Origin of the sequence: Olivibacter ginsenosidimutans (assembly GCF_039542865.1) — a bacterium.
GTDB classification, from domain to species: Bacteria; Bacteroidota; Bacteroidia; order Sphingobacteriales; family Sphingobacteriaceae; genus Olivibacter; species Olivibacter ginsenosidimutans.
Map to the genome: position 1 here is coordinate 1 of NZ_BAABIQ010000043.1, position 57,671 is coordinate 57,671.

42 protein-coding genes and 1 tRNA gene (1 of these 43 running past the window's edge) are annotated in these 57,671 nt (G+C 38.8%); 33 read left to right on the forward strand and 10 right to left on the reverse strand.

Annotation, left to right across the window (positions count from 1 at the left end):
* Positions 1-97: 97 nt before the first annotated feature.
* The 5 genes from ABD930_RS17630 to ABD930_RS17650 all read left to right on the forward strand — a co-directional run bounded on the left by ABD930_RS17630 (position 98) and on the right by ABD930_RS17650 (position 3,031).
* Positions 98-961, forward strand: coding sequence for a hypothetical protein (locus tag ABD930_RS17630; protein WP_345233671.1), 864 nt, complete (start codon positions 98-100; stop codon positions 959-961).
* A 14-nt stretch (positions 962-975) separates the two neighbouring features.
* A complete protein-coding gene (locus ABD930_RS17635; RefSeq protein WP_345233673.1) occupies positions 976-1,461 on the forward strand; it encodes a hypothetical protein in 486 nt (161 codons plus the stop codon).
* A 195-nt stretch (positions 1,462-1,656) separates the two neighbouring features.
* The gene (locus ABD930_RS17640) at positions 1,657-2,040 is read left to right on the forward strand and encodes a hypothetical protein (protein WP_345233675.1); all 384 of its coding nucleotides are present in this window, start codon (positions 1,657-1,659) and stop codon (positions 2,038-2,040) included.
* An 81-nt stretch (positions 2,041-2,121) separates the two neighbouring features.
* Positions 2,122-2,493, forward strand: coding sequence for a GtrA family protein (locus ABD930_RS17645; protein WP_345233677.1), 372 nt, complete (start codon positions 2,122-2,124; stop codon positions 2,491-2,493).
* A 52-nt stretch (positions 2,494-2,545) separates the two neighbouring features.
* Entirely contained in the window at positions 2,546-3,031 is a 486-nt protein-coding gene (locus ABD930_RS17650) for a hypothetical protein (RefSeq protein ID WP_345233679.1), read from the forward strand.
* 725 nt (positions 3,032-3,756) lie between these two features.
* Here ABD930_RS17650 and ABD930_RS17655 read toward each other — a convergent pair.
* Positions 3,757-4,917 carry an ATP-binding protein gene (locus tag ABD930_RS17655; RefSeq protein ID WP_345233681.1) on the reverse strand — a complete coding sequence of 387 codons (1,161 nt, stop codon included), beginning with the start codon at positions 4,915-4,917 and terminating at the stop codon, positions 3,757-3,759.
* 320 nt (positions 4,918-5,237) lie between these two features.
* Between ABD930_RS17655 and ABD930_RS17660 the strand changes: the two genes are divergently transcribed.
* Complete coding sequence (locus tag ABD930_RS17660) at positions 5,238-6,041, forward strand: DUF4197 domain-containing protein (protein ID WP_345233683.1); 804 nt, start codon at positions 5,238-5,240, stop codon at positions 6,039-6,041.
* A 3-nt stretch (positions 6,042-6,044) separates the two neighbouring features.
* On the opposite strand, the gene ABD930_RS17665 is transcribed toward ABD930_RS17660, so the two are convergent.
* Positions 6,045-6,536, reverse strand: coding sequence for a thioredoxin family protein (locus tag ABD930_RS17665; protein ID WP_345233685.1), 492 nt, complete (start codon positions 6,534-6,536; stop codon positions 6,045-6,047).
* A 148-nt stretch (positions 6,537-6,684) separates the two neighbouring features.
* On the opposite strand from ABD930_RS17665, the gene ABD930_RS17670 reads away from it, so the two are divergent.
* The 3 genes from ABD930_RS17670 (at position 6,685) to ABD930_RS17680 (ending at position 14,025) form a co-directional block, all read left to right on the forward strand.
* Positions 6,685-10,053 (forward strand): UvrD-helicase domain-containing protein, encoded by a 3,369-nt coding sequence (locus ABD930_RS17670; RefSeq protein ID WP_345233687.1) that lies wholly within the window; start codon positions 6,685-6,687, stop codon positions 10,051-10,053.
* A 15-nt stretch (positions 10,054-10,068) separates the two neighbouring features.
* Positions 10,069-12,957 (forward strand): PD-(D/E)XK nuclease family protein, encoded by a 2,889-nt coding sequence (locus ABD930_RS17675; protein WP_345233689.1) that lies wholly within the window; start codon positions 10,069-10,071, stop codon positions 12,955-12,957.
* Positions 12,958-13,041: 84 nt separating this feature from the next.
* Positions 13,042-14,025, forward strand: coding sequence for a pyruvate dehydrogenase complex E1 component subunit beta (locus ABD930_RS17680; RefSeq protein ID WP_345233691.1), 984 nt, complete (start codon positions 13,042-13,044; stop codon positions 14,023-14,025).
* Between the two features lie 386 nt (positions 14,026-14,411).
* On the opposite strand, the gene ABD930_RS17685 is transcribed toward ABD930_RS17680, so the two are convergent.
* Both ABD930_RS17685 and ABD930_RS17690 read right to left on the reverse strand, forming a co-directional pair.
* Positions 14,412-14,885 carry an Lrp/AsnC ligand binding domain-containing protein gene (locus tag ABD930_RS17685; protein WP_345233693.1) on the reverse strand — a complete coding sequence of 158 codons (474 nt, stop codon included), beginning with the start codon at positions 14,883-14,885 and terminating at the stop codon, positions 14,412-14,414.
* Positions 14,886-15,357: 472 nt separating this feature from the next.
* Positions 15,358-15,897: a DUF2911 domain-containing protein gene (locus ABD930_RS17690; RefSeq protein ID WP_345233695.1), complete on the reverse strand. Its 540-nt coding sequence runs from the start codon at positions 15,895-15,897 to the stop codon at positions 15,358-15,360.
* Between the two features lie 69 nt (positions 15,898-15,966).
* Between ABD930_RS17690 and hisS the strand changes: the two genes are divergently transcribed.
* Complete coding sequence (gene hisS / locus ABD930_RS17695; protein WP_345233697.1) at positions 15,967-17,343, forward strand: histidine--tRNA ligase; 1,377 nt, start codon at positions 15,967-15,969, stop codon at positions 17,341-17,343.
* Positions 17,344-17,417: 74 nt separating this feature from the next.
* Here hisS and ABD930_RS17700 read toward each other — a convergent pair whose 3' ends face one another.
* Positions 17,418-18,218: a phosphatidate cytidylyltransferase gene (locus ABD930_RS17700; protein ID WP_345233699.1), complete on the reverse strand. Its 801-nt coding sequence runs from the start codon at positions 18,216-18,218 to the stop codon at positions 17,418-17,420.
* A gap of 17 nt (positions 18,219-18,235) precedes the next feature.
* Positions 18,236-19,192 (reverse strand): CPBP family intramembrane glutamic endopeptidase, encoded by a 957-nt coding sequence (locus ABD930_RS17705; protein ID WP_345233701.1) that lies wholly within the window; start codon positions 19,190-19,192, stop codon positions 18,236-18,238.
* A gap of 46 nt (positions 19,193-19,238) precedes the next feature.
* On the opposite strand from ABD930_RS17705, the gene dusB reads away from it, so the two are divergent.
* From dusB to ABD930_RS17730, 5 genes are all read left to right on the forward strand, one after another.
* Positions 19,239-20,231 carry a tRNA dihydrouridine synthase DusB gene (gene dusB / locus ABD930_RS17710; protein ID WP_345233703.1) on the forward strand — a complete coding sequence of 331 codons (993 nt, stop codon included), beginning with the start codon at positions 19,239-19,241 and terminating at the stop codon, positions 20,229-20,231.
* Between the two features lie 34 nt (positions 20,232-20,265).
* Entirely contained in the window at positions 20,266-20,652 is a 387-nt protein-coding gene (apaG, locus tag ABD930_RS17715) for a Co2+/Mg2+ efflux protein ApaG (RefSeq protein ID WP_345233705.1), read from the forward strand.
* A gap of 169 nt (positions 20,653-20,821) precedes the next feature.
* Complete coding sequence (locus ABD930_RS17720; RefSeq protein ID WP_345233707.1) at positions 20,822-22,681, forward strand: ABC-F family ATP-binding cassette domain-containing protein; 1,860 nt, start codon at positions 20,822-20,824, stop codon at positions 22,679-22,681.
* A 49-nt stretch (positions 22,682-22,730) separates the two neighbouring features.
* On the forward strand, positions 22,731-24,590 hold the full coding sequence (gene mnmG, locus ABD930_RS17725; protein ID WP_345233709.1) for a tRNA uridine-5-carboxymethylaminomethyl(34) synthesis enzyme MnmG: 1,860 nt from the start codon (positions 22,731-22,733) through the stop codon (positions 24,588-24,590).
* 92 nt (positions 24,591-24,682) lie between these two features.
* On the forward strand, positions 24,683-26,446 hold the full coding sequence (locus tag ABD930_RS17730; RefSeq protein WP_345233711.1) for an Ig-like domain-containing domain: 1,764 nt from the start codon (positions 24,683-24,685) through the stop codon (positions 26,444-26,446).
* Here the strand turns inward: ABD930_RS17730 and ABD930_RS17735 are convergent.
* Entirely contained in the window at positions 26,421-26,939 is a 519-nt protein-coding gene (locus ABD930_RS17735; RefSeq protein WP_345233714.1) for a gamma carbonic anhydrase family protein, read from the reverse strand. The genes ABD930_RS17730 and ABD930_RS17735 overlap by 26 nt on opposite strands.
* A 133-nt stretch (positions 26,940-27,072) precedes the next feature.
* Complete coding sequence (gene nadB, locus ABD930_RS17740; protein ID WP_345233716.1) at positions 27,073-28,656, reverse strand: L-aspartate oxidase; 1,584 nt, start codon at positions 28,654-28,656, stop codon at positions 27,073-27,075.
* 486 nt (positions 28,657-29,142) lie between these two features.
* Here nadB and nadA point away from each other — a divergent pair, with 486 nt between their 5' ends.
* Together nadA and thiL are read left to right on the forward strand one after the other, a co-directional pair.
* Positions 29,143-30,138, forward strand: coding sequence for a quinolinate synthase NadA (nadA, locus tag ABD930_RS17745; protein ID WP_345233718.1), 996 nt, complete (start codon positions 29,143-29,145; stop codon positions 30,136-30,138).
* Positions 30,139-30,167: 29 nt separating this feature from the next.
* Positions 30,168-31,202: a thiamine-phosphate kinase gene (gene thiL / locus ABD930_RS17750; RefSeq protein WP_345233720.1), complete on the forward strand. Its 1,035-nt coding sequence runs from the start codon at positions 30,168-30,170 to the stop codon at positions 31,200-31,202.
* A 99-nt stretch (positions 31,203-31,301) separates the two neighbouring features.
* Here thiL and ABD930_RS17755 read toward each other — a convergent pair whose 3' ends face one another.
* Entirely contained in the window at positions 31,302-32,642 is a 1,341-nt protein-coding gene (locus ABD930_RS17755; protein ID WP_345233722.1) for a DNA recombination protein RmuC, read from the reverse strand.
* A 227-nt stretch (positions 32,643-32,869) separates the two neighbouring features.
* On the opposite strand from ABD930_RS17755, the gene ABD930_RS17760 reads away from it, so the two are divergent.
* A complete protein-coding gene (locus ABD930_RS17760) occupies positions 32,870-33,559 on the forward strand; it encodes a zinc metallopeptidase (RefSeq protein WP_345233724.1) in 690 nt (229 codons plus the stop codon).
* A gap of 28 nt (positions 33,560-33,587) precedes the next feature.
* On the opposite strand, the gene ybeY is transcribed toward ABD930_RS17760, so the two are convergent.
* The gene (ybeY, locus tag ABD930_RS17765; RefSeq protein ID WP_345233727.1) at positions 33,588-34,043 is read right to left on the reverse strand and encodes an rRNA maturation RNase YbeY; all 456 of its coding nucleotides are present in this window, start codon (positions 34,041-34,043) and stop codon (positions 33,588-33,590) included.
* Between the two features lie 443 nt (positions 34,044-34,486).
* Here ybeY and ABD930_RS17770 point away from each other — a divergent pair.
* The 15 genes from ABD930_RS17770 to ABD930_RS17840 form a co-directional block, all read left to right on the forward strand.
* Positions 34,487-34,560, forward strand: a tRNA-Pro gene (locus ABD930_RS17770).
* 310 nt (positions 34,561-34,870) lie between these two features.
* Positions 34,871-35,488, forward strand: a complete 618-nt coding sequence (locus ABD930_RS17775; protein ID WP_345233730.1) for a hypothetical protein — start codon at positions 34,871-34,873, stop codon at positions 35,486-35,488.
* Positions 35,489-35,732: 244 nt separating this feature from the next.
* Positions 35,733-36,437, forward strand: a complete 705-nt coding sequence (locus ABD930_RS17780; RefSeq protein WP_345233732.1) for an HAD family hydrolase — start codon at positions 35,733-35,735, stop codon at positions 36,435-36,437.
* Positions 36,428-37,039, forward strand: a complete 612-nt coding sequence (locus ABD930_RS17785; protein ID WP_345233734.1) for a phosphoribosyltransferase family protein — start codon at positions 36,428-36,430, stop codon at positions 37,037-37,039. The genes ABD930_RS17780 and ABD930_RS17785 overlap by 10 nt, the downstream gene beginning before the upstream one ends.
* A 342-nt stretch (positions 37,040-37,381) precedes the next feature.
* Entirely contained in the window at positions 37,382-38,482 is a 1,101-nt protein-coding gene (locus ABD930_RS17790) for a fatty acid desaturase family protein (protein ID WP_345233737.1), read from the forward strand.
* 258 nt (positions 38,483-38,740) lie between these two features.
* Positions 38,741-39,739 (forward strand): SMP-30/gluconolactonase/LRE family protein, encoded by a 999-nt coding sequence (locus ABD930_RS17795; protein ID WP_345233739.1) that lies wholly within the window; start codon positions 38,741-38,743, stop codon positions 39,737-39,739.
* Between the two features lie 66 nt (positions 39,740-39,805).
* Positions 39,806-41,152, forward strand: a complete 1,347-nt coding sequence (locus ABD930_RS17800; RefSeq protein WP_345233741.1) for a deoxyguanosinetriphosphate triphosphohydrolase — start codon at positions 39,806-39,808, stop codon at positions 41,150-41,152.
* 61 nt (positions 41,153-41,213) lie between these two features.
* The gene (gene rlmD / locus ABD930_RS17805; RefSeq protein ID WP_345233743.1) at positions 41,214-42,647 is read left to right on the forward strand and encodes a 23S rRNA (uracil(1939)-C(5))-methyltransferase RlmD; all 1,434 of its coding nucleotides are present in this window, start codon (positions 41,214-41,216) and stop codon (positions 42,645-42,647) included.
* Positions 42,648-42,767: 120 nt separating this feature from the next.
* Entirely contained in the window at positions 42,768-43,169 is a 402-nt protein-coding gene (locus ABD930_RS17810; RefSeq protein WP_345233745.1) for a hypothetical protein, read from the forward strand.
* 333 nt (positions 43,170-43,502) lie between these two features.
* Positions 43,503-46,010 carry a TonB-dependent receptor gene (locus ABD930_RS17815; protein WP_345233747.1) on the forward strand — a complete coding sequence of 836 codons (2,508 nt, stop codon included), beginning with the start codon at positions 43,503-43,505 and terminating at the stop codon, positions 46,008-46,010.
* Positions 46,011-46,192: 182 nt separating this feature from the next.
* Positions 46,193-50,251 (forward strand): hybrid sensor histidine kinase/response regulator transcription factor, encoded by a 4,059-nt coding sequence (locus tag ABD930_RS17820; protein ID WP_345233749.1) that lies wholly within the window; start codon positions 46,193-46,195, stop codon positions 50,249-50,251.
* 428 nt (positions 50,252-50,679) lie between these two features.
* A complete protein-coding gene (locus ABD930_RS17825) occupies positions 50,680-53,703 on the forward strand; it encodes a SusC/RagA family TonB-linked outer membrane protein (protein ID WP_345233751.1) in 3,024 nt (1,007 codons plus the stop codon).
* 10 nt (positions 53,704-53,713) lie between these two features.
* Complete coding sequence (locus ABD930_RS17830) at positions 53,714-55,360, forward strand: RagB/SusD family nutrient uptake outer membrane protein (RefSeq protein ID WP_345233753.1); 1,647 nt, start codon at positions 53,714-53,716, stop codon at positions 55,358-55,360.
* Between the two features lie 22 nt (positions 55,361-55,382).
* The gene (locus ABD930_RS17835; protein ID WP_345233755.1) at positions 55,383-56,606 is read left to right on the forward strand and encodes a SusE domain-containing protein; all 1,224 of its coding nucleotides are present in this window, start codon (positions 55,383-55,385) and stop codon (positions 56,604-56,606) included.
* Between the two features lie 39 nt (positions 56,607-56,645).
* Positions 56,646-57,671: the 5' portion of a DUF4832 domain-containing protein gene (locus ABD930_RS17840; RefSeq protein WP_345233757.1), read on the forward strand. Its footprint extends 543 nt past the window's final position; the window shows 1,026 of its 1,569 coding nt (coding positions 1-1,026); it begins with the start codon at positions 56,646-56,648; its stop codon lies beyond the right edge, outside the window.

Genomic DNA, 57,671 nt, shown 5'->3' on the forward strand with positions numbered 1-57,671 from the left:
CTTTTGTTCATACTTTTTTGTGTCGTAACTCAAAAGTATAAATCTCGGAGCAGTTCGATTAATTTCTACTGCTCCTTTTTATTTTTCCCGGACACTAGTGAAAAATTTTCAGAAAAATATTGCACTAACAAAAACCAATACTACTAGTTCCTCATGTGATCCACCAAGCGTTAATGTTGTTGGAGTTCCAGAAGGGCTTGCCGAAGACTGCACAGTGGATTTTTATCAAACAATCATCTGGCAAGGTTCTTGTCCTATTCAGATCACATACACATATATGGGCCACAGTTGTCCTGGCGGTGGCGGATCGGGTTCCGGTAGTGGGTCATCATATGGCTCAGGTAGCGGGTCATCAAACATCCCACCACCTTATGGGGCTCCAACAATAACGATACCTTTCAAAGGTAATCAAGTTGATCCTACACAAGAACTAAAATGTTTCAATAAAACTCAAACAGCAAAATTTACTATATTTGTTCAACAACCAAATCCAAATACTAGGAATGTACACGGTCCTAACGAAGTTGGGCATACTTTTATAGGGATTGAACAGAATGGAATTAAACGGTATTTGGGTTTCTATCCAGATTCTCCAATGGCTTCATTAATAGGATCTCAAAATTCGGAGATCCATGATAATAGTACGACATTATATCATGTTAGTTTAACTAAAATGATGACAACGGCAGAATTAACAAATGTGATTTCGTATATTAAAAATTACCCACAAACTTACGATTTAAATAATTTTAATTGTACGGATTTCGCAATTGAAGTAGCAAAAAAAGCCGGTATTACCTTGCCCAAAACTAAAGGATCCTATAATTTTGTAGTAGGAACATTCAATGGCCACAACCCTGGCGATTTAGGGGAAGATATAAGGACATTAACTTTACCAACAGGTGTAACGAGAAATATGAGTGGAGGGAATTCTCCCCAGAAGACCGGTACATGTAATTAATTCGTTTTATCTTTATGAAAAGAACAAGAAAAATTATTACCCTTTTTATATTTATTTTTTGGTTTAAAATAGACTTCGCACAAGAAGCAAAGGAAAGGGCTACCATAACATCCTTTCTGAATGATGTATTGACGAACCGTTCTTTTGATACCAATAAAATAATGGTGAAATATATGGACTTCCAGCCGGCATCCGCTAATTTGGACACCAAACAACGACGGAAGCGGAAAAAGATGCTCAAAAAACATTTGGCCGAAATGAAAAAAAAATATGGCGTATTATATGACGCCGTTAACACGAAGATAGTTCCGTATGACCAATTAGATCCACAACAACAAATTCCGTTTGATGTCCATATACGAGACCATGTATATGCCGTCGTTTTTAGTCCCGGAAAGATAATGTACATGTATGTAGATGGACAAAGCATAAAAGCGTTTGAGCTTTTCATACAAAAGGGTACAGGTAAAACAGCAAGTGCTTATTTCCTCACCTATTGAAAAATATTCAGCAACGTAATATCAGTTTATGCAATGACTTCAGAAGGGATCTGGGGAATATTATAGTAAAATACAATAACAACACGATCATGAAACATATCGTCTTAATAGCATATTGCTACTTTCATTTAAAGGAGTGTTTTCCCAGCCCAAAGATACCCTTGCATAGAAATTAGCCAGCTAGTTTACAAAAAGATGGAATACGAGAAATTCGAAACGTTTGCTAAAAGAAACGCTTTCCGTTACAGCACAAAACGCAATTCTGCATATACCGTATATCTGGCGCAAGTCAAAAAAATTAAGGAAAATCCAGTGCAATACCTGAAATATATGAATGACAAGATACAACTGCCGGAAACAAAAAAAGAGCAAATGTTCTACGACTACTTTAATACTATTTTGCCTTTTGATCGCAATCAATACGCCATTTCAAAATACGACCCATACCGGGTAATTAAACGTAGTCTTTTCGAGGAAAATGCAACAGAATTGCCAAAAACATTGGACGATGTCTCCATACCGATTAAGCGGGATCACTATTCGCCTTTCAAGCTACAAAAAGATGAAGATGCCATGTAGACGACAGGAAAAACAAATCGAAATGGGTAATTGTCCCGTTGATAATATTATTTATTCCGCAATCTGAAGAACTGTTAATGGATGCTTGCAAAATTCATTAAATTCGGTCTGGTAGGATTTCTTGGGTTGATCCTCGATTTCAGCATTACTTACCTACTTAAGGAAAAACTTCGCTGTAATGGGCTTCTGGCAAATGCCCTGGGCTTTGCCATAGCCTTAGGTAGCAATTACCTGCTCAACCGCAGCTGGACATTCCACAGTACTGACCCGCGGGTTTTTGATCAGCTGTCACTTTTTGCTGCTGTCAGCATCGCCGGTCTGCTGCTCAATACCGGTATTCTTTACATTTGTCACAACCAGGCAAAACAGGGCTTCTATACCAGCAAACTTTGTGCGATCGTGATCGTCTGTTGTTGGAACTTTTTCGCCAATAATTTTATTACTTTTAGCTAACGGGATATTATATGGCAACCTTGTCCTTTGAAAAATCTCAGTGGCTATCGCTATGAAAAGAAAAAGCGAAATTATAACCCTTTTTATATTTACCTTATGGTTTAAAATGGGTTTTGCACAAGAAGCAAAAGAAATGGCTACCATAACATCCTTTCTGAATGAGGTATTGACTAACAACTCTTTCGATACCAATAAAATAATGGTGAAACATACGGACTTCCAGCCAGCATCCGGTAATTTAGACACCAAACAACGACGAAAGCGAAAAAAGATGCTCAAAAAACACCTAGATGAAATTAAAAGAAAATATGGCGTATTATATGACACCATTAACACGAAGATAATTCCGTACAACCAATTAAATCCACAACAACAAATTCCGTTTGACACCCACATACAAGACCATATATATGCCGTCGTTTTTAGTTCCGGCCAGCTAATGTACATGTATGTAGATGGACAAAGCATAAAAGCGTTTGACCTTTTCATACAAAAGGGTACTGGTAAAACAGCAAGTGCTTATTTCCTCACCTATTGAAATATTCGGCACCCAATAGCAGTAGATGATAAGAAAGTCCAATCGAAAGAGATTGTTGTTCCATTGAAATATCTGAATAAAGCCGATTACAATTCATGGTTTTTCCGTATTAATTTGTCTCTACTTCGTTTGCATACACCGTATCGACGAACGGAGTTGTATGTATTCCGTTGGGATTTATAACCATAACCTATGAAACAAAGACGTTGCTGCTTGGGGCTACACGTAATCCGTCTGTAATAGCGCTACTACCGGATGGACGAATTGCTATTACCAAAGGAAATGTATGAATGATGAATGGGTTTGTTGCTTCTCCATATGGATTTGTGCTAAACCCATATGGGGAAGCAATAAACTCCCATGGATATAGCACATTGCCATACGACACAAGGATCATGTTGGTTGAACGTGCTGTAATTCCGTACAGACTTATGTATTTCCCGTACGGAATCAATCTTTAGGCAAACGGATATGATGCATTGCCGGTAGCATTAATGACATTTCCGTACGGAAGTTAGCTGATGTCAATCGGGGCCAAATTAAAGTAATACCGCAGCAACGCTTCTCCGAACGGAAAAGTTTTATCCCTGTATCGCAATTAGATACATTAAGCTTCCCTCAACGTCGACTGCCGCAACTTTTCGCCAGCAATTTTATTCCTTTTATCTTCCAGTTCGATCTAAAAACGAATATCCCTTATGGAAATCAACACTCGGTATCCTCAATCACTCAAGCATTTTCCAGGGCAATACCTGTACATTGCTGCGAACTAACGGTTGATCACCACCATAAACTAGATAGGGACGAACAGATTGCGGTTCCACCAACTCCATAAAGTGTTGCAGATTTTTAAATAGGCCTCCGCTTAATGTCTGAGTAGATTTGGCCTCATACACGTCAAAGGCATTTGCAGTTTTAAGCAACAGGTCTATTTCCAGCCCATTGTGATCTTGCCAAAAATAATAATTGAGATGCTGATATCGATGCTCATTAACCTTTTGGAAATTGGCAATTACGAAATTCTCAAATATATTTCCCTTGTGTCTATTAATGACCAATTCTTCAGGCTCACGAATTTGTAATAAATGAGTCAACAAACCAACATCATAAAAATACAGTTTAGGTGTTTTCACTAAGCGTTTATTAAAGTTGTCATGATAAGGATAGAGTGAGAACACAAGATAACTACTTTCTAATACGGCTAGCCAAGCCTTTGCTGTAGGTTGAGAAATATTGCAATCATTAGCCAGCGCGGTCAAATTCAAAAGTTGCCCTGCTCTTGCAGCACACAAACCCAGGAACGTTCTAAAACTGTTTATATCACGAATATTGATTAATTCTGTCACATCCTTTTCAATATATGTACGGATGTAGTTGGCATAAAAATCTGTCGGATCTAAACCTCTATGATAAATGGCAGGATATCCTCCTTGAATACAGGCCTCTAAATAATTAGCAGGCAATTTTTTAGCTTGCGCTAATTCTTGCGTATCCAGGGGTAAGAGCCGGAAAAGCGCTACGCGCCCTGCCAATGACTGCGTAATGTGCTTAAGTAAGTGAAAATTTTGAGATCCTGAAAGGATGTATTGCCCCATTTGCCCGGATTTATCCACCGTTGTTTGCAAATAGGAAAACAATTCAGGTACTCGTTGAACTTCATCCAATATGGTTTTATTAGCATATTGTTGAAGAAAGCTGTTAGGATCTTCCTGGGCAAAAGACCGATGATCTGGGTTTTCAAGAGACACATATCCATAATCGGGAAACAAGGTTTTAAGTAAGGTAGTTTTGCCAGATTGCCGTGGCCCCGTTATTGCCAATATCGGGTATTGTTTAATCCGTTTTCTTATCTCCTTAGCGATCGTTCTCTTAATCAATTCAGACATATTCAATCTATCTAATTTTCTATCAAAGATAGGCAAACTTTGAAATATCTGAACACAAACTTTGAAATATCTGAACACAAACTTTGAAATATCTGAACACAAACTTTGGAATATCCGAACACAAACTTTGGAATATCCGAACACAAACTTTGGAATATCCGAACACAAACTTTTAAAAGTCGCCATGGAGCCCGGAATAATCTTTCATATTATCCTTATACATAAGAATGGTGAATCATAATATTACTTATCTCCAAATTGCTCATCAAAAATATATTCATTATACTTGTCCATAGGTAGATTATTCTTAATATAAAAAAATGAAAAAAATAGCGCTCCTCTCTACGTTACTTGTCAGTTTAAGTATGCTGTTTATTCCTTCGGCCAATGCGCAATGGGGCAATATCCTCAAAGCTTTAAAAGGAGATACCACCAAAGCGAAAAGTGCCGACACAACTACGCAAACGCAGCGTAATAACAGCAACCAAACGGCTCCCGCCAGTAGCGAAATTTCATTGGGTATTAAAGAGGCACTCAGCAATGGCTTGCAACAAAGCATTCAAAGCCTAGCCAAAACTGATGGTTTCCTCGGCAACCAAGCGGTTAAGATTCTACTTCCTCCACAAGTGCAGAAAGCAGAAAGCGCTTTAAAAGCAATTGGCCTGAGCTCCGTAAGTGATCAATTGGTTACCCGTATGAACCGTGCCGCAGAATCGGCAGTAAAAGAAGCAGGGCCCGTCTTTGTTAATGCACTAAAAGAGCTAACGGTGAAGGATGCATCCAACATTCTGCTCAGCGGAAAAGAAGATGCGGCAACGAACTATTTTAAAACACAAACAAGTGAAGAGCTGACCAGCAAATTTAAACCGATTGTCATCCAAAACCTTGAAAAACTGGATGTAGCAAAATATTGGACCGATGTGGCTTCGGGCTATAATAAAATTCCTTTGGTAAAAGATAAAATGGAAACAGATCTAAATAGCTATGTCACACAAAAGGCCATTGACGGTTTATTTCATCAAGTTGCCGAACAAGAACTCAAAATTCGCAATAACCTCGGTGGTAGCCGAACAACTTCGCTTTTGCAAAAAGTATTTGGCTATGCTGACGAAAAAAAGGAATAAGAACTATTTTACATAGCGCTTAGGGTCTAGTGCCTTTGGCGACCAGTTTTCTAAAAACTCCAACACTTTCTTCGGACTGTGCCCCTTACCTTCTTCCAAATAAGCGCTATTTTGGGTATGGATGCGCTTGCCATCGGCATCTAATACTACAAATACCGGAAAACCGAAGCGCTGTGGGAAACCCAAGTCGGCTAAAACAGCTTCATTCTTGTTTTCTTTGCTGTAATTCACATGCACAACTTCATAGTTTGCTTTTAAAAAACGGCTTAACGTGTCATTTGTGGTCACAAGCTCGTTAAATCGCAAACACCATACACACCAGTTACCACCAATCTGTAACAGGACATGCTTTTTTTCTTGTTTGGCTAAATGAACGGCTGCCGCAATATCTTGTTTTGCATTCGCCGAAGGGTTATATAACGGCTTCTTCTCTTGTCCGAAAGCCTGCAAAATCACTAAAAAAACACCTAATGTACCTAAAACCTGCTTGATCATATTGCCCGGTATTAATGATGAATGAACGCCTTAATCTTGCTACATGCAGACCGGCTATTTATATTGTATATAAGCTGCGATTTAGCTAAGTTTGATAAATTACCAAACCCTCATCAGCCGATAGGCAAAGGTAAAATTATTCAATAATATGTTCAGCGTACCTCCAGTAAAAATAGTAAAAGCGTCTGCCGGCTCCGGAAAAACGTTCAGTTTAACGGCTCACTATATCGCTTTGCTCTTCAAAGGTAATACCAGTTTTTCGCAAGTCCTAGCCTTAACGTTCACGAATAAGGCCACCGCCGAAATGAAACACCGGATACTTAGTGTACTGGAAAATCTTGCCCTTGATAAAGATACGCATCATGCCTATAAAGACCTGATTTTAAGTCTTTATCCTAACCTCAACGCAGCAGAAATTAGCCTACGAGCGAGGCAAATCTACCGCCAGATTCTCCATCATTATAGCTTATTCAGTGTAACAACCATTGACGGCTTTGTACAGAAAATTATCCGAAGCTTTAGCTATGAACTGGAAATTGGGTCATCCTACCGACTCGAAATGAACCTGGATAAAGTGAAGAAGGATCTATCTGTACGGTTAAACAAGGTGTTGAACGACCGTCCCGACTTACTGCAGTGGATTATCCGCTATGCGCGCGAGCAAATTGAACAAGGAAAAACATGGAATTATACCCATACTTTGCTGGAACTGGCGAATGAATTGTTCAAAGAACGCTATCAACCCTTTCATGATGCCATTAAAGCACTAAAAGAAGAAGATCGCTTAACGGTTTTTGAAACCATTGATGAACTCAATAAAGAAGAAATAAAAAGCTTTGAAACAACCCTAAAAAGCTTGCTGTCTACCGCGAAAAGCATTTACGATGCCCATCCCGTAGATGTTACGGATTTTAACGGTAAATCGCGGAACTTTATTCCGAAACTGGCCGATTTACAGGAGATCGACGATCCTGTTGCGGTTTACCAGAAACTGCTTCCGTATATAGATGCCCCCGAGAAATGGCAAAAAAGCATGAGTCCTCCGATGCAGGTCCTTTATGACGCATTAAATGCTCATCTAAAAAAGGTAAAGGAATACTATGAAACACAGGCGCCACCGTATTTCCTCGCCCTGGCCCTGAAAGAGAATATCTACTACTTGAATCTCCTACAAGAAATGAGTAGCTTGCTGCGTGATTATCGGGAAGAAAATGGCGTAATGCTGATCAGTGAATCCCAGAGCCTCTTACGTGAAATTAATAAAACAGGGACGGCCAACACCTCTTTTATCTGGGAAAAGGTTGGTACACATTTTAAACACTTGTTATTTGATGAATTTCAGGATACATCCTCCAGTCAGTGGAGCAATTTCGTACCCCTTCTAACGAACATGTTAGCCGAAAGCGCCCCTGATGAACCGCTAGCGCAACACCTCATCGTAGGCGATATTAAGCAAAGCATTTACCGTTGGCGAAGTGGTGATTGGACTTTATTAGATAGACAGGTGGCTCGCGATTTAGGAGAACACCATATCCAAGAATATAGCTTACAGGAAAATTATCGCAGCCTAGATAATATTATCGATTTTAACAACTTCCTCTATCAATACGCCCCCCAATGGCTTCAAGAGGAATTGAACGATAAGGTGAGAAAAGGGATTGGAGATGAGGCTTATGAAGATTGGTGGCTGCGTCATGGTTATGATCAACAACTTATAAATGCCTATCAAACCAGCTTTCAACAAAAGCCCGTACACAAAAGCGATACGAATAGGGGAGGCCAAGTAACGGTTAACGTGCTCCCGCTGGAAAAGGGAAATCGAAGTTCTCGCCAGAAGCAGACAAAAGAACTAGCGCTTCACCAAATGGGCGATACCGTTTTACAATGGCTTAGCACAGGAAAATACCTTCCCGGCCAAATTGGTATCTTGGTTAGGACCAATCAAGAGGCACAGGACGTGATTGAACACCTCTTATCGATCCAACAAGGCTTAGCAACAGACCAGCGCTTTAACGTAATCTCTGGAGAAGCACTATTATTGGCTAATAATCGTGCCGTAAAGTTGGTTATCAGTAGTTTACGCGCAATGATGACAGCAACGAACGATGCAGCTATATATAAAGCAACCTGCCTCTACCTTTTCCACCAAAAGGAAGAAGAACCCTTTCTCCTTGACCCGAAAATATGGTTTGACTTGGCAAATAAGCCTGCTATTGCCGACTGGGGGAATACCTTACCCAAGGTCATAAGAGAGCAATGGGAAAGCATGCAATTGAGGCCCTTAAGTGAATTGGTGGAACTCCTTATTCAAGGTTATGGCTTGACCAACAATACCAGCGATATTCCTTATCTCTTGGCCTTTAAAGATTTAATTGAACGTTTTTCTGCCCTTGGTGAACAAGGTATTCCTGCCTTTTTAAACTACTGGGAGGAAGAAGGGGTTAAAAAAGCACTTCCTGCAGGAGAGGGGAGCAATGCGATAGAAATCCTGACCATTCATAAATCGAAGGGACTGGCCTTTGATGTCGTCATGATTCCTTTTTGCTCCTGGAATTTGGATGCAACTCATTTAAGGGATTTTTGGGTGAATACTGCCGATACACCTTATGAAATTTTGCAAGCGGTGCCAGTAAAATACAACGCGCATAAAATAGGAAAGTCTTTTTTATATAAGGCTTATTACGAAGAAATGCTATTTAATTACCTCGATGCATTAAATATGCTTTATGTTGCCACTACCCGTACTATAAAAGAATTGTATATCACCCTACCGGATGCAAACCAAACACCAACCCTCATCGCCGATGTCCTTTTGCAAGTTCTGCAGCGCTTTCATGGCGATTTGCAAATACCCTACGAAGACGGCATCCGCTTTCCAGCACATGAAACTCCTTTTCAACAACAGAGACACTCGACCGTAGAAAAGAGCGAAAAAAATAAGCTTCGTATAGGAAAAGTAAACGCGCATTCTTGGGTTTGGAGCCTGACCCAATATCCCGTCAGCGGGCACCTTAATCAAGCGCTGGATAGCCAAAAAATTAAAACAGAATTACTCCTTCTGGGAGAAGAAGATCCCAATATTCGCTTGGGTTTGATTTTGCACGAAGCGCTATCGAAACTCAATGACCCTACCGCAATAACCCGTTGCCTAAGCCAATTGCAGGCAGAAGGCTTAATCAAAGCCGAAGAAATACATTCTTTGACGGAACGCTTGCAACGCATCTTTGATAACCCCGAATTGAAACTTTTCTTTAGCGACCGCTACCAACCTTTAAGTGAAAAAAGCATTATCACGGCTCAAGGGAAGATTCTACGGCCAGATAAGGTATTTCTAGGCGCAACGGAAACCCTGATTTTAGACTTTAAATTTACTGGCAAAAAAAATGATGAGCTCATCAACAAAGACCATCTCTTGCAGGTTAAGGAGTACCGACAGCTCTTGCTGGAAATGGGTTATCCCCAAGTGAGGGGATATGTATACTATGCCTTTTTTGATAAATTAATTGCTGTTCAATAATAAATGGTAACCTACATGACGCTTCCTTTTTTGAAAGAAGTTGCTTTAGACTTAGTTAGTCGTTTTGGAGACGACTTGAAGGATCTGGCCCTAATTTTTAATAACAAACGCCCTGAACTTTATTTCAAGCAATACCTCGCAGAAATACTGCAAAAGCCTATTTGGAGTCCGTCGTTTTTTACTATACAGGATTTTTTTAAAGCGGGAAGTCCATTGCTCGAGGCCGATAAAATCAGTCAGATTGTCTGTTTGCACGAATGCTATGTTCAGCTTTTAACAGAACAGCAGCAAGAACCGTTGAACATCGATCGCTTTTTCCCGATCGCAGAAACCATTCTCAGCGACTTTGCACAATTGGATTATGATCTCGTTGATCCAGGGGCTATTTATCAAGAAATTCATGATTTAGCCGAAATCGAGAAACAATTTCAATTTCTAACAGCAGAACAGGTTACCTTTCTTGAATCCTTCTGGAAATCTTTTCACCAATATGGCCAACTCCAACTACGAGAAAAATTTATTCAGCTGTGGAAAATTATGCCTCGTTTATATGTCGATTTTACAAGGTCACTCCACGAACAGGGATGGACAACACTCGCAGGAATATACCGCAGTATGGCAACTGATTTAACCACTGGCTCTTCTTTAACCGCTTCGTTCAAACAATTGATTTTTATCGGGTTCAATGCCATAAATAATGCAGAAGGTACCTTATTTAACTATTGGCAGGAACAGGGAAAGGCTTTATTCTATTTCGATGCTGATGCGTACTATGTGGAAGACAACCTACAGGAGGCGGGTTATTTCATTCGCAAAAATCGGAATCGTTGGCAATTAAAAAACGCGCTCGGGCCATTTCCAGATCACTTGAAATCCAAAACAAATGCTATTAATCTTGTGGAAGCTTCCGGTTTTACCGCCCAAGCGAAAGTGCTGCATTCTCTATTGCCACAGGTACCTACAGAAAAATCCATTGCCATCTTGTTGGCGGATGAGTCACTACTTATTCCAACCCTGCAAAGCATTCCTGAACAACTGACCAGCAATATCACCATGGGCTTTCCGCTCAGTCAATCACCCTTATTTGGGTTCATAGATCTTTGGCTGAAAACCCAAACAAATTACCACGAAACTAAATCCGATACCATCGCTTATCAGGCTATCGAAAGCTATGTAAGCCATCCATTGGTGATGCTTCCTTTATCGGAAAAAGAACAGCTTTTACAAGATATTCAAGAGCACCACTATGTACAAGTGCCGAACCTTGCTTTACAAAAGTATACACACGTGGCCTCTTTTTTTAAAAAGCAGGACGAACCGCTCTTGCTAATCAGGGCCTTGGAAGAACTGCTGAGACGCATATTTAACCACAGAAAAGAAAGCAAACAACTTACCCTAATAGAAGCCAGTTTATTAACGTCTACGTTACAAGAACTCAATCATTTATTTGATAGCATACAACAACATCGTTCGTTACAACAAGCCGACATTCGGTTTCTGATCACATTGATTCGAAGGCATCTTTTTCAGGTCAATGCCGCTATAGAGGGTGATCCACTAAAGGGTATTCAGATCATGGGCTTACTAGAAAGTCGGAACCTGGATTTTGAGGAGATCTATCTATTGGGAGCAAACGATGGTATGCTTCCTAAAAGAAGTTTCGGAAACACCTACATCCCGGATGCTATTCGGAGGGCTTACGGACTTCCCGTGTTGGAAAATCAGGAAGCACTTTCGGCCTATCTATTTTATCGCCTCCTGCAGCGCACCAAAAAACTTCATGTTGTTTATAATCATTTGGTCGATGATAACAGTACCGGAGAAGTTACCCGTTTTGTAAAACAACTGGCCTTTGAAAGCAATTTTAGTTGTTCGACTCTTAAGCAGCAGCAGGAAACAAAAAGTGCAAAACAACCCCTTCCGTTAACCATCCCTAAAACAGGTCGGGTAGCGGAAACATTAGCCGCCTATTTAGATCAAGGTGGATTAAAAATTTCGGCCACAGCATTAACCAACTATATTCAGTCTCCTTTATTATTTTTCTTCAAGCATGTGGCACGTATCCAAGAACCTGAAGTACTAGCCGAAGATTTTCAAGTCAATAAAATCGGTTCCATCGTACACCAAGTGATGCAATGGTTCTATGAAGAACTCAAAGTAGAAAGTGCTTGGATAACGGCCGAACGGATAAAGGACAAACGACCTGCTCTTCCTTCGCTTTGTTTAAAAGCACTTTCAATCGTTGTATATCATGATAAGGACTATCTAAAACCCGAAAAAACGAATAGCATCGAGAAGATCATTTTACAAATTGTAGAAGACTACGCCCACATTATTTTGAAGACAGATGTTGCAGCCTGTCCTTTTGAATTATTGGAGCTGGAAAATAATGAGGACTATGTGGTCGATTTTCCTATTCAGGTAAACGGAGAAGAAAGATGGGTAAAACTCCAAGGTATTATCGATAGAATTGATCAACGAGAGGGAATCGTTAGGATTGTCGACTATAAAACGGGAAGTGATGGGTTGACTTATATGCGAAATACCGAGAATCTATTCGATCCAAAGGATCCAAAATATAATAAAGCGTTAATACAAACCTTGTTTTATACCTTTATCTATGAACAAAAAAGTGGGAAACAGAATGTTGAACCCCATTTGTATACCGTAAGAAAACTAAACAATGAAGGCTCTTTCTTTCAAAGCGACCAACAGCCGTTAAGGGGCGAAAAACTAAACGCCTTAAAAGCGGTTTTTATCGAACAATTGCGCGAAACGCTACAAGAGCTTTTCAACCCTGATATTCCCTTCCAACACCGTCCGGATATGATTTTACCGTATCATGACCTTTACCAAGAGTTTTTCCGGGCTTATGGGTTCCCAGACACATCATTAGAAAGTTAATATCGTGGGTATTACTTCATATTTTCAGTTTTTTAAAGTACTTTTGCGTACAAATTTAGATTTACATTACTATACTTATATCTGATGAGAGAAATACAGTTCAGAGAAGCACTTCGTGAGGCAATGAACGAAGAAATGCGCAAAGACGAGAAAATTTTCTTGATGGGCGAAGAAGTTGCTGAATATAACGGTGCTTATAAAGTAAGCCAAGGTATGTTAGAAGAATTCGGAGCCAAACGCATTATCGATACACCAATTGCCGAACTAGGCTTCGCCGGTATTGCCATTGGCGCAGCTATGAAAGGTCTAAAACCAATCGTGGAGTTTATGACGTTCAATTTTTCCTTGGTTGCAATAGATCAGGTAATTAACGGCGCAGCAAAAATCCACTCCATGAGCGGGGGCCAATATTCTTGCCCCATTGTTTTTAGGGGGCCAACAGGAAATGCGGGCCAACTCGCAGCGCAACATTCCCAAAACTTCGAAAATTGGTATGCTAACTGTCCTGGTTTAAAAGTGGTTGTCCCTTCTAATCCGTATGACGCTAAAGGCCTGTTAAAACAAGCGATCTTAGATCCCGATCCTGTAATTTTTATGGAATCTGAGGTGATGTATGGTGATAAAGGAGAAGTTCCGGAAGAGGAGTATTACCTGGAAATCGGAAAAGCCCATAAAATACAGGAAGGTACTGATGTGACAATCGTTTCTTTTGGAAAAATGATCCCTAGAGTGGTTATTCCTGCCGTACAAGAACTGGAAAAAGAAGGTATTTCTGTAGATCTGATTGATTTGAGGACGGTAAGACCGATCGATTATGCAACGGTTATTGAATCCGTTAAAAAAACGAATCGATTAGTTATTGTAGAAGAAGCTTGGCCACTAGCTTCTATTTCTTCTGAAATTTCCTTTAATGTTCAGAAGAATGCTTTTGACTACTTAGATGCCCCCATTACCCGTGTTACTTCGGCTGATGTGCCCCTACCTTACGCACCAACCTTAATAGAAGCAGCTCTTCCAAACATAAAAAAGATTGTGAATGCGGTAAAAGAAGTATCTTACGCAAAATAAGCTTCGATCCAGACATATCCAATACGAAATAAAAAACCTACCTTGATTAAAAAGGTAGGTTTTTTTATTAATCCCTCATTGGTTTAATTATCCTGTAGCTTATGGCTATTTTTCTTTTTATTCAGGCACTACTTGTTTTCTAATTTCTAAGCAACCCATGCTAATCGTGGTTTCATTACCAATTTATTTATTTTCAAAAGAACGCTAACTTTTCCATTTCATGGAAAGGTCCGCAAAAAAACGAAAAACGACCAAAAACGATGTCGTCCTGCTTAAATTTTTAACCCCGGACTTGATACAGCTCCCAATTAAAAACGAACATAACATAGAAAAATAAAAAATATATTAAAAATCCCATTTTTCTATTTTTTTTATAAAAACAAACGTCAAACTAAAGAAATTTGCCTCTTTATACTCTCTTCTAACGAAATTATGGTCTCAGTTCGTGCAATTCCTTTGATTGCTTGGATATCTTCATTCAAAACATGCCTTAAATGATTAGTATCTCTACATATAATTTTTGCAAACATGCTATATTGACCAGTACAATAATGTAATTCTACTACTTCTTTTACCTGTTTTAGTTGTTCAACAGCTGTTTTATACTGAGAACCCTTTTCTAAATATATACCTAAGAACGCACATATATCAAATCCTATAGATTGAGGGTTAATAATTAGATTAGATCCTCTTATAATCCCTAATTCTTCCATTTTTTTCATGCGAACATGTATAGTTCCGCCCGAAACTACTAGTTTTTTAGCAATTTCTGTGTACGGAACCGACGCATCATTCATCAAAATGGATAAAATTTGCGTATCTAGGTTATCAAGTTCTAAAAATTGAGACTTTTTTTCCATGATTTTTTGATATTTATAAATTTTTAAGCTTTTATTTTGTAATTTTTATAAAAATGAATTTTTTTATTATAAATTTTGCAAGCAATAATAAGTTTTATTATGTTTGTATCAAACAAAAGGGAATAAATTTTAGAAAAAGCGATTCGAAATTATTCAAACTTTTGTCACAACATTGCCCCTCAGTTTAATATAGGTTTATAATTGGTTAGCGTTGAAGCTCCTCTCCCAAAGGAGCTTCTTCTTTTTTTAAAATTACTATCCGATTCCTCATTTTACCCTTAATAAATGTATAATTTTTAATCGAAAGCCTGTATTTTAATAATTTTATCAAAAATAAGCAGTTTTTTCTCTTTATAAAGAATAAAATTGGAATTATTTTGAATAAATAGAACCAGAGAAACAAAAAATAGAAAAAGGGATTATGCTTTTTCTACATAATCCCTTAAACCATTAACGGCTAAACACTATTCCGCTATTTTACATGAAATGGTATTTTATAAGTTCCCCATAGCAGTTGCACCAATCCATCTTTATCGGCAGTTATCGTAAATTGTTCTACCGAATGGCTATCTTCAATAGTAGGTGCATCTACCCGTAAAGCATCTTCTTTTTCATCGTAATCCAATCCCCATTTTTTCCACACTTTATTAAAGATCAATGTGGTTTGTGTATCCCCAGGAATGCTATGTAAGCTATATTTCCCTGCCTTCAACGCTTTTCCTTCAATGGTAACATCTTTGTTCACGGAAAAAGTTGTCGCTTCATTGGCTCCTGTTCGCCATACTTTGCCAATGGGCGCAATATCCTGGCCTACAATACGTCCTTTAACATAGGGCCGGCTATAATTAATCGTTATCGTAACGCCATTAGTGGTAGTTACACTTAAACTATCTGGCGGACTAGCTCGCTTACTTTTGTCTTGTTGTGCATTTGCTCCTAGAACAATAAAAAACAAGAACATACAACATGCGTATAGACTTTTCATTTCCTTTTTTATAGATGAACTCTTCATAGGGCTTTTTTGTTTTATTGCACCCATTTATACTCCTAAAATTACACTAAATTTTTCTAAGTTTGCCCCATGGCACAAGTAAAACCATCACTTGCTAAAGGCACACGTGATTTTTCTCCTGAAGAGATGGAGAAGCGTAATTTTATCTTTGATACAATAAAGCGTGTTTTTAAAAAATATGGTTATCAAGAAATTCAAACACCTTCCTTTGAAAACTTACAAACCTTAACCGGTAAATATGGAGAAGAGGGCGATAAACTTATTTTCAAGATTCTCAATTCAGGTGATTTCAAAGCCCCTGTTAGTAGAGAAAAATATGAGGCTTCTTCAGCAAACCTATTGGCTTCCTTATTTTCAGAAAAGGCCTTGAGATACGATCTTACTGTCCCTTTTGCCCGATATGTCGTGATGCATCAGCAAAACATTACGCTACCTTTTAAGCGTTTTCAAATACAACCGGTTTGGCGGGCTGATCGGCCACAAAAGGGAAGATACCGCGAGTTTTATCAATGTGATGTTGACGTTGTTGGATCGGAAAGTTTACTGAACGAAGCAGAATTTATCTTAATGTATACCGAAGCGCTTAGCACGTTGGGTCTAAGCGATTTTACCATTAAATTGAATAATCGAAAGATTCTCGCAGGAATAGCAGAAATCATCGGTAAACCGGAACTATTAGTCAGCATGACGGTTGCGATCGATAAATTGGATAAAATAGGCTTTGATGGCGTGACCAAAGAATTATACGTAAAAGGTTTCACAGAAGAAGATATGGATACGCTAGAGCCGATAATAAAGCTCTCCGGAACACGAGCAGCTAAGCTGGCAATACTAAAAGAAGTCCTCTCATCGTCCGAAATAGGGAAAAAAGGTATTGAAGAATTGGAATCTGTATTAACTTATGTCCAGCTCTTAGATGCTCATGCACTGGATTTCGTAGATATTGATATTACCTTGGCTCGCGGATTAAACTATTATACAGGAAGCATTTTTGAAGTAAAAACCAATGAGGTTGTTATGGGCAGTATCGGTGGTGGCGGAAGATATGATGATTTAACCGGTATGTTTGGATTAAAAGGATTAACGGGTGTAGGTATATCTTTCGGTGCCGACCGAATTTATGATGTATTATCCGAACTGAATCTATTTCCGGCCTATACCAACAAAAGCACGCGCGTGCTGATTACAAATTTCGATGCTGCTTTCGAGCCCATGGCACTAGCTTTAGTCCAAAAAATACGAAAAGAAAACATCGCTGCCGAATATTATCCCGCTCCGGTGAAATTAAAAAAACAGCTGTCGTATGCTGATGCAAAAAAAATTCCATACGTAGTTTTAATTGGTGAAGAAGAAGCTACGCAAAACTTTTTTACGTTAAAAAATATGAAGTCAGGTGAACAGCAGCGCTTAACAGAAAAAGATTTATTGGAACAACTGCTTAAGTAAATGATGAGTAGCAGGTATCAAGACAGAAGTATCAAGATACTTTTGTCTGATGTCTATCACTTAAAGTTTATACCTTATATCAACAACTTCAAAAACACATAAACCAATGGCGCAGCAACTAAAAGACCATCAAAACGATCTAAAAGGCCACCATGTCCTGGTAATAGGGACCCAGAATCTTTTACTTGTAAACTTCGCTTGAGCATCGATTCGGTTAAGTCGCCCATTGTTCCGAAAATGGATATAATCAAACCTACACCTATCCATTGAAATACTGTTAACCCCCCAAAGTAATGGTGAATAACAATAGCAACCAATACACTTAAAACAAGACCTCCAATAAAACCTTCCCACGTTTTCTTTGGCGAATGTCTTTCGAATAACTTATGTTTTCCAAATTGTTTACCAACCAAGTAGGCACCAGTATCATTTGTCCATAAAAGAAGTAAGAACGATAAGGGATAACTATACTGGTAATCTTGCATTAAAAATCCGAGTTTATAGAAAAATATAAAAGGCAATACGGCATAAATAAGTCCGAAAAAAGTCAGTGCAATATTTAAAAAAGGATGTGTATTTTTTTTGTAAAGCTCAAGCAGATATATCCCTATTGCAAACGGAATTACTAACAACAGCAGCTTAGACGGAATAGCAAATAAAGTAACCATGATGGAAAGGCTAAAAACAACGGCTCCCAGTACAAGACCACCAATTACCTGAGGTTTAATTTGATCTGACGTAATCATTTTATAAAATTCCGCCTGACTCAATAAGGCCACGATTAGAAAAAAGATGCTGAAGGCATAAGCGCTAAAAAGAACGGCTGCCAATAATACGAGTACAAAGAAAAATCCAGTTATCGCTCGGGTTTTCATTTAGCGTTATTTTTATGTTAGCGTAAATTGTTTTGCTCTATACCAGCATTTCCATTCGTTTTTCGATTATGGGCAATAGACCGGTAAAGTAAAAGCAGGATAGTACCTAAAACGACGCTGGCAACAGCCATCGGCCACTCTTCCGATTTATATTCCCAATAGTCTAACGGCTTCCCCTGCCTAGTAAGGTAAAATGCGATGACAATAGCAGTCGCGTTGTTTATAAAATGGGCTAATATGGGTAACCAAATCCTTCTGCCATAAAAGTAGAGATAACCACATAAAGCACCGATGAGCATTCGTGGCAAAAAGCCAAAAAACTGAATATGAATGGCACTGAAAACGATTGCCGTTAACCAAATAGCCAAATGGGGTTTGCCCAACCAGTTGATTAATATTTGTTGAAGACATCCCCTAAAGATGAATTCTTCACCTACTGCAGCCAATATACCTACCATAAATAGGTTAGTTATAAACGCCCCTATTGATGGTCTGGACAATAAGGCATTGGTAATGACTCCTGTTTGATCTTCTTTGGCACGCATCCATTGTTCTACACCATGTAACGCATCAGGTAATTTTAACTGCTCATTAAGGACAATTGTCCATTCAAAAAATGGAGCATAAACAAACATCAATAAAACCACCAAGGCATATAGCCTCCAATCTGCTTTAACCTGTAAGTTAAAAAGCGGTTTTCTTCTACGCTCAATCCGATTTAATAATAATGCTGGGATAACAAAGGTTCCCAATGCAGAAAAAATTTGTATAATACTTAGTAAATTCAGTGCCTTTTCGTTTAAATCACTAAATCCCGAAGCGAAGATTTGAAACGCATATCCCCCATAAACCAATAATCCTACACCTAAACCAATAAAACCGAAAACAAAGGCACCGATAAAAACGGTAAGAAGCAAGTAAAGAAAAGTGATACTTGGATGGTTATCAGGCCGATTATGTGCAGTTGCATTCAAAATTTTGTACTTTTGCCAATTGTTAATTTTGGGATGAATATAGGCAATGTCTGTTAAGATTGGAAATAATATTGATTTAGGAGAATTTCCGTTATTACTTGCACCCATGGAAGATGTTAGTGATCCTCCTTTTCGTTATGTGTGTAAGAAAAATGGTGCAGACTTAATGTATACCGAATTTATCTCCTCTGAAGGATTGATACGACATGCGGCCAAAAGCAAACAAAAGTTAGATATTTTTGAATATGAGCGACCAATAGGTATTCAGATATTCGGTAGTGATATTCGAAGTATGCAAGAAGCTACGGAAATAGCTACATTGGCTAAGCCCGATCTTATTGATATTAATTATGGTTGTCCGGTGAAAAACGTTGCTTGCAGAGGTGCAGGGGCTAGTTTATTACAGGATATTGATAAAATGGTAGCTATGACTAAGGCTGTTATAAAGGCTACACATTTACCGGTCACTGTCAAAACAAGATTAGGATGGGATGATCATACCAAGAACATTTACGAAGTAGCAGAACGGCTACAAGATATAGGAATACAAGCCCTTAGTATTCATGGACGTACAAGAGCCCAACTCTATAAGGGTCAAGCCGATTGGTCTTTGATTAAACAAGTTAAGCGAAACCCCCGAATCACCATTCCTATTTTCGGAAACGGCGATGTTGACAGTGTGGAGAAAGCTGCCGCTTGGCGAATGGAATATGAAGTGGATGGCATTATGATTGGAAGAGCTGCCATAGGCTATCCTTGGATTTTCCGGGAGATCAAACATTTCTTTGAAACAGGAACCTATTTAGAAGGCCCTACCATACAAGAGCGAGTGCATAATTGCCGAATACATCTTCACAAATCCATTGAATGGAAAGGAGAAAAAACGGGCATATTTGAAATGAGAAGACATTATGCAAACTATTTTAAAGGTATTCCAAATTTTAAAGAATATCGGATGAAATTAGTTAGCTTATTAAACGTTATAGAGATAGACGAAGTATTAGATGAGATTTCTTCAACTTTTGAAGAAGTCGCGTAGTAATAATTCCTATCTTACCACAAAATTTAAAACTATGGTTACTGAAATAACAGCAGGTGTTAAAGTTTCTGTAGAAGCAATATATCAGCCGGAATATTCCAATCCAGAGAACGAGCATTTTATGTTTGCTTATCGAATTACCATAGAGAATATTGGGGATTATAGTGTCCAATTACTTCGAAGACATTGGTATATTTTTGATTCTAATGGAACACATCGCGAAGTAGAAGGAGAGGGTGTAGTAGGTCAACAACCCGTCATTGATCCCGGTGAGTTTTATGAGTACGTTTCTGGATGCAATTTAAAAAGTGATATGGGCAGTATGGAAGGATCTTATCAAATGCTTCGGGAAGTAGATGGTGTACTATTTGATGTAACCATACCCAAATTTTACCTCATTCCGGAACATAAGTTGAACTAACAAAATTCTTCAATTTTTAAAGGAAAACTTGTGATAAAAATAGGTGATATTTAAAATCAAATTATTGAATATCAACTATTTATAACTAAATAAAGAAATATTTTTCCTAGAAATAGATACGGCAAAACAAGCAAATAAGGTATAGAGCATAAAAACAAACGGAAACAAGGTGAGTATACTATCCACAGAGAATTTAGGCCATACATTCAGCGATAAATGGCTCTTTAAAGATTTAACTTTTGGTTTACAAAAGGGAGACAGGATTGCGCTTGTCGGAATAAACGGAACGGGAAAATCTACCTTATTAAAAATTATTGCTAGTAAAATTATACCGCAAGAAGGAAATGTTGTTTTTTCAAAAGATATCAAAGTCGGTTACCTCGACCAGGAACCCGATTTCACCGGATTATTGACAATAGCCGACTTCATTTATACCCTAAATGATGCCGTTCAGCAACTCATCAGAGCTTATGAGTCTATGATTCATAGTCCAAATCCCGATCAACAAAAACTAGAAAAGTTGATTGATCAAATGACAGTAACCGATGCGTGGAATATTGAACAAAAAATTAAAACAATATTAACGCGATTTGATATTATTGACTTTGAACAAAAAATTGCCAATCTTTCCGGTGGACAGAAAAAAAGATTAGCCTTAGCTAAACTTCTCATAGATGATCCCGATATTTATATATTGGATGAACCAACCAACCATCTGGATATTGAGACTATTGAATGGTTAGAAAAAATGTTAATCAGTGGCCAAAAAACATTACTACTTGTCACACACGATCGCTATTTTTTGGATAATGTCTGTACAGAGATCAAAGAGTTACATCAAGGAAAACTCTATACCTATAAAGGGAACTACAGCTATTTTCTAGAAAAAAAGGCAGAACGTGCGTTAATGGATGCTTCTACTTTGGAGAAAAATAAAAATCTCCTTCGAAAGGAATTGGAATGGATGCGCCGTCAACCACAGGCAAGAGGAACCAAATCTAAAGCCCGCATAGATGCTTTTTATGACTTAGAAGAAAAGACAAAAAATAGCGCTTCAACCGCTTCTTTAGATTTGAATGTAAAAGTAAGTAGACAAGGAAATAAAATAGCCGAAATCCATCATCTCTCCAAAGCTTACCACGGATTAAACTATATCAATAATTTTTCTTATATATTTAAAAAGGGTGATCGAATTGGACTAGCAGGAAAGAATGGTAGTGGAAAGACCACTTTTCTAAATTTAATTACGCAAGAAATCAAACCCGATCAGGGACAAATCATTTTAGGTGAAACAACAAAAATAGGTTATTACAAACAAGGCGGTTTCCCTTTTCAAACGAATCAACGCGTAATCGATGCTGTTAAAGAAGTAGCGGAATACATTATTATGGAAAAAGGGGAAACCATTTCTGCTTCTCAACTCTTAACCCATTTTTTATTTCCACCAGAAAAGCAATTTGGTTTGATTGAAAAATTAAGTGGGGGAGAAAAGAAGCGTTTGCAGCTCATGCGCATCTTAATGGATAATCCAAACTTTCTCATCTTAGACGAACCCACCAATGATTTGGATATTGATACCTTAAATATACTCGAACATTTTCTGATGGACTTTCCCGGAGTTTTAGTATTAGTTTCACATGATCGCTTCTTATTGGATAAACTGACCAATCAACTATTTATATTTGAAAAAGGAAAACCGATTACCATATATAACGGCAATTATTCTGACTATAGGTTAACGGAAGAGACTAAAAAGAATCTGTTCAAAGAAATACCGGAAAAAACGATAATTGAAAAAAAAGACAGAACGCTAGATAAAAAGAAAATAAGTTTCAAAGAAAAAATAGAATATGAACAACTGGAGCAGGAGATCAATACTATAGAAGCTCAAATTAAAAATAAAACCAAAGAAATGAATCAAACGACGGATCATCAATTATTAATAGATCTGTCTAAAGAAATCGAACAATTAACAACAACGTTAGACCAAAAGAGCAATCGCTGGCTAACCTTAGCAGAATTAATTTAGCGTTTCACGTGGAACTTTTTGAAAGGTTCCACGTGAAACCACATGATATATGTTTCCAAGATATAATGTTATTGTAGTAGGAGCAGGGCACGCTGGTTGTGAAGCAGCGGCTGCCGCTGCTAATTTAGGTTCCCGCGTTTTATTAATCACCATGAATATGGGAACCATCGCGCAGATGAGTTGCAATCCTGCCATGGGTGGTGTGGCTAAAGGACAAATTGTGCGTGAGATAGATGCACTAGGAGGATACTCCGGTATCATAGCAGATAAAAGTACCATTCAATTTAGAATGTTAAACCTTTCTAAAGGTCCTGCCATGTGGAGCCCAAGAACACAAAACGACCGTATGCGTTTCGCCGAAGAATGGAGAATCCAATTAGAGCAAATACCTAATGTTGATTTTTGGCAGGACATGGTTAAGGAAATAATAATAAAGAACGGAAAGGCTAATGGTGTCGTTACGTCCCTAGGTATTTCGATTGAAGCAGATGCTGTTGTCTTAACTAATGGAACCTTTCTTAATGGAATCATCCATATCGGAGAAAAGAAAATAGGGGGTGGCCGTACAGCAGAAAAAGCCGCTACCGGCTTAACAGAACAACTGATAGATTTAGGATTTGAATCCGGACGCATGAAAACTGGAACTCCTCCTCGTGTTGATGGAAGGAGCCTTGATTATTCCAAAATGGAAGAACAATGGGGAGATGAGAAAAGAGGCAAATTTTCATTTAAAGACATCAAACTGCCAACAGAACAACGTTGTTGCTGGATTACCTATACTAATCAACAGGTACACGAAACATTAAAGGAGGGTTTTGAGCAATCACCAATGTTCACCGGCCGGATAAAAGGATTAGGTCCACGCTATTGTCCTTCTATAGAAGACAAAATAAACCGTTTCGCCGAGCGTGATCGTCACCAGATATTCGTCGAACCTGAAGGATGGCGCACCCATGAGATCTATGTCAACGGCTTTTCTACCTCGCTGCCAGAAGATGTTCAATATCGTGCGCTAACCCAAATACCCGGCTTTGAAAAAGTAAAAATGTTCCGGCCTGGTTATGCTATTGAATACGATTACTTTCCGCCTATGCAATTGGATCTAACTTTAGAAACCAAATTGATAAAACATCTTTTCTTTGCCGGACAAATTAATGGAACGACAGGCTATGAGGAAGCAGCAAGCCAAGGTTTACTAGCCGGAATCAATGCTCACCAACGCATAAACGATTTACACGAATTAGTACTCAAAAGATCGGAGTCTTATATTGGTGTATTGATAGATGATTTAGTGACAAAAGGAACAGAAGAGCCTTATCGCATGTTTACCTCCCGGGCAGAACATCGCTTATTGCTTAGACAAGATAATGCCGATATCCGACTCACACCTTTAGCTTATGAACTCGGACTAGCTACTGAAGAGGCCATACAACGGGTGAATAAAAAAATAGCAGATACCGACTATATCGTTAAATACATAAAGAAGACCTCCGTTCAAGCCAATGCCATGAATCCTATACTTGTTGAACGCGGATCCAGCCCACTTACACAAAATATAAAAATGTTCAATGTATTAAGTCGGCCGCAAATTTCAATATACGATATTGCAACTGCTGACACACAACTAAAAGAACTGTTACAGAAGTATACAGAAGAGACAATTGAACAAGCCGAGATACGTGTAAAATATGAAAGCTATTTTGATAAAGAATTGGAAATCATCTCTAAAATGAAAAAGATGGAAGATAGGGAAATTAATCCTTCGTTCGATTACAATCAATTGATTTCTTTATCGAAAGAAGCTCGGGAAAAGTTAATAAAAATTAAGCCGCGTACATTAGGACAAGCTTCACGCATTTCAGGCGTGTCTCCTGCAGATATTAGTGTATTAATGGTTCATATGTCTTAATTTTTAATATAAAACACTGTTTATCAATAATTTATATATAAATAAATATGATTTAAAATAAAGCGATTTAAGACACTTTTTAAAAATTTCCGATGCCAACGTCCAAAAAATATAAAAATTTGTTAAACAAGCTTAAAACAAGCTTAAATCTAAAATCGCTTATTTTCATACTTTTCATAGGTCTTATTTTATTCAATACCCATTGTGCGAGTATCCAGCAACCGATGGGCGGACCGAAAGATAGTATACCACCAAAAATATTAAAAGAGACACCACCGAATCTAAGTCGAAATTTTAAGGCTAAGGAAATTATCATTCAATTTGACGAATTCGTCAAGTTGCAAAATGAATTTAAAGAAATTAGCGTAACACCAGACATGGAAAAGTTACCGCTCTACAAAGTAAAAAAGAAATCCCTCGTCATCACACTACCTGATTCTTTAGAAGAAAAAACAACTTATACCATCAATTTTGGGAAAGCTATCGGTGATTTTAATGAAGGAAATCCGTTATTGAATTATAGTTATGTTTTTGCCACCGGAGATGAAATCGATTCGCTTAATATTTCGGGAACGGTAACAAATGCCCTAACGCTTGAAAAAGAAAAGGAAGTAAATGTACTGTTGATCCCCACGAGACAAGATACGATATGGGGTAAACGAAAAGCCAATATATTTGCATCGACAGACTCTTCCGGGAATTTTAAATTAAAAAATCTAAAGGAAGATACGTATCGTATATATGCTTTGAAAGAAAAAAATAATGACCGAATATTCAACGGTACTGATGAAGAAGTTGCTTTTTTGGTCGATTCTTTTCACTTAAATAAAGATACATCAGGTATACAACTGGCCGTATCTCAACCCGTACCCAAAAACTTTCGTTTACTGGACAGAAAGATAGAAAAAAATGGTACCATTAACTTCCTATTCAATAGGCCTCTACAGCAAGCGAATTTGAAAATCGTTGTCCCAGAAGCACTCGATAAAAACAAAATTATCAACTATAGTACCGAAAGAGATAGTGCTTCTATGTGGCTAACAGCGATGGATTTCGATTCCCTTAAAGTACATATTATGGAACAAGATACGCTGCTAGACTCGACCGTTATCCGAAGGGGCAAAAATGAAAAGTACGACAGGGATTTGATTATTACAGACAATATTAGTGGACAGAAAGTGAATAAGATTAATCATCTTATCTTATACAGCACCGCACCAATAAAATCAGCTAACAAACAAAATATCGTCCTTAAAGAAGACTCTATCCCGCGAAATAACTACCAACTTACACCCGATACGAGCAATAACAGAAGGTATCTGATACGCTATAACTGGCGGCCGAAAAGAAATTACGAAATCACCTTTAAAGAAGATGCTTTTCAAGGCTATTTTGGTGAAAAATCCAAGGAAGTAACCCGTAAATTTACATTGGATGAAACGGAAAACTTTGGCGATATCATTTTAAAAATCACTGTTCCGGATTCTTTAGAAAACCACTACCTAGTACAGATTACCAATGAGAAAAAAGATCAACTGATTTTAACCCGACCCATAACTAAATCTGAAAGACTAACATTCAAGCAGTTACCGGGTGGAAAGTACCTGATACGCATTGTTTACGATACGAATAATAATGGCAAATGGGATCCAGCCGATATAGAAAACCGTATCCAACCTGAGAAAATATGGTATCATGATAAGCCCATTACGGTGAGACCCAATTGGGAACAGGAAGAACCCATCAATGTTCCTTCCCGAGATGCAAAACCAATCTTAAAAGAAAAAGAAAGTCTACCAACAGATACCATTCCAAAAACTCCGGCTGACACTATACCTCCCCCTGGAACCAGCTAGCATAATGAACATAATTGTGTGGAAGTTGGTCTAATAATGCGCGCTGCTCGGCAGTTAAGGGCTTTATCCGCTTAGCAGGGATACCAGCATACAGGTAGCCCGTCTCACAAATAGTACCTTCCAATACAACAGCGCCCGCTGCTATTAGCACATACTCTTCCACCACTGCTTTATCCATTACGATAGCCCCCATACCTATTAACGTATGATCTTTTACCGTACAGCCATGTACCAAAGCGTTATGCCCAATATTCACATAATTTCCAATGGTAGTACCATTCTTTTGGTAGGTTCCATGGATAACCACCCCATCTTGCACATTACTAAAATGACCTATCCGAATGTAATTTACATCGCCACGGATTACAGCATTGAACCAAACCGAACAATGTTCCCCTAACACAACATCTCCAACCAGTGTTGCATTTTCTGCTAAAAAACTATGCTCACCAACCTGTGGTGTCTTATCTAAAACGGATTGTATTAAAGCCATGCTGTACCTTAATTAAAAACTCAAAAGTAAAAAAACATAAAGCTTAAAGAGGACATAAGATGCAAGTAGCTAGACACCATTAAATAATTAATAACAATATACCTCTTAAAACGTATCACTTATAACTTCAAACTCAAAAAATCGTATCCTCCAATTTATCCGCGTGAAAGGGATAATCTGTTGTATAATGTAAACCACGGCTTTCCTTTCTTGCCATGGCTGATTTAATAACGATATACGCAACTTGAATAACGTTGCGTAACTCACATAATTTAACAGATAGTTTGGTATTCTTATAAAACTCTTCTGTCTCTTCATACAACAATTTCAGCCTACGCATGGCCCGTTCCAAACGAAAATCAGAACGAACAATACCTACATAATCACTCATCACTTTCTGCGTTTCTCTTAAATTATGTGTAACCAGTATATCTTCATTAGACAAATGTGTATCCGTATCGTCCCAATCAGGTATAGTTGACGGCAATATTATACGATCAAAAAGAGTAACCGCTTGCGTATAAATCCGATGTGCATAAATCAATGCTTCTAACAGCGAATTAGAAGCCAATCGATTAGCTCCATGCAAACCCGTAGATGAACATTCACCACAAGCATATAAATGCTGAATAGAGGACAGTCCGTTTGTATCAACCATAATGCCACCACACAAATAATGTGCTGCGGGTGTAACGGGTATATAATCGCGTGTCAAATCAATACCAATGCTCAGGCATTTCGCATAAATATTAGGAAAATGTTTCAATAAATCGCCTTTATTTCTATGTGTAATATCTAAATACACATAATCATCTCCCGACTTTTTCATCTCATTATCGATCGCTCGGGCGACAATATCCCGAGGTGCCAACGAACCTCGTTCATCATATTCCTGCATAAACTCCTCCCCATTTTTACGCCTTAGTACCGCTCCAAAGCCTCTTAAAGCTTCTGAAATCAGAAAAGAAGGGTATTCACCAGGATTATATAAGGACGTTGGATGAAACTGTATAAACTCCATATTTCGCACTTTACCTTTAGCCCGATAAACCATTGCAATACCATCTCCAGTAGCAATTACCGGATTAGTAGTCGACGAATAAATATGGCCAGCCCCGCCAGAAGCCATTACCGTTATTTTACTAATAATCTTCTCTACCACATTGGTCTTTGTATTCAAGGCATAGATTCCATAGCAGGTAATATCCTCACTATGTTTATTAACAAAAACACCCAAATGATGCTGCGTTATGAGGTCGACAGCGAAGTAATGCGTTAACACCGTAATATTAGGTGAAGCATGTACCTGTTCCAATAAAGCCCGTTCAATTTCGAATCCGGTGATATCTTTATAATGTAAAATCCGATGTTCTGAATGTCCACCCTCCCGTGCCAAATCATAGCTCCCATTAGTCACCTCATCGAAATGCGTTCCGTATTGGATAATCTCCTGTATACGCTGTGGTCCTTCCTTAACAACGTTTTCCACAACCGCTCGATCACACAAACCATCGCCAGCCACCAGTGTATCAGCGATATGCTTATCAAAGCTATCAGACTTATCCACAACTACCGCTACGCCCCCCTGAGCATATTTAGTATTCGATTCATCTTCATTAGCTTTCGTAACAATCAGAACCTTACCATGTTTAGCTGCTTTTAAAGCAAAACTTAAACCTGCTATACCTGATCCTATAACCAAGAAATCAACATTCATGTTCTTGAAAAAATTAACGACAGAAAATATCCACTGCTTTCGTGGAAAAACCTTTAAAGATGTGGATTTTTTTGTAAAATAACGGTGGAATAAAAAGAATAACTTGGTAAAAAGCGTATATCTCCACAATTAAAACTAATTTTTATCTTTTTATAAACCGTAGCATAGGGTGTTTTTCAACGTTCATCAGTAAAAAAGAAATTGACAAAAAAATATGGAAAGAAAAATTAACAGAAAATAGTCTAGTTGTAAATCAGGAACTTATCGTCATTTTCGTGTTAAAAAATTGTTAATAAATAAAGAAGAAGTAAAAAAACAATCTTCCTATCCATCAATTTTCTAACAATACTAACATCCTAATAAACGATAAAGAGTTTTTATAAAAAAGAATTATTGTTCTTTATTGAATCGTGGAAAGCGCTGCAATTTCATTTCAAAATTCTTTGTTTACCTTTGTATAGCAATTATGCATAGGCTAAACAACAAATGGATACGTACACGGAACAATTAAATGCGAAGGGATATATTGATGAGGCTATAGACCCTCGATTAGATTTAGTGGAGGAAATCCAACGACTGAAGCGGGAGAAAAATGCTGTTATTTTAGCCCATTACTATCAGGAGGCGGAAATACAGGATATAGCGGATTATATTGGCGATAGCTTAGGTTTATCACAGGAAGCGGCAAAAACAGATGCTGCTATCATCGTTTTTGCCGGAGTACATTTTATGGCGGAAACAGCCAAGATCTTATCGCCTAATAAAAAAGTGCTATTGCCTGATTTAAAAGCAGGTTGTAGCTTATCCGATAGTTGTCCACCCCATTTGTTTGCTAAATTTAAAGAGCAATATCCAGATCATCTAGCGATTACTTATGTGAATTGTACGGCAGAATTGAAGGCCTTAAGCGATATCGTTTGTACTTCTTCTAACGCTGTACAGATTGTGGAGAGTTTACCTAAGGATCAAAAGATCATTTTCGGTCCTGATAAGAATTTAGGAGATTATGTAAAACGTAAAACGGGTAGGGATTTGGTCTTATGGAATGGAGCTTGTATGGTACATGAAATTTTTTCACAGGATAAAATTGACCAATTAAGATCTGCCTATCCTGAAGCTAAATTTATTGCCCATCCGGAATGCGAAGAACATATTTTAAGGCAAGCGGATTACATCGGATCTACGACAGGTTTGTTAAAATATACCATTACACAACCGGCTGATACCTTTATAGTTGCTACGGAGAGTGGTATTATTCATCAGATGCAAAAGGCCAATCCAGAAAAAACCTTTATTCCTGCACCTCCAAACAATGCCTGTGCCTGCAATGATTGTCCGCATATGAAACTAAATACCTTAGAGAAGCTTTATACGGCCATGAAGTTTGAATTACCGGAGATAACCTTACCATTATCGATTATCGAACGGGCTAGAAGACCGATCGAGCGTATGCTGGAGATATCAGAAAAATACGGTTTATAATTTAGTCCAATAGCTTTTTCCATACCATCATGTTTGATAATAAAGAGCGTACACATTTAGATAAAATAGGTGAATTTGGTCTTATAGACCTTATTCATAAAGCTGTTGAGATAAACGAAGCGTCTACTATCAAAGGGATAGGCGACGATGCAGCGGTAATACAGCATGAAGGAAAGCAAACCCTCATTTCTACCGACCTGCTGTTAGAAGGTATTCATTTTGATTTGCGCTATGTTCCGCTCAAGCATTTGGGCTATAAAGCGGTGCAGGTTAATTTAAGCGATATTTATGCCATGAACGGCATCGCTAGTCAGATTACATTTTCGATTGGTTTATCGAGTAAATTTCCATTGGAAGCGATAGAGGAGATCTATGAAGGAGCTATTTTAGCCTGTAAGAAATATGGGGTTGATTTAGTAGGGGGAGATACATCAGCCTCAAAACAAGGCTTAGTAATTAGTGTAACCAGTATTGGTTATGCGCTTGCGGAAGAGGTAACGTATAGGGACGGAGCTGGCGAAGGGGATTTGATTGGTGTTTCTGGTGACTTAGGCGGGGCCTATGTAGGTTTGCAACTTTTAGAACGGGAGAAGCAAATATTTTTAGAAAATCCTCAAGTACAACCTGATTTGGAAGGCAAAGATTACATCATCGAACGGCAATTGAAACCTGAAGCTAGGAAAGACATCGTTTATCTATTTCGGGAACTGAAGATTAAGCCAACTGCAATGATAGATGTTTCAGATGGATTGGCTTCTGAGATTTTACATATTTGTCGACAATCGAACAAAGGATGCCGGATTTATGAAGAAAAGATTCCCATTGATCCGATGACCTATGAAACGGCGCGTTCTTTTAATTTAGATCCTACCGTTTGTGCTTTAAGTGGGGGAGAAGATTATGAGTTGTTGTTTACGATTAAACAAGCTGATTACGAAAAGATTAAAGGTGATTTAGATATTAGTATCATTGGGCATATTACAGAAGAAAGTGCCGGATGTAGCTTAGTTTCCAAAAGTGGTAATATGCATCCTATTACCGCACAAGGCTGGAATGCGTTTTAAGGGGCATAAGGTTTAAGGTATGGGGCATAAATTCTAGCTTATACCTGATGTCTATACCTTGTACCTTTTATATCCTAAAATCGTTTCACGTGAAACAGATTAGTCGTTTGTGTCCTCTTCGTCAAATAAATGAAGATCAATTTGCTTACTGGCTTTGGCGCCTAGCTTTTTTAGTTTTTCTACTTTAGATATAACGCTTCCTTTACCTGTTTCTAATTTCTTCCGTGCATCTTCATGTGTTCTGGCCAATTGGGTAATTTGTTTATCTATTTTATCCATATCCTCCGTAAAACCTACAAATTTATCGTATAATGCACCTGCTTCCCGTGCAATTTCCAATACATTACGGGTCTGCCGTTCTTGTTTCCAAATGCTAGCTATGGTGCGTAAGGTAGCTAGTAGGGTAGAAGGACTTACGATAACTACGCGTTTATCCCAAGCTTCGCTAAACAGTTCGGTATCATAAGAGATAGACATACTAAAAGCTGATTCGATGGGCATAAACAGTAATACAAAATCTGGAGAGGTAATCTTATAGATATCTTGATAGTTTTTTCGGGAAAGCTCGCTCACATGATTTTTTATCGATTGAACGTGTTGTTTGGCAGCAAGGTCTCGCTCTGCTTCTTCATCTGTGTTCACCCATCGCTCGTAAGCTACAAGGGAAACCTTCGCATCGATGACTAAATGTTTATCTTCCGGAAGGTGGATGACGACATCAGGTTGAATGCGTTGTCCTTCTTCATTCTGATAACTTGACTGGAGGTGGTATTCACTATCTTTAATAAGTCCCGACCGTTCTAATACCCTTTCTAAAATAACCTCTCCCCAATTTCCCTGTTTTTTCTGATCGCCTTTTAGCGCTCGAGTGAGATTGATCGCTTCGTCTTTAATCAGCTGACTTTGCTCCATTAACTGCATGACTACACCTTTTAAGGCATTACGCTCTGCTGCTTCATGATTATAGGTTTTTTCTACTCGTTCTTCGAAAGATTTGATATTTTGTTTTAAAGGATCTAGAAGTTGATGGATCGTTTTATGATTCGTTTCGGTAAATCTGACGGTCTTTTCTTCCAATATTTTGCTAGCGATTAATTCAAATTCTTTGTTAAACTGACTTTTAGTAGCGATTAATTCTTGTTTTTGTTCTTCTAATTTTTCTCGCTGTGACTCTAGATAGGCATTCATACTTTCTAGTGTACGTTCTGCAGCAGCGGCTTTTTCTCTTTCGGTTTTTAGATCATGAAGTAATCGCTCATTTTCTTGTCGATAACTTTCTGCCTGCTGCTCCGCTTTGGCGATTTTGATCAATAATGCATCTCGTTCCTGCTGGTTATCCGATAGTTGGTAATCAGCAGGGGCAGAATTGGCATTTCTCATTAAGCGATACAAAAAGAAAAGCAGAATTAATAGGAGTCCGATAATCACTATATTTTCCATGGTTGAATATTTTGACAAAGGTAAAAGAAAAAATAGCTTGAATGATTCATTTTAAATTATCTCGGAAAAATTGACAGTCTATTTTTGATTAACAAAGGAAATTATGACAGCTAAACAATTCCTATTCTGTCTGTAATGTCCTATCTTCGTAAAAAATGAGCAATTGATTTTCGTATACTGCAAATCGGTATGTCATTTGAACAGGTTAATAAAAATTTTAAAGAAATATGCCTATACAGTTTTTATTGTTAATTGGAATTGCAGTAGTTAGTGCATTGGTTCAATGGCGTTTTAGGAGTAGGTTTAAAGCATATTCTGAAACACCTCTAAGCAGTGGTTTGTCGGGTCGTGAAATTGCTGAAAAGATGTTGCACGACAATAATATATACGATGTTCGGGTAATATCCGTTGAAGGACAATTAACGGACCATTACAATCCGGCAGACAAAACGGTCAATTTAAGTCCGGAGGTTTATAGCGGACGAAGCATTGCTTCAGCAGCGGTGGCAGCACACGAATGTGGGCATGCTGTTCAGCATGCTAAAGCTTATTCTTGGTTACAGTTTCGTTCTGCTATGGTACCTGTAGTTAATATCGCTTCTACCTTAACTACGTGGACGTTATTTATTGGCGTTTTGTTGGCTTTTAGTGGAAATATGATCGTGCTGGCTATTGGTGTAGCTGCGTTGGCTTTGGTAACGCTATTTAGCTTTATTACGTTACCGGTAGAATTTGATGCTTCTAATAGGGCTTTAGCCTGGCTGGAAAGTAATAAAGGAATCATGGGAAGTAGCACAGAGCACGATGGTGCAAAAAATGCGTTATGGTGGGCTGCGATGACTTATGTGGTTGCTGCACTTTCATCTTTGGTTACCTTGCTCTATTACGCCAGTATCTTATTTAGGTCAAGAGATTAATTTTTAATTTTAGTGGATAAAAGGGACCTCATAAGGGTCCCTTTTCTTTAGTAGTGAAATCCCTCGCCGCTAAGTATTCATTTTCTTTACTTGTCATCAAGGTTTTATCAGCAGGTTTCTTATCCAAATAACCGCAAAGATGTAAGATACCGTGGATCATTACCCGATGTAATTCATCATCTGCAGAAACAGTAAACTTTTTAGCATTTTCTGTTGTTCGTTCTACGCTAATGAATAGATCACCTTCAATATAATATTCATCTTCACTCGTATCGAAGGTAATGATATCGGTATAAGTATCGTGTTGTAGATAGGTTACATTGATCCGGTGTAGATATTCATCGCTGCATAAAATAAAATTAATAGCGCCTGCTTTAAAACCTTCGGCAAGAATAGTGTTTTTTATCCATTTTCTTAACGCTACTTTATTTGCTAACCGATAGGTAATTTCTTCTGTATAGAAATTTATGGTAGTTGATGACATGTTATTTTTGTTCAAACTTATATAAAAGGCAATCTTTTTACAAACATTTGTTCTTATTGCTTAGTAGCGAGCTACGATAGTTGTTGTGGCAAACTTCTGACCTTCTTATCTATTAGTCCGTAAAAAAAGTTATTCAAAACTGGAAAAGAAAATAAAAAGAATTAATAAAGATATGCTATATAATCATAATACAACCGTTTTTTAACCGTAAATTCACCGTATATTATACGGTGAATTTACGGTTAAAAAACGGTAAGTAAACGGTAAAACTGAATATCTATTTACTTTTATTATTGTTTCTTAATAAATTTTTTCTACGTTTTATAAGTACGTTGGTATTACGTTTGGGATAAGTTTGTATGAAGGCTTTTGAACGGTAAATTACTTGCAGTCATTGTGAATAATTGTTTTTTTAGCTAATTTTGCTGTCCTAAAAAGAATTTCGGGATGTAGCGTAGCCCGGTATCGCGCCAGCATGGGGTGCTGGAGGTCGTCGGTTCAAATCCGGCCATCCCGACTTTTAACAAAATAACCTACTGATTTTCAGTAGGTTATTTTGTTTTCGGACAATATGCAGATAAATTTATCCTTCTTTTCCTTACCGAAAAACCACGCCTTCTATCTGGAGTGTTTCGTACAAAAAACTATGGATTCAGACATTTATTTAATATGGTAGTGATGTTTTTAACAAACTCTTTTTTATAGCGACCTGTTGGGTCTAAATCGGGATCTAACAGTGCTGCCAGTTTCTATTTGTTCTTGGTTATTTATATATGTAAAGCTGTTAGCGTTAAAAAAGGTTAAATAGTTGATAACCAGCAGTTCTTTTGATAATATTGCTTGTGTTTAAGCTATTTACCTTTGTCATTTTACTTATTGTTGGCCTAAATGGTTTTGCTCAGCAACAACCACTGTCTGACCGTAGTGAGGTACATCCGGATAGCTTAGATAGTTTAAAAAAGGATATGAATTTACGAACGATCTTGTTAGATGAAATAAGTATTAATGCTGCTCCTAATGCCAAACAGGATTCTATTCGTTTGAGACAAGCGTTTAGTAAGATTTTCGGTTATGGCGGACTGCATTTTAAGGATGTGCTTACGGATAAGACCTATCTTGATGATTATAAACGTGATCGAAATAGATCAGCCGGTAGCACTGCATCGCTAATAGGTGTGGATATACTTTCATTGGTTCGTTTTTTTGGTAAATCCGGATCACAGAAAAAAACATTAAAAAAGACCTTACTAGAAGAAGAAGAAGGGGCCTACCTTGCACGTAAGTTTTCTACTGCACGGATAAGCGAGCTGACCAATTTAGAAGGTGATTCTTTACAACTGTTTATTGCAAAATATTGTCCAACTAGGCAGGAGCTTGATCAGATGAGCGAATACGATCTAATCGTCTATATTAAAAAATGCTACAAGGCATTCGCTGATAAGTAAAATAGAGTATATTTTAATATTCACGCAGCACTAGCTGTTTTCAGGGGTTTTAACTAACTTTTTAAACAGATTTCCTTTTTTTAATGTAATATCGGGAATTGTTTTTCCTCTTATAGATAAATAGTGATATACATGACAACAGGTATACGTACAATAGAAAAATTTTTGTTTTTTTAATTTTTTACCTATTTTTCGAAAAACCAGCATGACGTGTCAATAAGTATATAGCCTATTGTTCAAGCGAATGAACTTGATAAAACATTATTCCTTCGATCTGTGGTTGACGTTGATCAAATCCAATCCGCTCTTTAAAAAAGAAAGAGCACAGTATTTCTATGAAAAATTCAATTGGTCTTCCTTTTCGTTGGAAGCAGTAGAGGCTATTTTCAGACAGGTGGATGTAATGTGTAATCTGATCAATGAAAAAACAGGAAAGAATATTGATGCCGATGAAATGTATCTGATGGTAATCAGTATGATGAATCCTGGATCTTTTGATTGGGAAAGTATTGCTATAGATGAGCTTTATCGGGAAATGGAAGCATTGGTTTTTAAACATCTGCCTCAACTGTTCTGTGAAGATACTCCAAAGGTACTGGATCATTTGAAGTCCAAAGGATATTCCCTTAATATTTTAAGTAATACGGGCTTTATCAAGGGAATTACCTTAAGAGAGGTATTAAAAAAACTTCAGGTGGATACTTATTTTGATTTTCAACTGTATTCGGATGAAACAGGATATTCAAAGCCAAATCATGCGTTTTTTGAATTGATGTTTAAAAATGCGTCAGCAATTTATCCACAAAAAGGCTTACACATGCGTGAGATCATGCATATCGGTGATAATCCGAGAGCAGATATTCAAGGTGCTGGATTATTTGGTATAAAAAGTATGCTGATTAATTCGAATCAACTATCCATTACTCAATTAATGCAATTATGCCCATAACGTACTCCCTACATAAAATTGATCGCGAAGATCAATTTAGTTTTTGCGCTAATGCGTATAGTCGTTTTAAATTTGGTGATGCTGCCGTAGCTGAGCAATTTGGTACTACACTAGCCAAAGGTTTTATTGATGAACATTTAGCCGATAAACTCATAGAACAGCAATTGGTGGTCATATCCAGTCCCTATGCCTTTATACCAACAGCTACCTTCGTCATGAAAGATTATTTTGTCTTTTATTTGAATCATTGGTTGGCTGATAAAGGTTATCCGGTTGTGCAGGAAGCTAAGGTGCATCGTACGATTACCTATAAAGAGGACTATGGAGCATTAAGTGCTGAAGAACGAATAAGATTGATCGGTAATGATCAGTTTCATATCGACAAAGATTTTTTAACCGATAAAGTTTTATTGTTTTTGGACGATATTCGGATAACGGGTAGTCATGAACGGATGATTCTAAAAATGGCCGAACAATACCAATTGGTAAATACCATGTATCTCTTGTATTTTGCCGAATTGACTAATAAAGAAATTCATCCTAGCATTGAAAATACCTTAAATTACCATCAGGTAAAGACTATTTTTGATCTTAAACAGTAGCGGCTGTATCAAGAAGCCGATAGTAAAAAATAGACAAATAGGATGAATGGTTAAAAAGCCGTAACTTTGTTAAGCTATGCCTATTGGATTGCTCTGGCAGATGACCTATAAGAATTTCCGAGAAAAACGAAATGGCTTAGCTGCACCTACCATGGATTTAGCACCACACGGAGGTGTTGCTTAAAATTTGAGGGAGTTTCTTAAGGTCTTTTAGATGTAAAAAAAGAGATTTATAAAAGGAGATTCTTATAAAAAGGCCAAATTTGTATGGCTTGTTCAAAAACGAAGCATTTTTAAATAAGCTTACCGAAACTGATTAGCAGATACTTACTGGATAGCGATATGGAAAAACTGATAAAACCCACGTTTAAAAAGGCTCCTGCAGATGATTTTTTTAAGAGAATGCAAAAGGAAGTGCATGATACCATCTTGAAAAATCCGCGGATTCAAACGGGGAATATCATCAAATCAATATTCCTTTTAGTAGGTTACCTAAGTAGTTATGCCTGTATATTGCTATTTGGTAATACAACAAGCTTACTCTTTATCTTTTATATCCTATCGGGATTTTTTATGATCGTATTGTTTGTGAATGCATTTCATGATGCTGCCCATAATGCAGTGTTCAAAAATCCGGTACATAATAAATGGTTTACCTATATCTTGGAGGTTTTTGGAAGTAATAGCTTTATTTGGAAAAAAAGGCATTTGGTTTTACATCATCCTTATGCCAATATTCAGCATTGGGATATTGATATCAAACAAAGTGACTTGGTGCGAATTTTTCCTTCCAGTAAGTATTTTAACTACCATAAATACCAGCATATTTATATGTGGTTTATTTATCCGTTATATACGATAAACTGGCTCTTTATTCGGGATTTTAAAGATTTTTTTGGTACCAACGATAATTATATTAAACGTGTTGTTAAGATACCTAAAATAGAGTATGTTAAGTTATTTGCCTGTAAACTTTTTAATATAACTTATCTAATTATTATTCCAATACTTGTTTTGCAGCAACCTTGGTACATGATTTTATTGGCCTGGTTGGTGATGCACCTTTCCGGAAGTGCATTAGGTGTAGTAGCCTTGCTTTCTACACACGTTGACGAACATGCGCATTTCCCGATGCCGCCAGAAGATGGACAGATGCAAACGACATGGGCCGAACATCAGATGCGGGTAACCAAAGATTTTAGTGCCGATAGTAAATTGGCAAACTTTCTTTTTGGAGGTTTTACCCATCATGTTGCACACCACCTTTTTCCAAGTGTAGCGCATACGTATTATCCCTATATTACGCAAGTGATTAGAAGGTATGCGCAAGAATATGATTTACCTTATCACTGTTATCCTTTTTGGAAGGCTGTACACTCTCATTTCCGATTATTGAAAAACAATGGAAGTGAAGGAAATTTATTTAAAACAGGAGAATTATAGCGGTATATTTACAAAAATAGTTGGGCATTTATAACCATACCAATTGATTATTCCTTATGTTATGAACCGTCCATGTTTAAAATTTTCATTTTCATCACACAGGAGAAGGTAAATTTATTCCCGAATTTAAATGCCAAATGGTGTTCATGAGCCCTTCGGGATTTAAATAAGGTAAGCTCCTGAACGATGGATTAAAAGCCGCTTTGCGGTTCATGAGTGCCAATAGTAAAATAGTAATAGACGAATAATTATTTACAGATGAAAAGAATTTACCTGATGTTATTCCTTTTCTTTCTTTTTGCTTGTCGACAAGAGCAGCAGCAAAATCAAAAAAGTGGCTACAAGCAAATCGGGGCCATAGAACGAATGCATACGGATCTTGATCAGTTGATAAACCCTACAGCAAAAATAGAAGTCTTGGCAGAAGGGTTTACTTGGGTAGAAGGGCCACTTTGGATTTCCAAATGGCAAAGTCTATTATTTTCGGATATTCCGAACAATACGGTATATCGGTGGAGTAAAAAAAACGGGCTGGAAACGTATCTTAAACCGGCTGGTTATACAGGGAAATTAACACGTGGAGGAGAATTAGGCTCAAATGGATTGCTTTTGGATGTAAAAGACCAACTCATTTTATGCCAACATGGCGATAGAAGGATAGCCCGAATGGATGCACCATTACATGCGCCAAAGCCTGAATTTACGAGCTTAGCTGATCAGTATCAACGTAAGAAATTTAACAGTCCGAATGATATTATTCAACGGAGTAATGGGGATTTGATTTTTACGGACCCTCCTTATGGTTTAAATAATCAACAAATCAGCAAGCAGGAACTTTCTTTTTATGGCGTTTATAAACTCGACACGTTAGGTCATGTCGTTTTATTGATTGACAGTTTACATAGGCCTAATGGTTTAGCCTTAACGCCTGATGAAAAGCAGCTTATTGTTGGAAATTCTGATGGTGATAAGCCGATGCTATATGCCTACGATATTCTTCCCAAGGGTACGCTAAAAGCGGCGGGAATCGTCTTTGATTTTAGCCAATACCATGGTGCACCAGATGGTTTCAAAATTGATCGACAAGGAAATTTGTTTGTTAGCGGACCAGGCGGAATATGGATATTGAATAAATCGTACCAAGCTATCGGACGGATTAAAATTCCTCATGCGGTTTCTAATTGTTGTCTGGCAGACGACGACAAAACCTTGTATATTACCGCTAATCATCAGCTGTTGCGGGTAAAAATGCGTTAAGAATAGGGACAATGGTGAACTTTTATATCAACGAAACTTTATCTAAGTTTGCCCTAAATAAAAAGCATGCACTGGAAAAAATTACTTTCTGCTAAGCGTTGGGGTTATGAATACCGGGAAATTAAGAATGAAGACCTTGCCCGATCAGAATTTCAGCGGGATTACGATCGACTGATTTTTTCATCACCCTTTCGGAGGTTGCAAAACAAAACACAGGTATTTCCATTACCTGGAAGTGTTTTTGTACACAACCGGCTTACCCATAGTTTGGAAGTGGCAAGTGTAGGTCGCTCTTTAGGCCGCATTTTTTACACCAAGTATAAAGAAGCGCATTCGCAGGTAGATGAAGAACTACCGTATTTGCAGGAAATAGGGAATATCGTTTCCAGTGCTTGCTTAGCGCATGATTTAGGTAATCCTGCCTTTGGGCATTCCGGCGAATCGGCCATATCTCATTATTTTTTGAGCGGCGGCGGCTTAGGGTATAAAAATCAGGTTAGTGAAGAAGAGTGGCAAGATTTAATTCATTTCGAAGGAAATGCCAATGCGTTACGCATTCTAACCCATCAGTTCAATGGAAAAGAGGCGGGAGGTTTTGCGTTAACCTATAGTACCCTCGCGGCTATTATCAAATATCCCTGTGCAGCGATCAATGGAAATGGAAAGGGGAAGGGGCTTCATCGGAAGAAGTACGGTTATTTTCAACCGGAAATGCAATCCTTTGTAAAGATTGCAGCGGAATTAGGAATGGAAAAAGAGCACGATCATCCCTTGATTTACAAACGCCATCCACTCGTTTACCTGGTAGAAGCAGCAGACGATATTTGTTATAATATTATTGATATTGAAGATGCCCATCGATTAGGTATTTTAACAGCCCATCAGGTGGAAGAATTGTTAATTCCCTTAGCTAATGATCCAAATATTGTATCGCGCTTGGCCAAAATAGGCGATGTGGATAGTCGGGTAAGCTTATTACGGGCAAAAGCAATCAGTACCCTGATTCAGGAATGCTCTACTGTTTTTTTTCAACAGGAACAAGCGATATTGAATGGAGATTTTGAAGCATCACTTATGGATAATATTCAACCCGGATTGAGAGAAGTAATGCAGACGATTGAAAAAATTTCCGTTGAAAAAATTTATAATGCACCCAGTGTTGTGCAAATTGAAGTTGCTGGTTATAAAGTGATGAGCGGATTATTGGAAGAATTTGTGCCTGCTTATTTAAATAATAGCTCATCCTACGATAAGAAAGTAATTGCCCTTATTCCTAACCAGTATAAACAGCAGGAACAAACGGCTTACGAAAAAATACGATCAGTGCTTGATTTTGTTTCGAGCATGACGGATTTGTATGCGGTTGAACTGTTTAGAAAGATGAAGGGGATTTCTTTTCCATCGCTAGATTAGGCCCGTTCGTTTTTCTTTCTTTTTTTCGGAAAAAAGAAAATGTAATTAATTTTGCCGGCTCATGAGTAGAAGAATTCCACAAGAAAAGAAACAACTAACGGATATCGAGGTTATTGATATTGCAGAAGAAGGAAAAGGCGTAGGAAAAACCGATGACCTGGTTGTTTTTATAGAAAAAGCCATACCTGGAGATCGGGTAGATGTTGAGTTGATCCGGAAAAAGAAAAATTTCGCGGAGGCAAGAATTACCCAGATTAAAAATTTTTCCAAACATCGGGTGGATGCCTTTTGTAAACATTTTGGCACTTGTGGTGGATGCAAGTGGCAGCATATGGATTATGAAGCCCAATTATTTTACAAGCAAAAGAGCGTAGATAATGCACTAAGTCGGATAGGAAAGGTAGATACGGCAACTATGGAAGCAATTTTACCATCCACAAAAACGAAGTACTACCGCAATAAGTTAGAATACACCTTTTCCAACAAGCGATGGTTAACGAATGAGGATATTGCCCACGGTGAAGCGCAGGAGCTAAATGCGTTAGGCTTCCATGTTCCCTTACGTTTTGATAAGATTTTAGCCATTGAGCATTGCTATTTACAGCGAGATCCTTCCAATGCGATCCGAAATGAACTCCACGAATTTGCATTGGCGCATCACATTAGCTATTACGATTTGCGAAACCATGAGGGGGCGTTACGGAATTTGATGATCCGTACAACGACCACAAACGATCTGATGGTGGTGGTCGTCTTTGCTTATCCTACAGACGAGCAGATCACGTTAGTTATGGAGTTCTTAAGAAAGCGATTTCCCGAAATCTCTTCCCTGCAATATATGGTCAATCAAAAAAAGAACGATACCATTTTTGATCAAGAGATCGTTTTGTATGCAGGTAACGATTATATTGTTGAGGAGATGCCTTTGGATGAAACGAGGAATGTGCTGAAGTATAAAATTGGTGCCAAGTCTTTTTATCAAACAAATGCTGAACAAGCGTATGAGCTGTATAGGCTTACGCGGGAATTCGCAGGGTTCAAAGGAGATGAATTGGTTTATGATTTGTACACGGGAGCGGGGACAATCGCTAATTTTATAGCAAAAGATGTACGACAAGTAATCGGAATAGAATATGTTCCATCAGCTATTGAAGACGCGAAGTTAAACTCTGCATGGAATGGTATTCAGAATACGCAATTTTTTGCCGGAGATATGAAGGATGTCCTCACGCCTGCCTTCGTTCAACAACATGGAAAACCCGATGTGGTCATCAGCGATCCGCCACGGGCAGGAATGCATCCCGATGTGGTGCAACGCTTATTGGAATTAGGGGCACCTAAGATCGTTTACGTAAGTTGTAATGCTGCCACGCAGGCAAGGGATTTAGCCTTATTAAGCACTTCCTACAAGATAAGCAGAATAAAACCGGTTGATATGTTTCCACATACGCAACATGTGGAAAATGTGGTTTTGTTGGAATTAAAGGAGACATAAGGCATAAGTATCAAGACATAAGACCTCTTTTAGCGAAAAGGATTAAAGCGAAAAGCATAAAGCCAAGGGCGTCTAGGAATATCTTGATACCTGATACTTACATCTTGATACTATAATACGATGGATTTAGAAGAATTATTAGCCGCTCAGGCTGGGGATGATGGCCAAGGAAAGAAGAAAGAAAGTCCGCTAAAAAGCTTAAGGACGGATCTGGATTTTTATACCGATTCGATTAAGGAAGTGGCGGTTGAAATTATGGCCGAAGGACTTTCCCAATACCCTATATTTATAGCCCATCAGCACATGGTTCGTTTGGGTGAAATTATTCTCGATCGCGATGAATTGGGAACCCAATGGACCATTCAAGCATCTACGCTGGAAGAGTTTATCGAAAAAGGAGTTATCCTTAGCGAAAGAAAAGCACTCTTTATCAAAAACTACAAGAAACCGGAAGACTATATGTGTCTTTTCGTAATCGTTCCGGAAGGGGCAAATTTTGTTTTTTATCCCTATAAAGGGTGAAAGGTATAAGGCTTGAGCTTTAGACTTCATACTTTTCACCTTATACTTTATACCTCATACCTTACTCCTTGCGTTAAAACGTACAACATATAAATCAAATTTAATGCTTATCTTTGCACTTCATCACAATAGGGGTGCCTTGTTTTTTAATAAAAACACAAATCAAGGCTGAGATTATACCCATCAGGAGAAAGGAATGGAAAAACCATAAATTTCTTCTGAGCACCTGATCCGGATAATGCCGGCGTAGGGAAGGGCTTTATATCATAGAAAAATATTATTGGCAACGGTTGAAAACCCCTATCAACGGCTATTTATTTTATAAGCAGATTTATGGTGAAGAAAAGATGGTTATTCCTTGCTTTGGCCTTAGTTGGGCCTTTGGTAACGTGGGCACAACACCGCATGTCCATTAAGGTAGTAGACAAGCAGACACAACGGCCACTTGCTGGCGCGACGGTGGGATTGGAGGGATCCTTAGCCAGTGCACAAACCAATTTAAATGGAAGCGTTCAATTTAAAAATTTAAAAGAAGGGACATATCGTGTTCAAGTACGTTACTTAGGTTATAAAACAATTAACCAAACGATCGATATCTCCGCGGATGAATCGATGCAAATTGCACTAGCCCCACAGGCATTTTTAGCCGATGAAGTAGTGGTTAATGGCACTCGGGCAAACGCAAATTCGGCAACGACCTATAAAAATGTCTCCCAGAAAGAACTGGCTAAGAACAATCTTGGACAGGATTTGCCGTACCTTTTAGAACAAACACCGGGAGTGGTGAGTTACTCGGACGCTGGAGCTGGTGTGGGCTATACAGGATTGCGGATCAGGGGTAGCGATCCAACGCGAATAAATGTAACGGTGAATGGTATCCCGTATAATGATTCCGAAAGCATGGGCTCTTTTTTTGTAAACTTACCCGATTTTGCTTCTTCCGTGGATAATATTCAGATACAGCGTGGAGTCGGAACGTCTACCAATGGAGCTGGGGCATTTGGCGCCAGTATCAATATCCAAACGAATACCCGTCGGGATACCGCTTATGCCGAATTGGATAACAGTTACGGATCGTTTAATACCTGGAAAAATACGGTACGCTTAGGTACGGGGCTTATTGATAATCAATTTACGGTTGACGGGCGGCTTTCGCGGATTCAATCGGATGGTTTTATCGATCGGGGAGCATCTGATTTAAAGTCCTTCTTTTTAAGCGGTGCTTGGTATGGAAACAAAAGCTTAGTCCGCGCCAATGTCTTTTCGGGTAAAGAAAAGACCTACCAGGCATGGAATGGTGTGCCGGAAGAAAAGCTTTTTGGTACGCCAGACGATATTGAAGGTTTTATTGCTGCCAATGGTTTAGAAGGAAAGGATGCAGAAAATATTCGCCAGGCAAATCCACGCACTTATAACTCCTTTTTGTATCAAAATCAAAATGATAATTATCAGCAAGATCACTATCAGTTGTTATATTCTACAACCGCCATCAACAAATTAACCTTAAATGGAGCCCTCCATTATACCAGGGGAAGTGGTTATTACGAAGAATATAAGGCCGGAGAAAAGTATACCGACTATGGTTTAAATCCCGTAGTGATTGGTGATAGTACATTGAAGAAGACAGACTTGGTAAGAGAGCGGTGGCTTTCCAATTATTTTTACGGATTAACCTATAGCGCGGAGTATAAAGCAAATGATCGCTTGAATCTCACGTTAGGCGGTGCATACAATCGGTATAAGGGCGATCATTATGGGGATATCACCTGGTCTAGAAACCCACTATTCACTGCTGTTGAAAATTATACTAGTGCGCCAGATAATTCTTTCCAAACAGCTTATCGCTATTATTTTAATAAAGCGACGAAAAATGATTTTAACGTGTTTGGAAAAGGGGATTATAGAATAGGTAACGTTGGATTATTTGCCGATTTGCAATACAGAAGAGTGTCCTATTCTTTTTTGGGTTATGACCGGAATTTAAACAATGTGCAGCAACAGGTGGAGCTGAATTTCTTTAACCCTAAGGTGGGTATTAGTTATCAGTTGGCGAATAATAGTATGGCTTATGCTTCTTATAGTATAGGAAACAAAGAACCGGTGCGTGACGACTATGAAAATTCAACACCGGATAGTCGACCAAAAGCAGAGCGAATGCAGGATATTGAGTTGGGTTATCGTTTAGGAGGGACACAATTCAATGCGGGCTTTAATGCTTATGCGATGTTCTACAAAAATCAATTAATTTTGACCGGACAGATTAATGATGTGGGTGCCCAAACACGGATGAATGTTCCGGATAGCTACCGGATGGGAGTAGAAGCCGATGTTAAATGGCAGCCGATTCCCGCTTTCTATTGGGCATTGACTGGAGCATGGAGTCAAAATAAGATTAAGAATTTTGTTGAATATATCAATATTTACGATGAAAATTGGGAGGTGGCTGATCAACAGATCAATGCTTTGGGCCGTACGGATATTGCCTTATCACCGAGTTTCGTAGGATCGAGCGAGCTCAGTTATCGACCAATTGCTGATACTGAAATCGCTTTTATTTCGAAATACGTTTCCCGGCAATACTTGGATAATACCTCTGATCAAGAACGGAGCTTGGATGCCTTTTTTGTAAACAACCTTCGTTTAAGTTATCAGCTGCGGTTTAAGGGGGTTAAGCATATCGGATTATCCCTTTTGGTTAACAACATCTTTAATGAAAAGTATGAATCGAATGGATATACCTATAGCTCTATTTATGAAGGAGATCCGACGGTTTATACCAATAATTTCTATTTTCCACAGGCGGGAACCAATTTTCTGTTAGGACTTCATGTAGGGTTTTAATTTTAAAAGGCTGTTACCGTTAGCGTAAGGAGCATTTCCTTGCGCTATTATGCTATTGGTATCTTGTGGTTAAGCTTTTGTCATTTTGAACATCAATAACGATTATAAATTGACGGAGGGGTATTATATATTTGCGTTGCGTATTCGCTGGATTCGCAAAAATAGGCCTTAATATTCCGTTCATGAGATTTATATTTATCCTTTTACTCTTCACCTTCCTCCCTTGGCCAAGCGCTGCGTTCAATATATCCGATTACCGCTTTCACACCATGCCCGAGACTTCCTATTATGGTGGTATACACAGCATCGCTAAAGATAGTATAGGCAGAATCTGGTTTAGCGGATACGATGCATTGTTTATGTACAATGGAGATTCATTTATACAGATGAATGACCTCATTACAAGCCATTTGCCCAGCGCATACTGGACATACGGACAAGTGATCACCGATAAATCTAAAAAACTGTATGTCGCCACGAACCACGGTCTTTTACGCTTCAATTATCAAACACAAACATTTGACCTGATATTGAAAGGAAATATAGGAACAGTTGTCTCTGGAGAAGATGGTTCGATTTGGATGATAAGGAATAATAAGGTCGAATCATTTCAACCAGGCCATTTGTCTGCTATCACAGACTATCCGTTAGTACCAAATGTTTCGATTGCTGCCTTAATAAGTACTAAAAAAGAAATCTATATTGCATCTGAAGGAAAACTTTACACATTAACGAAAGCAACTAAACAGTACCATTTATTTGCTGATTTGGGAAATTCCTCTTTTGTCATAAGAGATGTGGTAGCACATAATGGGTCGACCTATATTCTCACACAACTCAATGGGCTATATGAATGTGATCATAATGGGAAAATAGTAAAACATTATCCCCTCGCTTCCGGCAGTGGAAAATCCACCAGTACTAAAGGCCTCTATATAGACTCTTCAAACATCATATGGGTTGCTACTCAATCCGGACTCTTTCTCATAGATCCACTTACAAAAGAAATCCATTTACTTCGTTCCAATCTCCATTATGCGTACTCGCTGCCAAATAACTCGGTTTGGTCTATCTATCCTGACCCTGACGGAGGCGTATGGATAGGCACCTATGGGGGGAAATTGGCTTACATGACTTTTTTCGACAATGATGTAAATTATTTCAAACCTACTTTGGGGGGGTTGAACCACCCCATTATCAGCTGCTTCGATGAAGATGATGAGGGTAACTTATGGATAGGGACTGAAGGCGGTGGTTTGAATTATTGGGACAGGAAAACCGATCATTTCTCTTATTATACGCAGGAAAATGAAACGGGGATAACGTCTAACATGATTAAAATGCTGCACCGAGAAAAGGAATATGGGCCATTGCAAATAGCAACCTTCAATGGCGGAATGGAGCAGTTCGACAAAAAGCAGCGGCGTTTTATTGATCTACAAATGTATTATCCCGCCACAACACAACAAATGAGTGTCTATGATTTTGCCTTGGAAAGCGATTCTGGTATTTGGATGACCAATCCGGATATTGAATTGATGTATAAGGATAAGAAAAGAGGCACAATTGAAATGGTTACCTTGATTGATTCTACAGGAAAGGCAGTTAAGATGCATATCGAAACACTTTTTCGTGGTAAAGGGGATAGCCTATGGCTCATCACACGGACAGGTTTATACATCGCGAATGTACGGACCAAGCAAATCATAAAGCATTATTACTTAGCAAATGCACCATATGCAGTAAACAACCTGTGTTCTTATTATAAGACATCCGATTCGGATATATGGTTCGGAACGCGTGGTGGTGGCGTTAACCGATTGAGCAAAGATGGGCGTTATACTAATTTTGGTGAAAAAGAAGGGTTATTGGGAAAAACGGTTTTCGGTATATTAGAAGATACTAACTCGAAAGATATCTGGTTTAGCACCAATGATGGATTATACTATTACGACCATGAGCATAAACAAATTCGTAAATTTCCGTTAGATATTTCAAAGCTTTGCGGAACATTTTATGTACGATCCTGCTTTAAAACTTCAAAAGGTGAAATGCTATTTGGTGGAACGAATGGATTCATTATGTTCACTCCCAGTAAAATAAAGCAGAACAATCAAAAACCCAAGGTCTTCTTTACGGATTTATTGATTAATAATAAAAAGATCGTTCCGGGAGACAAAAACTCGCCATTGAAACAAGATATATCTACTTGGTCTTACTCGGAAAACAATAAAAACAAGATAGTACTTGCTCATAACCAGTCTAACATAGAAATACGGGTTTCGACAACAAGTTATCTACAAGCGGAAAAGAATCAATATGCCTACAGAATGCTTGGCCTTTCGGATAAATGGTACCCTTTACCGCTAGGGCAGAAATCGGTGCAGTTCTTCAATTTGCCTGCAGGAAAACATATATTCGAAATAAAAGCAGCAAATAACGACGGTTTGTGGGGAGACGATATTTCAAGCTTATGTTTCGAAATAAAACCATCTCCATTTTTGTCTATCTGGGCATATATTTTCTATTCTGTCGCATGTCTATTTATGGTGTACTTTATATGGAGATACTTCACCAATAAAAAAATATTCAAGCATAGGCTCGAAATGGAACAGCTCAAAGAGCAGAACATGAAAGAGCTTACGCAAGCGCGGATTAATTTTTTTACCAATATTTCGCATGATTTAAAAACGCCGCTCACGTTAGTTGTCGATCCCTTGAAACAACTAAAAGAAATTTTACCTGAGAACCAGTCGTCGAGTGCCTTAACCTATGTGCACCTGATAGAAAAGAGCGTAAATCGAATTCAACGTATGATCAGCCAGCTCCTTCAGTTCAGAGAGATAGAAAGTCAAAAAATCACGGTGAATCAACAACCTGGCGATCTCATTCAATACATTGGGGATATCTTCTCGTTATTTGACCTCTATGCCAACAAAAAGGGAATCGAAACGGTGGTACATACAGAGATAGAAAGCTTTTATACTAAATTTGATCACGATGTAATTGAAAAGATTTTTACCAACCTGTTCTCCAATGCCATAAAATACACGATCGAAAGCGGATTTGTAGGAGTGAGAATTAACAAAACCAGCCAAGAAGAGCTTGCTACCCTTGGGTTGTCAACCAAGACGGATGGCACCTATTTATCCGTTGCGGTAACGAATACCGGAGTAGAGATTCCAGACGATAAGAAAGAGGTGATATTCGAATCTTTTAATCGTTTAACATCGGATAAACTTACTTTTGAAAACAGTACAGGCTTAGGGTTGGCTATTGTTAAAGAACTCGTGAGTTACTTGGAAGGAAAGGTCACTTTACACTCCGGCAATTCGAGGGTTACTTTTACCGTGGTATTGCCCTTTACGTTAGATGCTGTAAAAACAGATAACAAAGGAGGATCATATGACTATACGATTTCCGAAATAAGCAATATGCTGGCCGAATCGGAAGAAATAAACTTGCGCGACAAACAACGACGTAAAACCTATAGCATTGTTGTCATTGAAGACGATCCGAGCTTGAGAGCTTATATGGAGCAGCGCTTATCCGAATATTATAATGTATATACGAGCGTCAATGGTAATGAGGGTATTACTAAAACCGAAAAAATATTCCCGCAAATGGTGATAACCGATTTAATGATGCCAGAGGCAGATGGTTTTGATGTTTGTCGGAAATTGCGTTCAAATATCAAAACGAGTCATATCCCAATCGTTGTACTATCTGCGCTAGGCAAGAATACAGAGAATAAAATTAAGGCATTGGAAAGTGGCGCCAATGTATTTATAGATAAACCTTTTGATATGGATTATTTACTTAAACAGGTAGATAACCTAATCAAAAATCAAAATGAGCTGAAAGCGTCGTACAGCAAAAAATATATCGCCGAACCTTCAAAGATTACCATTTCTTCTACTGACGAAAATTTACTGCAAAGGGCGATGGAACATATCGAGGAAAACATAGGTAATATCGATTATAATGTCGAATCATTTGTATCTGATATGGGAATTGGGCGCACCCTTTTATATCAAAAAATAAATGATATTCTCGGGATGTCAATAAAGGAGTTTATCCTAGATATCCGGCTTAAACGTGGAGCCCAATTGTTAGAACAATCGGATTTAACCGTGTCTGAAATTTCCTATTCCATCGGATTTAACAACCCCAAATATTTCAGTATCTGCTTCAAAAAGCAATTTGGGTTAACGCCTACCGAATTTAGAAAGAAAGCTTAAAGGGCTTGGTTTCTTTTTACGGGTCTTCCTGTGAAATGGAAAAGCTTGAGCTCCTTTGAATTAAGTAAATGGATGATGAAACCACAATTAGTTTGAGCTCCTTCAAAAACAAGCATGCACGAATAAAAAAAGGGTAAAAGCGAAATTCCTGCTAATATGTCCTGTAAATAAGCGGTCTGTACAAAATAGAACCATTTCTGTACAAACCAATACCTTCTCATAAGCGTAGTCGCTTACTTTTGCAAACCAATAACGCTACCAAAATTCTTACCTAAAAACAGGAGACATATATTAAAAAGTTTAACCGTTAACCAAATTGCCTATACGTAAAACTATCCAATGAACACAAAACGATCTTCACTAATCTATATGCATATGAAGATTTAAGATTAACTATTTTTTTAACCCTAATCAAAATCTAAATTTACATGACAAAAGAAATTTACAGCAAGTGGAAAGGCTACGTCATGGTTGTTGCTTTGCTCTTGCTGGCCACAACGTGTAGCTATTCGCAGCAACAGCTTATTAAAATTACAGGAAAAATTATTGATGAAAAAGGCGATGCCCTGGCAGGGGTTTCCGTTCGTATAAAAGAGGGCAATAGCGGAACGGCAACTGATGCGCAAGGCAACTACCTATTACAAGCTCCAGCGTCTGCAACCCTAATTTTTACCTATGTAGGCTACGCGAGTCAAGAGATTAAAGTAAATCCTTCAGGGGTGATGAATATAACGATGGCCAGTGATGGGCTACTAGACGAAGTTGTGGTGGTAGGATATGGTACCATGAAGAAAAAGGATTTGACCGGTGGACTCGCCGTTGTTGGAAAGGAGCAATTGGAAATGGTTTCCACCAATAACTTGATGGATCGTTTGGTGGGACAAGTTGCGGGATTTAGTATCACCACGGCTAATGCTGCCCCCGGACAAAACCAAACGCTTCTTATCCGTGGAGAAAATTCTTTATCCGCAAGCAACGATCCCCTTATTGTGTTAGACGGAATTCCATACAGAGGATCGCTTGCTGATCTGGATCCCAATAACATCGAAAGTCTTTCCATTTTGAAAGATGCCTCGGCTGTAGCCATCTATGGATCGCGCGGTTCGAATGGGGTTATTTTGATCCAAAGCAAAAGGGGGGTGATTGGAAAACCACAAGTAACCTACAAAGGACAAGTTGGCTTATCCGAACCCATGCAGCGAATACAAGTGATGGGCCCCAATGAATACATACGCTTCCAGCAGGATATTGGTCGTCTAAAAGAAAACTATACCGGTGATCAACTTGATCCCATCGCGGGGAATATTATTAGTCAGACGGAAAAGCAAAATTATCAAAATGGCATCACCAACGATTGGCAAGATTACATCTTCCAAACGGGTTTGACAACCGATCATCAACTGGGCTTTTCGGGGGGCACCGAAAAAACAAAGTATATGGCATCGGTGTCCTATCTCAATCAGGATGGTGTGGTTTACAACTCCAACCTAACGCGGACAAACATCTCGGCAAATATCGATCAAACCTTCAATAAATGGTTGACCATGGGTGTTGGTACACAGTTCGTACAAAAAGAGAATGGGGGCATAACCCCTAATATAGAACACGCCATTAAGCAAAGCCCATACGGTCAATATAAAGACGAATTAGGGAATTACGTTACCGAACCCATGGAGTATTCTTTAATTACCAATCCTATGCTCAATGTCAATGCTGATCAGGATAACCCCACACGCAATTTTTTCCTGAGCGCTTATGCGAATATTCAGCTTCCAGTTAAAGGTTTGTCGTTTAGATCTAACTATGGTTATAACTATCGCAGTTCCTTCACCGGAACCTATTATGGGCGGGATACCTATGAGGGACGTGAGGCCCCCGGACTGATAGGCGGATCAGCAAGTATAAGCAATGGCCACTATACCGACTATACTTGGGAAAACGTGCTGCGTTACGAACGGGAGATTGGCGATCATCGCTTCGATGCCACCGGCTTATTTAGTATGCAGCAAACGAAGGATGAAAGCTCATCCATGAGTGGCCAAGGCTTTGTGACAGATGATGTAAGTTACCACATGATCGGTACAGCGGAACGTAATCAAACTAATACCTCATCGCTATCGGAAACGGCCATGTTATCGTATATGTTTCGACTAAACTACTCCTATAAAGGAAAGTATATGGCAACGTTCACGGGTCGTTCTGATGGAGCCTCCGTCTTTGGCATAAACAATAAATACGCCTTTTTCCCTTCAGTGGCCGTGGCCTGGAATATCGCTGAAGAAGACTTTATCAAACAGGTGGATTGGATGGATATGCTGAAACTAAGACTTTCTTATGGTGCTAATGGTAATCAGGCGATTACCCCTTACCGGACGTTGGATCGGCTCTACTCTAAGGTGAAGTACATTTGGGGTGATAACGGTACCGCTGTCAATACCGCTTACTTAGCAAGTGACGGCATCGGTAATCCGAATCTGAAATGGGAAACGACCTACACAACCAACCTCGGATTGGACTTTCAATTTTTCCATAACCGTTTAGGTGGCACGATTGACATGTACCTGTCTAACACCAAAGATTTGCTCATGACACGGACAGTGCCGATTATGAACGGTTATAGTAAAATCTGGGATAATGTTGGTCAAACGCGCAACAAGGGAATCGAGATCGGCTTAAACACTGTTAATATCGATCACCAAAACTTTCGTTGGAGCTCCAATTTGAACTTTTTCTTAAATCGGGATAAGATTGTCGAATTAAGAGGAGACCATGTTGACGACGTGGCGAATAAGTGGTTTATTGGGCAGCCGTTGCGGGTGTATTACGACTATAACATGGTTGGAATTTGGCAAGAGGGCGAAGATTTTAATTACACCGATGCAGATGGAAATGCACGTGCAATTCAAACTGGTGCTACACCAGGTTCAGCAAAGCTGGAGGATGTAGATGGCAATGGTTACATCGATGCCAATGACAAGAAGATCATCGGCTCTCAAAAGCCAAACTTCACCGCTTCCATAGGAAACAGCATTTCGTATAAGGATTTCTATTTTTCTTGTTTATTCAATGGCGTATTTGGTGTATGGCGTGATGACAACATGGCCAATATTGGTGCATGGACCTTCGGCATTACCAACTACGTGCATGGTGCGAACTATTGGACACCCGAAAACCCCAATGCCGAGATTGTTTCACCCGGTTACATCAACACCTTTGGTCATGGTTACTATAAAGAAGTTTCCTATGTACAACTTAAAAACGTGACTTTCGGTTATCGGATAGCACAAAAAGTAGTGCGTAAATTGGGTTTAAGTGCTATCGACATGAACGTCAGTGTTAATAATGCCTATACCTTCTCTAATATTAGACAAGTACTCAATTATGATAATACGTGGATGGCTTCTTATCCGACCGCTCGGTCTTACATGTTTGGTTTGAATTTAACTTTCTAAATAGCATACAATGAATATCAACAATATCATAAAAATAGGCGTAGCGGTTTTGATTAGCATTTCCGCAAGCGGATGTAAAGATTTTTTAGAAGAAGATTTAAAATCGGAATTGTCGCCTACTAATACGCTCACCAGTACCTATGGATTTGAGGTAGGCTCCGCGGGTCTTTATGCACTCACGCGATCGGAATACAATACCTTTGGTGAGTCAAGTGCCTTTTTGCATAATAATGCCTGTCCCTACGAAGCGTTGCAAGCGGCAACAGATATCGTCGACGTATTTAATAGTGACGCGTCTCTAACGGCATTTGCTAATTTGACCATGACACCAGAAGAACAATTTGTGGGATCGTATTGGAATTGGGCCTATAGCCTGATCGCCTCCGCCAATGAGATATTGGTGTATGCGGATAAAAACACCAATTGGGACACTGAACAAGACAAGGCTCGTTTTCAGGCTGAAGCCCGATTTTTCCGCGCATATGCCTATCGTACGCTGGTTTATTTATACGGAGATGTACCCTACGTCGAAACAATTCTCTATGATTTTCAACTCGATTTCACGCGTACACCTAAAGCAGAGGTTTTAGACCATATTATAGACGACTTAACATTTGCAGCCGAAAATTTACCCGAGAACCCTGATCAAGTGAAAGATGGGAAATTGACCAAATGGGCAGCGTATCATTTGCTTAGTGAAATGTATCTTTTGGATGATCAACCAGAGCCTGCAGCGCAAGCTGCATTAGCCGTTATTAACAGTGGTTATTACCAGCTCATGAAAACACGTTTTGGTGAGAATAAGGATAAGTCTGGCGATGTCTATAGCGACCTGTTCATTGAGAATAACCAAAATCGGTTGAATAACGGGAATAAAGAAAGTATTTGGGTACTGCAATTTGAGTTCAACGCCATCGGCGGAGGTACGAATTCGGACGATTGGACACGTCGTGCCTGGAGCCCGCAATACTACAATATATCGGGTTTTGTTTTGGCTGATACCTTGGGTGGCCGTGGCTTAGCGCAGATTGTACCGATGAAATGGTGGATGGGTACAAAAGGTACCAATGCGACAGGTGATATAGCCGGTATTTTCGACGATGGCGATATGCGTAACTCTAACTATAACATCAAGCGTAATTGGTATTATAACAATGTATCCGACGCTTCTTTGTATGGAAAAAAGTCGAACATAACGGAGCAAACATGGTTTTCTACCAAAACGCTATTTCCTGCATTAACGAAATTCTTTTACGGCCGTGCAGAGAACCTGAGCCTTACGGGTAGTTATAGAGACCGCATGAAATTTCGGTTGGCCGAAACCTATTTGTTGCTTGCCGAGGCCTATTTGGATATGAACGACCCTACAAAAGCTGCTGATGCGGTGAATGAAGTCCGTAAGCGAGCCGGTGCTTCCACCATCGATGCTAGCCAGATGAATATGGATTTCTTGCTAGATGAGCGCATCCGGGAGTTGGTGGGCGAAGAAAGTCGGCGTTTTACGTTGGTACGTACCCATAAATATGTTGATCGGGTAAAAAAATATAACAGCGCCTTAAAAAATAAGGTACAAGAATATCATGCCCTATGGCCAATTCCACAAGGTATTATTGATGCAAACCGAGATGCCGAATTCCCTCAAAATACAGGGTATTAATCATTGAAAACGAATTTATACGATGAAAAAAAGAAATTATTTATATAAAGTATTACCGTTGTGGTTGGTTGTACTTTACTTATCTTCTTGTAATAAAGGAGTTATGGACATCGATAAGGTGGAAGAGCATTTAGAGATCCAGGCATCTGCTGCAGCGATTGCTTTAGATGAAAGTCATTTGACGGACGACATTATTACTTTCAATTGGACACCCGCCAGAACAGTATCAGACGATCATGTTGTTTTATATTCAACAAAACTGGATCTATTGGGCAACAATTTCGGTACGTCTACAGCCATCTTATCTTATGAAGATGATGGGGTGTTTAGTAAGAGTTTCACCTCAGAACAGCTACAAAACTGGGCAAACGAGAAATGGGGACTTTCAGCCAATAAGCCCTTTACCCTACAGTTTCGCGTTGTCGCTGAATGGCAAGGTGGGCCTACCTTTGAGGCACCCGAAGTTCGCACGGTTACCGTTAACGTGCAACCCATTAAAACCGTGATTTTTGATGCTGATAAGGTGTTTTTAGGAGGATCTGCTGTACCAGGCATGAGTCAAGTTGAAATGAGCCAAACCTTGGAAAATTTGGATCAGTATGCTTATTTACTGGATTTACAAGTGGGAGAATTACAAATTCCAGTCGACTTTAATGGAGAGACCAACTATATCTGTCCAACAGATGGAGATGGAACGTTGAAAGACGGAGAGGCTGTACCCGTTACCATGCGGGATGCCCCCGCATCCTGGAAGATTGAGGAGCCAGGTCAGTATCGCGTGGTGGTTAATATGAAAAACAAAACGGCTTCCATCTATTCACCCGAAAAAGCGCTTGAGCCCAAAACCGTTGTTTGGAATAACTCGGCCGGGGGCCAAACAACGACCGCGGTGACCGAATTGTGGATGCATGGTGCGATTAACAATTGGGGGACACCCATAAAATGTAATGCGACCGTGAGTTTGGCGGACCCGCAAATATTAGTATATACAGGAGGTCTAACTGGCAAAACTAAATTCATCGTGTATGGCGGAAACGACAACGACAAAAATCTGGCATACGCCTTTAGTTGTCCGCTCACCAGCACGGGCGCACAGCAAGAACAGACCCTGGTTTTGGGTAAGGAAGCAGACTTGTCGGGCGGTTTTACCTCCGCACAACGCAACTCATACTATACCATTCCAGCAGGAGCAAATATCGTAATACTCGATTTACGGAATATGAAGATAACGGCCGAAAAGCGGTAAAGAAACGGAGATTTTACAAAATATTTTTACAGCATAAACATGAAAAAATTGAATTATAAAACACTCGTCAAACTGGCTTGTATGATGCTGGCTTGCCTGCAATCATTTGCTTGTTCATCTAGCGACATCGATAAAGACATAAGCGATCATGGTAACAATACCTTGTTCAAACCCAACTATAATCGCAATTCGGTATTTCGAAATCCAATGAACGGTTGGGTGATGTATGCCGCGCGTACTGCTGATGCAGCCTATTGGGATACAGAGTTTTATGTGTCAAACTTGGGTAAAAAGGTAAAAGCAATAGACTATGCCTCGGCTTGTTACATCCGTACCAGTTGGGCTTCTATGAATCCTAGGGAGGGCGTTTATAGCTGGCGCGATCCCAATTCACAGATTGGTAAACTTATCAAGGGCGCTGAGGAAAGAGGGTTGCCCATTGCTTTCCGCTTTGTGGTAGACGGACAGGATCAGGGGTTGAATACTCCACAGTTTGTCTTTGATGCAGGAGCCAAATATTATATGGTAGATAGCAAATTTCCGGATCGCTTGTCTCCCTATCCACAAGATCCTGTTTTTCAAAAGTATTATGTCAAGTTTATTCAGGCCTTGGCTGAAGATTTTAACGATCCCGATCGTACCGCCTTTATTGACGGGTATGGTCTCGGAAAATGGGGAGAAGGACATGGCGTCATTTATGAAGATCCCAATACGTCGACTGGCGCTAATACTGAAAAGCTGAAAGAAGAGGTAATGAATTGGATTACCGATGTATATACGCAATATTTCACCAAGGTTCCTTTACTTATGACGTATCATCGGGTGATTGGCGATCCCGCCAGTGATGGTGCTGTTAATCCCAATAGTGCTCACTTATTGGAATTAGCCATTAATAAAGGGTATAGCCTTCGCCAGGATGCTTTTGGTATGACAGATTATTACCAAGCTTGGGAGAAGGAGTTTGCTAAAACCTGGAATTTTAAACGTCCCATTGTTATGGAGGGAGGATGGATTATCAGTTCGCACCGTTATTGGCTCGACTCAGGTGGCAAGTATAGAGAGGGG

Bases quoted from the DNA above. Each gene is read 5' to 3' on its own strand.
- ABD930_RS17830 (WP_345233753.1), top strand. From the start codon at position 53,714: ATGAATATCAACAATATCATAAAAATAGGCGTAGCGGTTTTGATTAGC.
- ABD930_RS17645 (WP_345233677.1), top strand. From the start codon at position 2,122: ATGCTTGCAAAATTCATTAAATTCGGTCTGGTAGGATTTCTTGGGTTG.
- nadA (WP_345233718.1), top strand. From the start codon at position 29,143: ATGGATACGTACACGGAACAATTAAATGCGAAGGGATATATTGATGAG.
- ABD930_RS17825 (WP_345233751.1), top strand. From the start codon at position 50,680: ATGACAAAAGAAATTTACAGCAAGTGGAAAGGCTACGTCATGGTTGTT.
- ABD930_RS17760 (WP_345233724.1), top strand. From the start codon at position 32,870: ATGCCTATACAGTTTTTATTGTTAATTGGAATTGCAGTAGTTAGTGCA.
- ABD930_RS17730 (WP_345233711.1), top strand. From the start codon at position 24,683: ATGCCAACGTCCAAAAAATATAAAAATTTGTTAAACAAGCTTAAAACA.
- ABD930_RS17635 (WP_345233673.1), top strand. From the start codon at position 976: ATGAAAAGAACAAGAAAAATTATTACCCTTTTTATATTTATTTTTTGG.
- thiL (WP_345233720.1), top strand. From the start codon at position 30,168: ATGTTTGATAATAAAGAGCGTACACATTTAGATAAAATAGGTGAATTT.
- ABD930_RS17670 (WP_345233687.1), top strand. From the start codon at position 6,685: ATGTTCAGCGTACCTCCAGTAAAAATAGTAAAAGCGTCTGCCGGCTCC.
- ABD930_RS17660 (WP_345233683.1), top strand. From the start codon at position 5,238: ATGAAAAAAATAGCGCTCCTCTCTACGTTACTTGTCAGTTTAAGTATG.
- ABD930_RS17665 (WP_345233685.1), bottom strand. From the start codon at position 6,536: ATGATCAAGCAGGTTTTAGGTACATTAGGTGTTTTTTTAGTGATTTTG.
- ABD930_RS17780 (WP_345233732.1), top strand. From the start codon at position 35,733: ATGAACTTGATAAAACATTATTCCTTCGATCTGTGGTTGACGTTGATC.
- mnmG (WP_345233709.1), top strand. From the start codon at position 22,731: ATGTTTCCAAGATATAATGTTATTGTAGTAGGAGCAGGGCACGCTGGT.
- ABD930_RS17790 (WP_345233737.1), top strand. From the start codon at position 37,382: ATGGAAAAACTGATAAAACCCACGTTTAAAAAGGCTCCTGCAGATGAT.
- ABD930_RS17835 (WP_345233755.1), top strand. From the start codon at position 55,383: ATGAAAAAAAGAAATTATTTATATAAAGTATTACCGTTGTGGTTGGTT.
- ABD930_RS17815 (WP_345233747.1), top strand. From the start codon at position 43,503: ATGGTGAAGAAAAGATGGTTATTCCTTGCTTTGGCCTTAGTTGGGCCT.
- ABD930_RS17640 (WP_345233675.1), top strand. From the start codon at position 1,657: ATGGAATACGAGAAATTCGAAACGTTTGCTAAAAGAAACGCTTTCCGT.
- ABD930_RS17755 (WP_345233722.1), bottom strand. From the start codon at position 32,642: ATGGAAAATATAGTGATTATCGGACTCCTATTAATTCTGCTTTTCTTT.
- ABD930_RS17800 (WP_345233741.1), top strand. From the start codon at position 39,806: ATGCACTGGAAAAAATTACTTTCTGCTAAGCGTTGGGGTTATGAATAC.
- hisS (WP_345233697.1), top strand. From the start codon at position 15,967: ATGGCACAAGTAAAACCATCACTTGCTAAAGGCACACGTGATTTTTCT.
- ABD930_RS17680 (WP_345233691.1), top strand. From the start codon at position 13,042: ATGAGAGAAATACAGTTCAGAGAAGCACTTCGTGAGGCAATGAACGAA.
- ABD930_RS17675 (WP_345233689.1), top strand. From the start codon at position 10,069: ATGACGCTTCCTTTTTTGAAAGAAGTTGCTTTAGACTTAGTTAGTCGT.
- ABD930_RS17685 (WP_345233693.1), bottom strand. From the start codon at position 14,885: ATGGAAAAAAAGTCTCAATTTTTAGAACTTGATAACCTAGATACGCAA.
- dusB (WP_345233703.1), top strand. From the start codon at position 19,239: ATGTCTGTTAAGATTGGAAATAATATTGATTTAGGAGAATTTCCGTTA.
- apaG (WP_345233705.1), top strand. From the start codon at position 20,266: ATGGTTACTGAAATAACAGCAGGTGTTAAAGTTTCTGTAGAAGCAATA.
- ABD930_RS17655 (WP_345233681.1), bottom strand. From the start codon at position 4,917: ATGTCTGAATTGATTAAGAGAACGATCGCTAAGGAGATAAGAAAACGG.
- ABD930_RS17690 (WP_345233695.1), bottom strand. From the start codon at position 15,897: ATGAAGAGTTCATCTATAAAAAAGGAAATGAAAAGTCTATACGCATGT.
- ABD930_RS17650 (WP_345233679.1), top strand. From the start codon at position 2,546: ATGAAAAGAAAAAGCGAAATTATAACCCTTTTTATATTTACCTTATGG.
- ABD930_RS17820 (WP_345233749.1), top strand. From the start codon at position 46,193: ATGAGATTTATATTTATCCTTTTACTCTTCACCTTCCTCCCTTGGCCA.
- ABD930_RS17735 (WP_345233714.1), bottom strand. From the start codon at position 26,939: ATGGCTTTAATACAATCCGTTTTAGATAAGACACCACAGGTTGGTGAG.
- rlmD (WP_345233743.1), top strand. From the start codon at position 41,214: ATGAGTAGAAGAATTCCACAAGAAAAGAAACAACTAACGGATATCGAG.
- ybeY (WP_345233727.1), bottom strand. From the start codon at position 34,043: ATGTCATCAACTACCATAAATTTCTATACAGAAGAAATTACCTATCGG.
- ABD930_RS17700 (WP_345233699.1), bottom strand. From the start codon at position 18,218: ATGAAAACCCGAGCGATAACTGGATTTTTCTTTGTACTCGTATTATTG.
- ABD930_RS17810 (WP_345233745.1), top strand. From the start codon at position 42,768: ATGGATTTAGAAGAATTATTAGCCGCTCAGGCTGGGGATGATGGCCAA.
- ABD930_RS17795 (WP_345233739.1), top strand. From the start codon at position 38,741: ATGAAAAGAATTTACCTGATGTTATTCCTTTTCTTTCTTTTTGCTTGT.
- ABD930_RS17785 (WP_345233734.1), top strand. From the start codon at position 36,428: ATGCCCATAACGTACTCCCTACATAAAATTGATCGCGAAGATCAATTT.
- nadB (WP_345233716.1), bottom strand. From the start codon at position 28,656: ATGAATGTTGATTTCTTGGTTATAGGATCAGGTATAGCAGGTTTAAGT.